The sequence below is a fragment of the Streptomyces toyocaensis genome (assembly GCF_000725125.1).
Taxonomy (GTDB): Bacteria; Actinomycetota; Actinomycetes; order Streptomycetales; family Streptomycetaceae; genus Streptomyces; species Streptomyces toyocaensis.
Genome location: NZ_JFCB01000028.1, coordinates 56,669 through 100,010, shown reverse-complemented (window position 1 = coordinate 100,010; position 43,342 = coordinate 56,669). Strand labels below are relative to the sequence as shown.

Sequence of the window (43,342 nt, the reverse complement as noted above, 5' to 3'; positions counted from 1 at the left end):
GCCCATGCCGGCGGGAGCGGTCCGGCGGACAATGGGATCAGTCACCGACTCGGGGGCGGCCACCCGCGTCCCCGCTCGTGGTCGTCACCGGAATCCGGAGGGACCGGTCACCATGAGCACGAACACCACTCCCTGGGCCGTGCCGCCCCCCGCGAGGACGCCGTCGCCCCATCCGGCGCGGCTGACCGCGACCCTCGACGCGCCGTTGTCCCGCTGGCTGTGGCTGGTCAAGTGGCTGCTCGCCCTCCCCCACTACGTGGTCCTGCTGTTCCTGTGGGCGGCGTTCGCGGTGGTGAGCGTGGTGGCCTTCTTCGCCATCCTCTTCACCGGCCGCTACCCGCGGGCCCTGTTCGATTTCAACGTGGGGGTGCTGCGGTGGAACTGGCGTGTGGCGTACTACGCCTACGGCGCGCTGGGCACCGACCGTTACCCGCCGTTCACGCTGGCCGACGTCCCCGACTACCCGACGCACTGGGAGCTGGCGTACCCCGCCGAGCTCTCCCGCGGCCTCGTCCTGGTCAAGTGGTGGCTCCTGGCCGTCCCGCACTACCTGGTCCTCGGCTTCCTCCTCGGCGGGGCGCGCATGGCATGGTTCTCGGGCGGCCTCATCGGGCTGCTGGCCCTGTTCGCCGGGATCGCCCTCGCCTTCACCGGCCACTACCCCCGCGCCCTGTTCGACCTGTTGATCGGGCTGAACCGCTGGGTGCTGCGGGTGGCCGCCTACGCGGCCCTGCTCACCGACGTGTATCCGCCCTTCCGTCTGGACCAGGGCGGCCGTGAGCCGGAGGCGTCGCCGTAAGGAGGTGCCCCTCATGGACGTCCTCGTCGGGTACGCGACCGTCCACGGTTCCACCCGGACGATCGCCGAGCGGACGGCCGCCGTGCTGTGCCGTGCGGGGCTGACGGCCGAGGCCAGGCCCATGGCGGACGTCGGGGACGCCGGCGCCTACCGCGCGTTCGTCCTGGGCAGCGCCGTGCACGGACAGAGCTGGCTCCCCCCGGCCCGGGACTTCCTGCGGGACCACCTGGACGTGCTCGTCCCCCGGCCCGTGTTCCTGTTCAGCGTCGGGATGCCCGCGGCACTGCGGGGACCGTGGCGCCGTCTGGCCCCCAAGGAGCTGCCGGCGATCGAGGAGGGCCTGCCGCGGGATCTGCGGTCGCGGAGTCACCGCTTGTTCTCGGGTGTCGTCGAACGGGACCAGCTCCCCCGCGCCGGGCGCGTGTTCTTCCGGCTGGTGGGCGGACGGTTCGGCGACTTCCGTGACTGGGAGGCCGTCGACCTCTGGGCCGGGGGAATCGCCGGGGAACTCCGTTCCGGGGAGTGACCTGGTCCGGTCGTCCGCGACGACCGGCGCCACGGCGGATCATGCGACGCTGCCGACGCCGCCCTGTGCGTTCACCACCGGCAGCCCGGCTCCGGCCCACTCCTCCATGCCGCCGGCCACGTCCACGGCGTCGGCGCCGCGCACCGCGAGGAGTTCGACGGCCAGCCGAGAGCGGTCGCCCGACCGGCAGATCACGACCAGCGGCCGGGCCTGGGCACCGGCGGGCAGACCCGCCCCGGCGGCCAGTGCGGACAGCGGCAGGTGGACGGCACCGGGCGCGTGCCCGGCCTGCCATTCCCAGGGTTCGCGGACGTCGAGCAGCAAGGCGTCGGCCCGCGTCGCGGCCCCGTGCCCCGTGAGCGCGGCGGCCTGCCGGACGCTCACGCGTCCCGGACCGCCCGGACTCCGTCCCACGGTCATTCCGGCTCCGGCTCTTCCTTCGGCCTGATTACCCCCAGGGGTATACGTCGACGCTATCACAGTCACCCGCCGGGGTATCAGTCCGGGATTGCGTGGCGCCGGCGTGCCCCACGTGCCGCGCCGGCGGCGCCGATCACCGCAGGACCTCTGCGAGCGGGCGCCGGGGCAGGGGGCACACGCCGGAGGCGTGTCCGAGGCGAAGGATCATCTGAGGGAAGGCGCCCTCGCCGACGGTCCGCCGGGTCCGCGCGCGCAGGTGCGGGACTTCGAGGGGCTGGGTGTGGAAGGCCGCCATCACGTCGTGGGCGGCGGCGTGCAGCAGCACCCGTTCGAGCGCCTGCCCCACCCGCAGCCAGGCCCGGCGGTCGTCCCGGTCGGTGCCGAGGATCGCGACCAGGCCGCTGCGCCCCTGCCCGCGCCGGGGCGGCGCGGGGAACAGGGGAGCGAGTCCCGCGTAGTCCCGTCCGGTGAGGGGCAGGCAGTCCGGGTGCTGCGCCTCCTCGCCGGCCCGCACCAGGGCCGCCAGACGTCGGCGGCCCCCCGGGTCGCCCACGACGTGGAGCTCGGCGCCCTCGGCCCGCGCGTGGTCGCGCAGTGCGTCGAGCAGACCGGCCGGCAGCGGGTCCGCCAGGAGCGGACCGCGCACCGTGTGCCGCCGGTGCAACGCACCGTACAGCCGCTGCTCCTCACCGGTCGGCGGGGCGTAGGCGCCCCACATCACCCTGGCCAGGAAGGAGGGGTCGCCCGGCTCCGGGAAGTCCCGCACGACCGGCTTGAATCCGAGGTGCCGCATGGCGAGGCGGACGTTGAACAGGGCCGCCCCGCAGCTGATGAGCATCTCCCGGCCGTGCGGATCGGCGAGTGGCAGTCTGCGGCCCGCGTCGGCGTGCACCTCGATGCCCCGGTCGCCGTCGGAGACGAACAGCCAGGGCTGGGAGTTGTGCACCGACGGCGCGGTGACGGCCGCGCGGACCAGATAGGCGGAGGCATGGCCGGGGCGTGCGCCGACGACGGACATGAAGGGGTACCGCCCTTTCTCGAGGAGTCGGCGGGTTCGGGGGGATCAGGGGGAGTGCCCGCCCGCGCGCGGAACGTCTCCCCGCAGCACGGCCAGTCGGCGCCGGTACTCGTCCTCGTCGATGTCCCCACGGGCGAACCGCTCGGCCAGCAGCAGTTCCGCCGAGGGACGGCCGTCGGACGGGCGCGGTGCGCCGGGGGCACCGCCGAGGGCCCTGGCGATCAGCACCCCGGCGACGATCAGCAGTGCCAGGAGCAGGGCCGTACCGAGTGACATGGCGAACCAGCCCCAGGCGTTCATGCCGTGCCCGTTCCAGTACGTCATCACGGTCCACTTCCTTCCGGCGTCCCGTCAGCCGTGCGGCACGATCACCACCGGGCGGCCGACATGGTGGATCAGCGCATGCGCGACCGGGCCGGTGCGCGAGCCGATCGGGGAGCGCCGCGTGCGGCGGCCCAGCACCAGCAGGCCCGCCCCGCGCGCCGCGCGTTCCAGGACATGGGCGGGGAAGCCCTCGTGCAGCTCCTCCCGGACGAACACGGCGGGGAACTTCCGGTGCCACGGCTCCAGGACCGCCGCGAGCTCCCGCTGCGCCGCCCGCCGGAGCCGTGCCCGCTCCTCGGCGTCGACGACGCCCCGCCCGGGCGGCACGTGCCAGGCATGCACCGCGCGCAGGGGCGCCCGGCGCAGCTCGGCGGCGCGGAACGCGAACTCCAGCACGTCGTCGCACGGTCCGCCGGTGTCGACGGCGACCGCGACGTCACGGAAGGCCGTGTGCGTCGCCGGCTTGCCCGCCGCGTCCGGCAGATGCTCGTCCTCCGCCTTCTCGCCCGCCCGCACGAGGACGACCGGGCACCGGGCGTGCCCGACGGTGGCCAGCGCGACGGACCCGGCGACGAGCCCGCCGACCGCGCCGAACCCCTGGCTGCCGATGACGAGCAGTTCGGCCTTCTCCGCCTCCGCCGACAGAGCCGCGGCGGGCGCCGTGGTCACCTGTTCGGCGGCGACGTACAGCCGCGGATGCCACTCGTTGATCCGGACGAGCGCGCGGCGCAGCACCTGGTGCGCGTGGTCCCTGGGCGAGCCGGGTCCGGACGGGCGCAGCCCGGTGTCGTCCTCGGGCGGTCCCTCCCAGGCCTGCACGAGCCGCAGCGGCAGTCCCCGGCGCAGGGCCTCCCTGGCCGCCCAGTGGGCTGCCGCCATGCTCTCGCGCGAGCCGTCCAAACCTGCCACGACTGGTTTCGGCACGGGGATCACCTCGGTGGTCTCAGGAGTGGGGTACGACCGCCACGGGGCAGCCGGCCCGGTACGTCACGGCATGGGTGACCGGGCCGGTACGCCGGATCGCCGGGCGGTCGGTGAGCCGGTGCCCGACGACCAGCAGGTCCGCGTCGGACGCCGCCTCGGCCAGGGCCGCCGCGGGGTTGCCCTCGACCACGGTCTCGAGAACCTCGACACCGGGGTACTTGTCCCGCCACGCCTGGAGCACGGCGGAGAGGAAGCCCAGCCATTCCCCGGCGCGCTCGGGACCGCCCACCAGGCCGATCTCGCCGGGTCCCAGGGTGAACGGGTCGGGCGCACGCCAGGCGTGCAGGACCCTCACCCGCGCATGGCGGGCGCGGGCCGCCTCGAAGGCGAACCCGAGGACTTCGTCGCACGGTTCGGTGACATCGACACCGACGACGACGTCCCGCCCTCCCGTGGCGGCCGCGTGCCGCCCCTCACCGGCCGGGGCGGCGGTTCGTACGAGGACGACGGGTCCGCCGGCCTGCGCCACGACCCCTCGCGCGACCGAGCCCACGAGCAGTCCGCCGAGACGGCCCAGCCCGCGCGAACCCAGCGCCAGCAGCTCGGCGTCGCCCGCCGCCTTCACCAGGGCGGCGGTCGCCGGCCCCGCGGCCTGCTCGTGGTGGACGCGCGCGTCGGGGCACACCGCCCGGACGCGTTCCTCCGCCTGCCGCAGCACACGCCCGGCCCGGTGCCGCGCGGCCGCACGGGCGGTCTCCGGCTCGTTGTGGCCCGGGTGCCAGTTCCGCACATGCACGAGGCGCAGCGGCCTTCCACGGAGGACGGCCTCACGTGCCGCCCACTCGGCGGCGGCCAGGCTCTCGGGGGAACCGTCGACCCCGACGGCAACAGGTGACAGCATGACGCACACCTCCGGAAAAGGCCTTCCCCCTTGTCAGGGTCGCGCGGGCGCGGCGTCCGCGCGAGGGGCCACCGGGTCCCCCCGCAGGGCCGTCAGGCCCACTCCCCCGCCGGCCGCCCGCACCGGGCGGGGCGTTCCGGCCCACGCTCCCCGCGGCGCCGCCGGGCCGGTCGGCCCTGCCGTGTGCCCGCCCAGTCCCTGGGCGGGCGCCCACCGCGCGCGGGACGCTGAAGCCGCAGGATTCCGTGGGAGTCCGCGCCGGCCCCGCCGACGGGGCCCCGACCGTTCGAGGAGGATCAGCCATGAAGGCCACCAGGGTCGGTGCCGTCATGACCACCGACGTCGTCACCGCCGCATACGGCACCCCCTTCAAGGAAGTGGTGCGCAGGCTCGAGCGCCACGGCATCAGCGGGCTCCCGGTGATCGACGAGGACGACAAGGTCGTCGGTGTGATCTCCGAATCGGACCTCATGCTCCGCCAGGCGCGTTCCGCCGGGCCCGGCGGAACGGCCGGGGGGTGGACGAAGCGGCTGCGGAGGCTCAGCCGCCGCGTGCGCCGGGAAGCGGCCAGGAGCCGGGCGCGGACGGCCGGCGGAGTGATGTCCGCACCGCCCGTCACCGTACGGGCCGGGGCCACCGTCACCGAGGCGGCCCGGCTCATGACCGAGCGCGGCGTCGAGCGGCTGCCGGTGGTGGACGAGGAGGACAGGCTCACCGGCATCGTCACCCGGCGGGACCTCCTCCAGGTCTTCCTGCGCAGCGACGACAGCATCGAGCGCACCGTGCGCGAGGAGGTCCTGGGGCGCACGCTGTCGCTCGGACCGCACGCCCTCGCGATCACCGTACGGGACGGCGTGGTCACCCTCACCGGCCGGCTGGAACGACGCAGCGACGTCGGCGTGGCGCTCGGCACGACGGGCCGTGTCGACGGTGTCGTGGCCGTCGTGGACCAGTTGTCGTACCGCGTCGACGACACCCGTCTGCGGCCGGCCGGGCCGGCCGCCGTGCACGGTGTGGCCGACGACTGGATCCGCCGCCTCTGAACCGGGCCGCGACCGGGGGCGGTCGTCGGGGGCGGACGGGTGTCCAGGCGCCCACGGCGCCTCCCCGCCGTGCCGGGGAGCGGTGAAGCGGCCGGCTCCCGCCCCGGTCAGTCGTGGGGGTTCACCGCGACGGGCGCGACGGCGTGCTGGAGGACCGCGTGGGTCACCGGGCCGATGTGCGGTCCGAGCGCGGCACGGCGGGTGCGGCGGCCGACGACGACCGGCGCGGCGTCACGGGAGGCAGCGCGACGGCGTTCCCGGCGAACGGCACGAAGGAGGAGGGCTGCTGTGCGCCGACATGAACGAGACGCAGGGCCGCCCCGCGCAGGGCGGCCTCCCTCGCGGTCCAGCCGGCGGCGGTGAGGCTTTCGCGCGAGCCGTCCAGGCCGGCGGTGACGGTGGGGGACTTCACGGAGCCTCCTGGTGAGGCCGGGTTCCGTCCTCGCGGCCGACGGGGGTCGAAGGCAGGTCCCGCCGGTCGCCGGACGGGCCCCGGCTCCCGGCAGCCGGGAGACGGGAGACGGGGCCCGTCCGCGGTCAGGCGTCCCCCTCGCGGTGCGGCACCACGACGACCGGGCAGGCGGAGTGGTGCAGCAGCCCGTGAGCGACCCGGCCGAACTGGAGCCCGACGTGCCCCTCCCGCCGCCGCGCGCCCACGACCAGCAGGTCGGCCCGGTGCGAGGCGTCCAGGAGGACCCGGCGGGCGTACCCCTCGACGGTGCGCCGGTACACCCGGAGGTCGTCGGGGACGTCCCTCAGCGCCGTCTCGAGTTCCTCGGCCGCGCGCTCCTCGTGAAGGCGGGCGGGCTCACCGGTCACCAGGGGATGGTCGATGCTCTCGCGCGCGGGGCACCGCCAGGCACGTACGGCCTCCAGGGCCACCCCGCGCCGCCGGGCCTCCGCGACGGCGAACCGTACGGCCGCCGGGTCCTTGACGTCCTCGCCCACTCCCACGACGACACGGCCGTGCACCGGCGGCGTCGCCTGGTGGTCGTGGCTGCCGCGCAGCACGATCACCGGGCAGTCGGCGTGGGCGGCGACGGCCAGGCTGACCGAACCGAGCAGCATCTCGGCGACACCGCTGCGGCCGCGGGTGCCGACGACCAGCGCGGCGGCGTGGCGGCCCTCACGCACCAGGGCGTACTCCGGTTCCTCGGGCACCACCTCGACGGTCACCCGCAGGCCGGGGTGCCTGGCGAGGGCGCGCCGGGCCCCGGCGTCGGCGATGTCACGCGGTGACGGCGGCCCGGCGGGACGCTCGACGTCGCGGGCGAGCGCGGAGCCCTCGTACCGGTCCCAGAGGTGGGCGTACACCACCCGCAGCGGCACTCCGCGCAGCACCGCCTCGTCGGCCGCCCAGTCGGCGGCCCGCAGGCTCGGCTCGGAGCCGTCCACCCCCACGACCAGGTACTCGCCGTCTCCTCGTCCGACCTCTGCGTTCATGATCTTCAGTCCTTCGTCGGTGTTCTCAGCCGTGGGCGACCACGGCGACGGGGGCGGTGGCGTGGTGCAGCACCGCGTGGGTCACGGGTCCGGTGTGGACGCCGAGGGGGCCGCGGCGGATCCGGCGGGCGCCTCGCGCGGGATCCGCTCGCTCCAGTGCCCGCGGGTCTCCCCGCCCGGGAGCGGCGCCCGCGCCATGGGCTCCGGGACGGGCTCCCGGACGTGCACCAGCAGCAGCCGCGACCCGCGCAGCCCGGCCTCGCGGGCCGCCCACTCGGCGGCGGCACGGCTCTCGGGTGAGCCGTCGAAGCCGACCGTGACGGTGCGGGACATGACATCCTCCTCCAGAGCCGGGTCCCTTCCGCTCCCAGGATGGCCTCGCGGGACCTCCCGGTGCAGAGACCGCAGGTCCCCGGCCGTGGGCCGAAGGGCCCTGCCGTCCGGCCGGGGGCGGTCGCCGCCTGACCTGCCCCGGACTCCCGCGTGAGGCACGATGTTCATGGCGGGTGTACGACGTGCCGGACTCGTTCCGGTCGCGCACGGCGGGACGGGCCGCCACGCCCCTCGACGACCGAGGAGGGCTCATGTCCAGGAAGCAGACCTGCCGGGGGCGTCCGGACGTCCGGGCCGCCGCGCCGGGGGTGCTCTGTGCCGCGACCGCGCTGTACCTCCTCCGGGTCCGGCCGCGGCTGCTGACCTGGGGGGCGACCGGGGAGGAGACCGGCCGCTCCTACCCCGGCGACGAACTCGTCCCTGAGGCCGACGGTTCGTCGGTCATGGCGACGACGCTCCCCGCACCCCCCGAGGAGGTCTGGCCGTGGCTGGTGCAGATGGGGTACGACCGCGCCGGCTGGTACAGCTGGGACCGCCTGGACCGGTACGGGCGACCGAGCGCGGACCGCATCGTCCCGGAGTGGCAGACCCTGACGGTGGGACAGCGGCTCCCGGCGACCCGGGACGGCCGGTCCTGGTTCACGGTGGCGCGCCTGGAGCCGAACCGGACCCTGGTGCTGAGCTCGGACGTGGACCTCGCCGCGGGCCGCTCCTTCGTCCGGGGCCGGGACCCCGTTCCCCGGGTACGCATGGCGGGGGTCTGGGGCTTCCACCTGCGGCCGGCTCCGCACGGCGGGACGCGTCTGGTGGTCCGTACCCGCGGCCGGGGGCGGCCCCGCCCGCTGACCCGGCCCGTCGACGTGCTGCTGGGAGAACCGGCTCACGCGATCATGCAGATCCGCCAGTTCCACAACCTGCGCCGCCGTGTCGGCACCGGGGCGCTCCAGGAACCGGCGGACGCCGGTTCCTGACCCGCGGACGACGCCCGGCCGGCACGCAGGAGACGAGGAGGTCCGCAGTGTCAGAGAGCCCGCACATCGTGAGCGACGTGATGACCCAGACGGTCGTGGCGATCGGGCGCGACGCGCCCTTCAAGGAGATCGTCAGGACCATGGCGCAGTGGCAGGTCAGTGCCATGCCGGTGCTCGAGGGCGAGGGACGCGTCGTCGGCGTCGTCTCCGAGGCCGACCTGCTCGCCAAGGAGGAGTTCCGCGACAGCGACCCGTCCCTGCTCGAGGGGCAACGGCGCCTGTCCGACATCGCGAAGGCCGGGGCCGTGACGGCCGGGGACCTCATGACCGCGCCCGCCCTGACGATCCGCGCCGACGCCCCCCTGGCCCAGGCCGCGAGGATCATGGCCGTCCGGCACGTCAAACGACTGCCGGTGGTCGACGACCTGGGCATGCTCCAGGGGATCGTCAGCCGGGCGGACCTGCTGAAGGTCTTCCTGCGGCCGGACGAGGACATCGAGGAGGAGGTGCGCCGCACGGTGGTGTCGCTCCTCTTCCCGGCGCTCACCCACGCCGTCCACGTGCAGGTGCACGAGGGCGTCGTCACCCTCCGCGGGAACATCCACGACACCTCGCTCATCTCGGTCGCCGTCCGGCTCGTCCGCGCGGTGGAGGGCGTCGTGGACGTCGAGCCCCTTCTCACCGGCGAGTCCGCCCGCCCGGGCACGCCCGAACACCCGCGCACGTGACCTTCGCTCCCGCAAGGTCGATACTTCCGGCAGGAGGACTTCTGCCGACCCGCCCGCCGAGCCCAGGAGGTACCCATGAAGATGCTGATCAACGTCCCGGAGACCGTGGTGGCGGACGCGTTGCGCGGAATGGCGGCGGCGCACCCCGAGCTGGCGGTGGACGTGGAGAACCGGGTGATCGTCCGCAAGGACGCCCCGGTGGCGGGAAAGGTGGGTCTGGTGTCCGGCGGAGGTTCCGGACACGAGCCGCTGCACGGCGGGTTCGTGGGGCCGGGGATGCTGTCGGCGGCCTGTCCCGGCGAGGTGTTCACCTCCCCCGTGCCCGACCAGATGGTGCGGGCCGCGGCGGCCGTGGACAGCGGCGCCGGGGTGCTGTTCATCGTGAAGAACTACACCGGTGACGTGCTCAACTTCGACATGGCCGCCGAGCTGGCCGAGGACGAGGGCATTCAGGTCGCGAAGGTGCTGGTCAACGACGACGTGGCGGTGACCGACAGCCTGTACACGGCCGGGCGCCGGGGCACGGGCGCGACGCTGTTCGTGGAGAAGATCGCGGGCGCGGCGGCCGAGGCGGGCCAGCCGCTGGAACGGGTCGAGGCGATCGCCCGGCAGGTCAACGAGAACGCACGCACCTTCGGTGTGGCGCTGAGCGCCTGCACCACTCCCTCCAAGGGCACCCCCACCTTCGACCTCCCCGGGGGCGAGCTGGAGTTGGGCATCGGCATCCACGGTGAGCCGGGCCGGGAGCGGCGGCCGATGATGACGTCCGGCGAGATCGCCGATGCCGCCGTCGACGCGATCCTTGACGACCTCACCCCGCGCAACCCCGTCCTGGTCCTGGTCAACGGTATGGGCGCCACCCCGCTGCTCGAGTTGTACGGCTTCAACGCCGAGGTGCAGCGGGTGCTCGGCGAGCGCGGCGTCCCCGTGGCCCGCGTCCTCGTCGGCAACTACGTCACGTCCCTCGACATGGCGGGCGCCTCGGTCACCCTGTGCCAGGTCGACGAGGAGCTGCTGCGGCTGTGGGACGCACCGGTACGGACCCCGGGCCTGCGCTGGGGCATGTGAGGCACGTCGGCGCCACCGTCCGCAAGTACCTACCACGCAAGGAGTGTTCGTGCTCGACGCCGACTTCTTCCGCCGTTGGATGACGGCCACCGCCGCGTCCGTGGAACGCGAGGCGGAGCGGCTCACCGCCCTCGACTCACCGATCGGGGACGCCGATCACGGCACCAATCTGCAGCGCGGGTTCCGGGCGGTGAGGGCCGCGCTGGAGAAGGAGCCGCCGGCCACTCCCGGGGCCGTGCTGACCCAGGCCGGGCGCCTGCTCATCTCCACGGTCGGCGGTGCGTCCGGTCCGCTGTACGGGACGCTGCTGCGCCGCACGGGAAAGGCGCTCGGCGACGCGGCCGAGGTGGACGAACGGCAGCTGGCCGAGGCGCTGCGCGCCGGGGTGGACGCGGTGATGCAGCTCGGCGGTGCCGCGCCGGGCGACAAGACGATGATCGACGCGCTGGTGCCGGCGGTGGACGCGCTCGGCGACTCCTTCACCGCGGGCCGCGACGCCGCCGAGGAAGGCGCCGTGGCGACGACGCCGTTGCTGGCCCGCAAGGGCAGGGCCAGCTATCTGGGCGAGCGGAGCATCGGGCACCAGGATCCCGGGGCCACGTCGTCGGCGCTGCTGATCGCCGCGCTCGTCGCTGCCTCGGCGGACACGGAGGCCGGCGGTGAGTGACGAGAAGCTGGTGGGAATCGTCCTCGTGTCGCACAGCGCGGCGGTGGCGACGTCGGTGGCGGAGCTGGCGAAGGGCCTGGCGGGTGCCGGCAGCGCGGTTCCGGTGGCTCCCGCGGGCGGCGCGGAGAGCGGCGGCTTCGGGACGAGCGCCGCGTTGATCTCCGAGGCGGCCGCGTCCGTCGACCGCGGGGCCGGGGTCGCCGTACTGGCCGATCTGGGCAGCGCGGTCCTCACCGTGAAGGCGTTGCTCGCCGAGGGGGACGAGCTCCCCGGGCACACCCGGCTGGTGGACGCGCCGTTCGTCGAGGGCGCGGTGGCCGCGGTGGTCACGGCGTCCACGGGGGCGGACCTGGACACGGTGGAGGCGGCGGCCGTGGAGGCGTACTCCTACCGGAAGGTGTGAGGGGCGCGGTGGGGCCGGGCGGCCCGTTCAGTCGCCGCCGTCCACGAACTCGCGGGCCAGCCGCCTGCCCTCCGTGACCGCGGCCTCGTGGTCCTCGACGGGGGTCACCTCGCTGTTCCTGAACACGATGTAGGTGACCCCGGACGCGGTTCCGCCACCGCGCGGGTCCGGGTCGATGCCGAGCGACTCGGCCGCGGCGTAGGACGCCTCGCCGATGATGTCCGCGGGGCCGGTGTCGCCCACGACCGCGTACCGGACGCGGTCGCGGTACACCACCGCCGCGACCGATCCGCCGCGCACGCCGTCCGCCCGGGGGTTCCAGACGGAGCTGGGCGCGGGCACCACCACGTAGGGCAGCTCCTCGGAGCTCAGCGGACGGCCGTCGGACTGGGCGACGGCCGTGGAGGCGGAGAAGTAGGGATCGGTGGCGGCGTTGCAGCGGGGGCCGGGGCGGCCGTCGCAGTCGATGTCCATGTCCGCCTTCCAGTACACGGCGTCGCGGGTTCCGCACACCGGGACGGTGGCCGCAGAGCCCTGGTCCTCGCGGTAGTGGCCGTGGGAGACGGGCGTGCAGGTGCGCACCCTGGCCAGCAGGTCGGCGGCGGTGACGGGGTCCGTGCGCCGCGGGGGGCCGGAAGCGGCGCTGCGGGACAAGGCGACGTCACCGCGCCGTGACGGCACGGGGTCCGCGCGCCGTGACAGCACGGGGTTCGCGCGCCGCACCGGGGCGGGGCCGGTGTGTCGTGACGGCACGGGGACCTCGCCCCGTACCGGGACAGGGCCGGCGCGCCGTGCGACCGGTTCGGTGCGGAGCTGGGACGCCGCGGGGGGTGCCGAGGGGGCCAGCAGGGCGACACCGGCCATGGCCAGGCTGATCGACCGGACACAGGACACGATCCAGGGGGCCTCTCGTCGGGGACACGGACGCACACTCACCGGCACTTTGCCCCATTTCGCCCCGTCATGACGACGTGGTGGTCCCGACAGGACCGGACAGCACGCGATCGCATCAGCGGGGGCGCCGGGGGCCGGGGCCCGAGTCCGCCATCGGCTCGGGCCGCCCGGCCCCCCGCACCGGCGCGGGGCATGCGACGACAGCGGCCCGCGCCGCGGACCCGAACTCCCCTGCTGCACAGGGAGGTTCGACCCGTTCGCACCTTCAGCATACGTAACGGGCCACACCTCCCCCTCCCTCGCCCTCTTGATGTGGCCGCGTCAGTACCGCATATTGGTACGGACCAATATGCGGGCCGGTGCCGTGACCAACTCCGGGAGGCGAAGTCGTGCGTGGCGTTCCCCCAGCCGGGTCCCTCCGTCGCCTCCTCGTGCTCTGCGGGGCCCTCCTGCTGGCCGCCTCCTGCCGCTGGGGCGGGCCGCAGGAGTCCGGCGAACGGCCGCCCGGGGCGCCCACCGGCGTCACGGCGGAGGCTGGCACCGCCACCGGCGTGCACGTCATGTGGAACGCGGTCGCCGCGGCCGACGCAAAGGTGAGCCGGTACGAGGTGTACCGGGGCACCACGAAGGTCAAGGAGGTACCCGGTTCCGAGCACATGGTGGACGTCACCGGGCTCAGGCCCGCCACCACTCACGTCTTCACGGTGCGGGCCCGGGACGCCGACGGGCGGCTCGGTCCGCCCAGCCGGGAGGTCCGCGCGAGAACACCCGCGGCTGCCGCGGCCGACGACTCCCCGCCCACGCGTCCGGCGGAGCTGCGTGGCCGGGCGGCGGGCGGCCGCGCGGCCCAGCTGTCGTGGTCCGCCGCGAGGGACGACCGGGACGTGGTGTCGTACGACGTCCAGCAGGGCGGCACGAAGATCCACAGCGTGGGCGGGAACCAGACGTCCACCGTGGTCACCGGACTGCGCCCGGGCACCCGTTACGCCTTCACCGTCCGGGCCCGCGACGCGGCCGGCAACCTCTCCCCGCCCGGGCCCGCCGTCCGTCTCACCACCGCGGGCGGCGCCGGCGGCGGCACCGCCACCGCACCCACCGGCTTCCGGGCCCGGAGCCAGTGGTCCGACGGCGCCCACCACTTGGTACTCACCTGGGTGCCTCCGCGTGTGGACGGGGTGATCACCGAGTACGAGGTGCGCCTGGACGGCCGTACCGCCACCTCGCTCGTCTACGGCGGTGAGGCGCCCCGCGACCGGGCGACGTACCGCTTCTACCTGGGCCGGGAGGCAGGAGTCAGGCACCGGGTGCGCATCCGGGCCATGCTTCCGGACGGGACCTGGGGCGGCTTCTCGGCGGAGCGCACGGTGACGACGGGCGCCGGGGACTGACCGGGTCGGCCACCGGGAGGACGGTGTCACCTGCCCGGATGCGGCCGGAGTGCGCGGCGGGCCGCCCGGCCTTTGGCTGGCCTCGTGGCAGCACGGGCGCTCCCCGACCTCGGCGGCGCAAGGGATGTACCGCCGGCCGTGCCGCCGGAAGGCAGTCCACATGCGCACCTCCACGCCCCTGCTCCGTTCCGGACCGACCGTGGCAGCCGCCGCCGCGCTCGCCCTCACCCTGGCCGGGCCGGCCGCGGCGGCCGGGATCTCCGTCAGCACCAGCGGCTCGACGGTCTCGGTCACCACCAGTGCGTGCACCCAGGTCAACGGCCACTGGGGCACCGCTTCCCTGCTCGGCAGCGGCCAGACGGACGTCTCACAGGGCCGCCAGGCGGCGCTGTCGGGAACCGCTGCGGGACAGTCCGCCGCCTGGTCGAACGTCGGCGCGGGCACCTACACGGTGGTCGTCGTGTGCTCGAACGGGAACACCGCGGGCACCCAGGCCGTCGTCGTCAGCCCCGCGCCCAGCCCGTCGGTCACCCCCACGGCGTCGCCCAGCCGTGGGGTGATGGGGGGCCTCGGCGGCGGCTCCACGGACTACGGCACGCTCACGCTGGTGGCGGGCGGCTCGCTGGTGGGCACCGGCCTCCTCGCCACGGCCTGGTACCTGCGCCGGCGCACCAAGCCGGGCCGTCTCTAGACCCGGCGCCGGCCGCCATCACGTCCGACGCGCTCCGGTCGGGCGGCCGGCGTCGACCCCCCTCCCGCGGACGGCGGTCAGCCCTTCCGCGCGTCCGGCCGCTCCCCCGCGTCCGGCAGACCGGCGAACTCCGCCAGCGCGTGGTCGAGCCACTGGGTCCAGAAGGTCTCCAGGTCGATGCCGGCCCGCAGCACCAGGTGCCGAAGCCGGTCCTCGGGTCCGTCCTTCCCAGGCGGGAAGTCGCGCCGCTCGATCTCCCGGTACTTCTCCAACTGCCGCTCGTGCAGCTCCCGGTGGCGCCGCAGATCGGCCTCCAGGCCCTCGGTGCCCACCACGGCCGCCGCCCTCAGCCGCAGCAGCATCACGTCGCGGTGCGGCTTGGGGTCCTGCGACGCGGCGGTCCAGCGGGCCAGTTCGTCCCGCCCCGCGGGCAGCACCTCGTACGCCTTCTTCTGCCCCCGGGCCGGCTGCTCGGAGGGGAGCGCCCGGATCAGGCCCTCGGCCTCCAGCTTCCCCAGCTCGCGGTAGATCTGCTGATGCGTCGCGGACCAGAAGTAGCCGATCGACTTGTCGAACCGGCGGGTCAGCTCCAGCCCCGACGACGGCTTCTCGAGCAGGGCGGTGAGGATCGCGTGCGGGAGTGACATGGGCTCATCCTAGGGACGGGCCGCGCGTCCCCTACAGTGCCGCCGCCAGCTCCGTGCCCTGCTTGATGGCGCGCTTGGCGTCCAGCTCGGCGGCCACGTCGGCGCCGCCGATCAGGTGGACGGGCCGTCCGGCGGCGACGAGGCTCTCGTACAGGTCGCGGCGCGGCTCCTGACCGGTGCACAGGACGATCGTGTCGACCTCCAGGACCGTGCTCTCGCCGTCGACGGTGACGTGCAGCCCGGCGTCGTCGATCCGGTCGTAGCGCACGCCCGGGACCATGGTGACGCCGCGGTGCTTGAGTTCGGTGCGGTGGATCCATCCGGTGGTCTTGCCGAGGCCCGCGCCGACCTTGGACGTCTTGCGCTGGAGCAGGTGGACGGTGCGCGGCGGGGCGGGCCGCTCGGGCGCCGTGAGGCCGCCGGGGCCGCGGTAGTCGAGGTCGACGCCCCACTGGCGGAAGTACGTCTCGGGGTTCTCGTACGCCTTGTCGCCGCCGTCGGTGAGGAACTCGGCGACGTCGAAGCCGATGCCGCCCGCTCCGAGGATGGCGACCCGGTCACCGACGGGAGCGCCGTCGCGGAGCACGTCGAGGTAGCCGAGCACGCTCGGGTGGTCGACGCCGGGGATGTCGGGGGTGCGCGGGGTGACGCCGGTGGCGACGACGATCTCGTCGTGCCCGGCCACGTCGTCGGCGGTGACGCGGGTGTCCAGCCGTACGTCGACGGCCAGTTCGTCCAGCCGGGTGCGGAAGTAGCGCAGCGTCTCGTCGAACTCCTGCTTGCCGGGGACCCTGCGGGCCACGTTGAGCTGGCCGCCGATCGCGCTCGCTGCGTCGTACAGGGTGACGTCGTGGCCGCGTTCGGCGGCGCTGACGGCGCAGGCGAGGCCGGCCGGACCGGCGCCGACGACGGCGACGCGCTTGCGGCGGCGGGTCGGGGAGAGCACCAGTTCGGTCTCGTGGCAGGCGCGCGGGTTGACCAGGCAGGAGGTGATCTGCCCGCTGAAGGTGTGGTCGAGGCAGGCCTGGTTGCAGCCGATGCAGGTGTTGATTGCCTCGGGGCGGCCGTCGGCAGCCTTGGCGACGAAGTCCGGGTCGGCGAGCATCGGCCGGGCCACGGACACCATGTCCGCCGTGCCCTCGGCGAGCAACCGCTCGGCGAGTTCGGGGGTGTTGATGCGGTTGGTGGTGACGAGCGGGATCGACACCTCGCCCATGAGCCGCTTGGTGACCCAGGTGTAGGCGCCACGCGGCACGGAGGTGGCGATGGTGGGGATGCGGGCCTCGTGCCAGCCGATGCCGGTGTTGATGATGGTCGCCCCGGCGGCCTCGACGGCCCGGGCGAGGGTGATCACCTCGTCGAGCGTCGAACCGCCGGGCACGAGGTCGAGCATGGAGAGCCGGTAGATGACGATGAAGTCCTCGCCGACCGCCTCGCGTACCCGGCGCACGATCTCCAGCGGGAAGCGTATGCGGTTCTCGTACGAGCCGCCCCAGCGGTCGGTGCGCCGGTTGGTCTGCAGGGCGATGAACTCGTTGATGAGGTAACCCTCGGAGCCCATGATCTCCACGCCGTCGTAACCGGCCCGGCGGGCCAGGCGGGCGGCACGGGCGTAGTCCTCGATGGTCCGCTCGACGTCGGCGTCGGTCAGCTCGCGGGGCGGGAAGGGGCTGATCGGGGCCTGGATCGGGCTGGGCGCGACCAGGTCCCGGTGGTAGGCGTAGCGGCCGAAGTGCAGGATCTGCATCGCGATCCGCCCGCCCTCGCGGTGCACGGCGTCGGTGACCACCCGGTGCCGCTCGGCCTCCGCCTCGGTGGTGAGCCTGGCGCCGCCCTCGTAGGGGCGCCCCTCGTCGTTGGGCGCTATGCCGCCGGTGACGATCAGGCCCACTCCCCCGCGGGCCCGGGCGGCGTAGAAGGCGGCCATGCGCGCGAACCCGCCCTCCGCCTCTTCCAGGCCGACGTGCATCGAGCCCATGAGGACCCGGTTGGGCAGGGTCGTGAAGCCCAGGTCGAGGGGGCTCAGCAGGTGGGGGTAACGGCTCATCGGGCCCTCCGTGCGCGGTGTCGTGCCTGTAGTTGTAAGGCACGCACCCGGCTTTATGCAACTAGTTGCATAAGCGTGACGGAGGGCACAGCGGCCGGTGGGGCGTCACCCGCTTTCGAGCCGGACGTGCAGTTCCTCCTCCTGGTCGCCCGGGACCGTGCTCAGCTCGTGCACGGTGAACAGGGAGTCCAGGGTGGCGCGGAACCGGCCGACGGCCCAGTAGCCGCCCTGCACGTCGGCGTCGACCGACGACGACAGCCGGACCGGGCGGACACCGCCCTCGTGCGCGTCGGCGACGTCGAACGTGCCGAGCCACACCGTGGGCCGGGTCTCGTGGAACTTCTCGGGTACGTCGTCGGCGCACCGGTCGGACGCGAAGCACGCGCACAGCGTGTCGAACACGACGCGCGCGTCCTCCTTGCTGCATCCGCTGATCTCGACCGAGACGGATTCCGGGTGCGGTTGCCGGCTGCCCATCGTGACGCTCCTCTCGTGGCCACTGCCGTCCCACCCCCGTCTCAGCAAAGCACCACACGCCGGGGAGCACTACCCGCGCGCCCCGCGGCGGTGGCTGCCACGCGGGGCACTCGCCGCGAGGGTGCGAGAAGCTGGAACCGGAGGGCACGAGCGGCGGAAAATCGTCTTCGGGCGCGGTAGAACAAGGGGTGACGGCACCGTGAAGGGGTGTCGTGGAATCGGCGAAGGCGGGGCGTGGGATGAGTGCAGCGGGGTCACCTCCGGCCGGCGGTGACGGACCGGTGCGCGGGCCGGTGCGTCCCAGCGGGCTGCTCGACGTGCTGCGCGTGGCCTCGGTGGTCCTCGACATCGAGGGCCGGATCGTACTGTGGAGCCCGCAGGCCGAGGAACTGTTCGGGTACGGCGCGCAGGAGGCGCTGGGCCAGTACGCCGCCCGGATCATGGTGCACGAGGAGCACATGGACCTCGTGGTGAAGCTGTTCGCCGACGTCATGCGCACCGGCCGGAGCTGGGCCGGTGCCTTCCCGATCCGGCGCAAGGACGGCGGGACCCGGCTGGTGGAGTTCCGCAACATGCGGCTGCTGGACGACCGGGGCGACGTCTACGCCCTCGGCCTCGCGGTGGACCAGTCGACCGTGCGCCGGCTTGAGCAGGACGTGGCACTGTCCACCCGGATCGTCGCCCAGTCCCCCATCGGACTGGCCGTGCTGGACTCCGGCCTGCGGTACGTCTCGGTGAATCCGGCGCTGGAGCAGATCAACGGCATCCCGGCCGAGGAGCACCTGGGCCGCACCGTCCGGGAGGTGCTGCCGCTGGTGAACGCCGACGCGCTCGAGGACGCCGCCCGGCAGGTCCTGGACACCGGCCGGCCCGTCGTCGACCGGTCCACGACCGGCCGCACCCCGGCCGCACCGGACGAGGACCGCGCCTGGTCGGTCTCGCTGTACCGGCTGGAGAACGCGCTCGGCACGGTGCTGGGCGTGGCCGTGTCGGTGGTGGACATCACCGAGCAGCACCGGGCGAACGCCGAGGCCGAGACCGCGCGGCGGCGGCTCGCCGTGATCGCCGACGCCTCCGCCCGGATCGGCACCACGCTGGATCTGGACCGGACGGCCGGCGAGCTCGCCGACGTGGCCGTGCCGGAGCTGGCCGACGCGGCGGCGGTGGACCTGCTGGACGCGGTGGTGCGGGGCCGTCGCAGCACCCTCGGACCCGCCGAGCCGGCGCTGATCCGGGCGCTGGCGGTGCGCTCGGTGGACCCGGACGGCACAGCGGCGGCGGCCGACCCCACGGGCAGGGTGACCCGGTACGCACCGGACCGGCTGATCACCGAGTGCGTACGCACCGGGCTGCCCGTGGTGGTGCCGCAGGTGAAGGACGAGGACCTGGCACGGATCGCCCGCTCGCCGGAGGCGGCGGACGTGCTGGCCCGGGCGGGCGTCCACTCGTATCTCGCGGTGCCGCTGATCGCGCGCGGGGAGGTGCTCGGTGCGCTCGACCTCATCCGCACGCGCACGCCCCGGCCCTTCGACGAGGACGATCTGCTGCTCGCGCGGGAGCTCGCCTCCCGCGCGGCCGTGCAGATCGACAACGCCCGCTGGTACCAGAACGCCCGCGACACCGCCCTCACCCTCCAGCGGAGTCTGCTGCCGAGTCATCCGCCCGTGACGGGCGGTCTCGAGGTCGCCTCCCGCTACCAGCCGGCGGGCGCCACCAGCGAGGTGGGCGGCGACTGGTTCGACGTGATCCCCCTGGGGGACGACAGGACGGCCCTCGTCGTGGGGGACGTGATGGGCAGCGGCATCCCCGCCGCGGCCACCATGGGGCGGCTGCGCACGGCGACCCACACCCTCGCCTCCCTGGGCCTGGACCCGGCCGTCCTCCTGGAGCACCTGGACCGCATCACCGGCGGTCTCGACCAGGCGATCGCGACCTGCGTCTACGCCGTCCACGACCCCCGCGAGCGACTGTGCTCCATCGCCAACGCCGGGCACCTGCCGCCGGTCCGGGTCAGGGCCGGACACGCACCCGAACTGCTCGAGCTGCCCACGGGGGTGCCGCTGGGCGTGGGCGGGGTCGCCTTCTCGACCACCACGGTCGAACTGGAGCCCGGCGACCGGCTGGTCTTCTACACCGACGGTCTCGTGGAGACGCGCCGGCACACGCTGGACGAGCGCCTGGACCGGCTGCTCGCCCTGCTGAACCGCCCCGGGCACTCCCTTGAGGAGGTCTGCGACCTGCTGCTGCGCACGCTCCACGAACCCGACAACTTCGACGACGTGGCCCTGCTGATCGCCCACGCGACGACGCCGGACGCCTGAGCGCCTCCGCGCTCCTGGGAGAGGGCCGAAGATCTTGGCCGGATCAGCGGGAGTCCGGCCAGGATCCTCAGTGCCCTCCTAGGCCCTGACACCGACCACGACATGGGCGTACCGCTCCTCGCAGACGGCCAGACGGGGCCGCAGCCCCGCGCCGGTGAACGCGTCGACGGCGGCGGGGGCCTGCCGACTGCTCGTCTCCACCAGGAGGCGGCCACCGGGGGCGAGCCATCCGGGCGCCCCGGCGGCGACCCGGCGCAGCACGTCGAGGCCGTCCGCGCCGCCGTCGAGCGCGACGCGCGGCTCGTGGTCACGGGCCTCCGGGGGCAGCAGGCCGATCTCGTCGCTCGGTACGTACGGCACGTTCGCCGCGAGGATGTCGACGCGGCCCCGCAGTCCGCCGGGGAGCGCGTCGAACAGGTCGCCCGTGTGAACCCGCCCGCCGAAGCCCGCCACGTTGCGGCGGGCGCAGCGCACGGCGGCCGGATCGATGTCGGCGGCGTGCAGTTCCGCCCCGCGGAGCCCGGCCGCCAGGGCCGCGCCGACGGCCCCCGAACCGCAGCACAGGTCCACGACGACGGCAGCGTCCGGCACCTGCGCCAGAGCCTGTTCGACGAGGAACTCGGTGCGCCTGCGGGGCACGAAGACACCGGGTTCCACGGCGATGCGCCGGCCGCGGAACCCGGCCCAGCCGACGACGAGTTCGAGGGGCAGGCCGGCTGCCCGGCGCTCGACCATCGAGGCGATGTCCCCTGGGGTCGGCGCGGCGTCGAGGATCAACTCGGCCTCGTCCTCGGCGAAGACGCACCCGGCGGCGCGGAGGTCCGCCACGACGGCGTCGCGGGAGGGCGGCGGGGAGGGGCGGCCGGCCGAGGGCGCGGAGCCTGGTACGGAGTGGTGAGAGGTGTGGGAGGGCCTGTGCGGCAAGAGCCTGAGCCTTTCGGGAGCCGAAGGGCGCTCTTCTGGGTCACCTGCCGGCGGCGGACCGTACGGCTTCGAGGGGAGAGCACCCGACCTGACGAGCGGTAATGGGTCTCACCTCCTCGGCTTCCATGGCTGGGCGGATCCGCAGCCGGACGGCCACAGTACCCGACGATCTCCGCGGTCGTACCGCGTTCAGGACATGAGCGGCGCGCGGGGCCGGGGTGGTGTCGCGTACGGTTGAACTCGGAAACACTTGAGCACCAGTCGCAACGGAATCGCCGATCACGTGAACATCACCCGAGGCTTCACCGGCCGCCCCCGTGTGGACGATCCCGGGCTGCCGCCCGGCCAGTACGACGCGGGCGACGAATGGCCCGTCCTCTCCGCCGAGGTCACCCCCGACCTCGCACCCGAGGACTGGACGTTCCGGATCGACGGGCTCGTGGCCGAGCCCCGGACCTGGGACTGGGAGCAGGCGCACGCCCTGCCGGCCTCGGCGTACGAAGGTGCCATCCACTGCGTCACGAGCTGGTCGAAGTTCGGGGTGCGGTTCGGTGGTGTCTCGCTGGACGCGTTCCTGGACGTGGTCCGGCCCCGGGCGACAGCCACCCATGTGGTCGCGTACGCACACACCGGCTACACCGCCGGCCTGCCGCTCGCCGATGTGACCGGCGGCCGGGCCTGGATCGCCTGGGAGTACGACGGCCGGCCGCTGCCCGCCGAGCACGGCGGTCCGGCGCGGCTGCTGGTGCCGCACCTGTACTTCTGGAAGAGCGCCAAGTGGATCGCGGGACTGCGGCTCCTGGACCACGACGAGCCGGGCTTCTGGGAGGACAACGGCTACCATCCGCGCGGCAACCCCTGGGAGGAGCAGCGGTACTCCGGTGACTGAGGCCAAGGGGAGAACGGCTCGCGTGAGCGAGGGGAGGACGCGCGTGACGCGGACGCAGGTGACCGCACCGGAGCGGTTCGCTCCGCCGACGCGGTTCGCCGTGCCCGGACGCATCGGGGTCAGCGAGCGGACCACGTCCGTGTGGCGGACGGCCACACTCACGGAGGTCCGCCGCGAGACCCCCCGCGCGTCGACCTTCCGGTTCGCGGTGCCCGGCTGGCCGGGGCATGTTCCCGGCCAGCATCTGATGCTGCGGCTGACCGCCGCGGACGGTTATGTGGCCCAGCGCCACTACTCGATCGCGTCGGCGCCGGACGACTCCGGGCACGTCGAGCTGACACTGGACCACGTGGAGGGCGGCGAGGTATCGGGCTGGTTCCACACGGTGGCCCGCCCCGGTGACCGGATCGAGGTGCGCGGCCCGCTCAGCGGCTTCTTCGCCTGGCCGGGCGACCGGCCCGCGCTGCTGGTGGGCGCAGGCTCCGGGGTGGTCCCGCTGATGTCGATGGTGCGGCACCACCGGGCGCGGGACATGCGGCTCCCGCTGCGCCTGCTGGTGTCGGCCCGCCGGCCCGAGGAACTGATCTACGCACGCGAGTTCGGGGCGGAGACCACCCCGGTGTTCACGCGGAGCGCCCCGGAGGGTGTGCCCGTGGGACGTATGACGGACGCACATGTAGCGCCGCTCCTCGCCAAGCAGCCTCCCGGTGGGTGGGAAGCCTATGTGTGCGGCTCCAACTCCTTCGCCGAGCACGCCTCCCGGCTGCTGGTGGCGGCCGGCCAGCCCGTGGAGCGGATACGGATCGAGCGCTTCGGCTGACGGGCGCGGTCCCGTTTCCGGTGGGGCCCGTGCGGTGCGTCGCTGCGGGAGTGGCCGGGCACCCGGCCGCGGGCGCCGGGCGCCGGTGAGGGGGAAGTCGCCCGTGCCGTGGTCCGGTACGGCTGCCGGCGCCCTCGGCGGTGAGGGCAGGGAGGTCGAGATGCGCGCGCGAGTGCTGTGCCGGCGGTCGGACGTCGCCGAGGAGTGGACGGCGCCGGCCGTCGTCGTAGTGCTGTGTCCGGCGGCCCCGCCGGCGGGGGTGCTCGCCGCCCGGTGGGCGTACGGCGAGAGCGCGGGCGACCGCGCTGGAGCAGCGTGCCCAGCGCCACCGTGTGCGGGCCGAGGTCCCGGGGCGTGGGCCCGTACGGAACCGGAGTGGACGCGCCGCGACGCCTGAGGGGGCAATCGCTTTCTACGTGCTTCACCTGGAGCTTCTCCCGCGGGCTCTGGCGATGCCGCCGATCGTCCACGTACCGTGTCATCGCTTCGCACTATCGCTTCACGAAGGCGGTTCCTGATGGCCCTGTTCGACCTTCCGCTCGACGAACTGCGCGAGTACCGCAGCGCCTCCACGGCGCCCGACGACTTCGACGCGTTCTGGTCCCGGACGCTCGGGGAGGCGCGCGCGCACGACCTCGACGCCCGTTTCGAGCCGGTCGACACGGGCCTGTCCACGGTGCGGGTCTTCGACGTGACGTTCGCCGGTTTCGGCGGCCACCCCGTGAAGGGCTGGCTCACCCTGCCGGCCGACGCAGACGCGCCGCTGCCACTGGTGGTGGAGTTCATCGGGTACGGCGGGGGGCGTGGACTGCCCCATGAGCATCTGCTGTGGGCGTCGACGGGACGGGCCCACTTCGTGATGGACACACGCGGACAGGGCAGCGCCTGGGGCGCCGGGGGCGGCACCCCGGATCCGGTGGGCGGCGCCCCGGCGTACCCCGGGTTCATGACGCGGGGCATCGACGCGCCCGAGAACCACTACTACCGCCGCGTGTTCACGGACGCCGTCCGCGCGGTGGAGGCGGCGCGGTCGCACCCGCTGACCGACGCGAGCCGTACCGTGGCCGTCGGCGCCAGTCAGGGCGGGGGCATCTCCCTGGCGGTGGGTGGCCTCGTGCCGGACCTCGCGGGCGTCGCGCCGGACGTGCCGTTCCTGTGTGACTTCCCGCGTGCCACGACCCTCACCGACCGGCACCCCTACCGGGAGGTCGGCCTCTACCTGAAGACGCACCGCGGCCGCTCCGAGGACGTCCTGCGCACCCTGTCGTACTTCGACGGCGTGCACTTCGCCGCGCGCGGCCGGGCCCCGGCGCTCTTCTCGGCGGCACTGGAGGACCAGACGTGCCCGCCCTCGACGGTGTTCGGCGCCTTCAACGCCTGGGCGCACGAGGACAAGGCCATCGAGGTGTACGACTTCAACGACCACGAGGGCGGCGGTCCGTTCCAGGAGGCGGCCAAGCTGCGCTGGATGCGGTCGTACATCTGACGGATGGTCCGGTCGCGGCTGCGGCCGCTGTCGCGGTCCCGGTTACCGGTACACCGCATGCTTCCGGCCTAACTGCCGGACCTCTCTTCCCTGTTGGTGTAGACCAATGGTAGATGTGGTGGCCCAATGAGCCCGCACGGCTACGGAACGTCACCAACAGGAGGGCGCGGCATGGCCCGCACCACCCCGCACGACCACCCGCTCACCGAAGGGGAGCCCTTGTACCGGAAGATCGCGACGCAGTTGCTCGGCGAGCTGCACGACGGGACGATTCCGCCCGGCGAACGTCTCCCGGGAGAGCGGCAGTTGGCCGAGCACTTCGGGGTCAGCCGGGAGACCGTACGGCAGGCGCTGCAATTGCTGCGCCGTGACGGACTGGTCGCCACCGACCGGCGGGGCAGTCACGCCGCGCTGCCGGGCCTGCCGGTGGAGACGCCGGCCTCCTCCGGTTTCCCGCTCGGCGCCGGAGGTGCCGCCCATAACGCGGTGACCAGGACCACCGTCGCCTGGGAGGCTCCGCCGCCGGGACACGCCGAGGCGCTGGACGTGGCGCCCGGCCGGCCGACGCTGGTCCACCGCTACTGGTCGGCGTCGGCCGGCGGGCGCGAACTGCGGACCGCGGTGACATCGTTTTCCGCCGTGGCACTGGCGGAGGTCGAGGAGCTGTCCCGCTACCGGGACCGGGCCGACGGCACGTGTGCCGCGGAGCTGCGACGGGCCTACGACTGGATGCGCCGGGCGGGGCTGTCGCTGCACCACCGCGACACCATCACGCGGATCGCGGGGACGCCGTCGGTCCGGGTGACTCGGCGGGTGCACGACCAGTTCGGCCGTCCGCTGGAGGTCACGGAACTGGTGATGGACGCTCAGGAAGACGTGCTGGTCTACGAGTTCATGGTGCCCGCCGCGGTCTGACCCCGGCAGCGTGCCTGTGGCGCGGCGATCCGTGGGGTGGGGGCCCGGGTGGCGCCCGCGGTCGGTGCGTGGGTCCGGTCCGGTCCGGTTTGGGGGTGTCCGTCCTGGGACTGGCGCGACAGGGTCGCCCGGTGGAGGTGCGGGGCGTTTGTTCGCACCCGCCGCTGCGGGCGCACACCCCCGCCCCGCCCTCTTCCCGCCGTACGCGCCGGCCGGTCACTTCCCCGCCCCGCGCACCGACCGCTCTGCCGTCGCCCGCTTCCGCGGGCAGTCGTGCCGGTGGGGCGACGGGGGTCCGCCTGCTCGAGCGAAGCCGAGAGGGGGGCACAGCGGCACACCGCCGGCGCCGGGCGGCGCCGATGCCGGGCTACGCGTCCGAGCGTGACGCGACGACCAGGCGGGCCCTCGGGCTGCCGTCCCTGCGCCGGCCGAACTCCGGCAGTGCCCAGAACTCCACCCGGAAGCCCGCCCGGGCCAGCCCACGCCACACATCACCGAAGCGGACCGCGCGGTAGTACATCACGAACGGCGGACGCCAGACGGCGTTGCGCACCCGCATCGCCGCGTCGAACCCCAGCAGCACCGCGTGGGCCGGCGTGCCCGGCCGGGGCGGCGCGACCACGGGGAAGACGAAGCGCCCGCCGGGCCGCAACACCGAGTGCACCTGCGCGAACACCCCCGCCATCTCTCGCGGCAGGAAGTGCCCGAAGGCGCCGAAACTCACCACCAGGTCGAAGACCGGCCGGAACGGCAGGGCCCGCGCATCGGCCCGCACCCAGCCGACCGGCGGCCCCTGCGGCCTGATCCGTTCCCGTGCGACCTCCAGCATGCCCGTGCTGAAGTCCACGCCCGTGACGCTCTCCTCGCACACCTGCCTCAGGACGTCGACACCCGCGCCGGTGCCGCAGCAGAGGTCGAGCCCCGAGGCGTACGGACCCGTCGGCAACAGCGCCGAGACCGTGGCGTCGAGCACCGAATCCGGCGTGCGGAAGGGGGTGTGGTCGAACTTCGGGGCGAGGAGGTCGTACCCGCGTTCCACGGACGACAGCGCCTGGACGGCGAGTTCACGCAGGCTGGGGCCTTCGGGGCTGAACATCCGACCAGCCTAGGGGAGGGCATCGCTGACGGCCGTCCCCCACACGGTGGTACGGTGGCGGTAGCACTCGGTGTACGCCCCTGTTCGGGCGTCGGTGCTTGTTCTCTCCGGTTCGCCGCACTGTCCGTCGTTTCCGACGCAGCGGCTCTCCCGCAGCACCTCGTCGGCCGGGTTTCTCCCGCCGTGACCGCGGTGTTTCCTCCGCCCGGGCGTGTGTCCGCCCTTCAGTGCGGTCTCTTCCCCTTCCCTTGCACAGCCCCGTTCGTCGTCCGTGAAAGGACCGGCCCACATGACCACGACCATCGATCACCCTCCTGTTCGGCGACAGCCCCAGGTCGTCAGCGGTGTCCTCGACATCGACGAGGCCGGACAGGGGCGTCTGCGCGCCGGGGACTGCCTGGCCTCGCCCTCCGACGCGTCCGTCTCCCCCGCGCTGCTGCGCCGCCACGGCCTGCGCAAGGGCGACCGGGTGGAGGGCTTCCGCGGTGACGGCCGCGGTCTCACCGGCGTCACCCGGGTCGACGGCCGGACACCCGACGCGCTGTGCGGCCGGCCGCACTTCCGGGACCTGACACCGCTTCACCCTGAGGAGCGGCTGCGTCTCGAGCACCCGGCGTCCGGGCTCGCGGGGCGGGTGGTGGACCTGTTCGCACCGGTCGGCAAGGGGCAGCGCGGGCTGCTCGTCGCCCCGCCGAAGACCGGCAAGACCGTCCTCCTGCAGCAGCTCGCCGCGGCGGTCACGGGGAACCACCCGGAATGCCGGCTGATGGTGGTGCTGCTCGACGAACGGCCCGAGGAGGTGACCGACATGAGGCGGTCGGTGCGCGGCGAGGTGTACGCCTCGACCTTCGACCGGCCGGCCAAGGAGCACATCGCTCTCGCCGAGCTGGTCGTCGAGCGGGCCAAGCGCCTGGTCGAGGCCGGGGAGGACGTCGTCGTGCTGCTCGACTCGCTGACCCGTCTGTGCCGGGCGTACAACAACGCGGCCGCGTCGAGCGGGCGCACCCTCAGCGGTGGCGTGGACGCTTCCGCGCTGCTCGGGCCCAAGCGGTTCTTCGGTGCCGCCCGCCGGGCCGAGGAGGGCGGTTCGCTCACGATGCTGGCCTCGGTCCTGGTGGAGACCGGGTCGCGCGCCGACGAGTTCTGGTTCGAGGAGCTCAAGAGCACCGGTTCCATGGAGCTGCGGCTGAGCCGCGAGGCCGCCTCCCGGCGGCTGTTCCCCGCCGTCGACCTCGTCGGCTCGGGCACCCGGCGCGAGGAACTGCTGCTCGGTCGAGCCGAGTTGGACGCCGTGCGGGGTCTGCGGCGAGCCCTGGGGTCCCGGGACGGGCAGACCGGTCTGGAGACGCTGCTCGGGCGGATGCGCGAGACCCCCGACAACGCGACGTTCCTGCGGCGCGTCCAGCCGACTCTGCCCTGACGGCGCGGCGGCGTGCGGCATCCGGGTGCTCGCGGACGGCCTCCGGCCGGGGCAGCGCCCTGTTCGGGGGCTCCCTTCCTACGTTTGCGGTATGACTATCGGATTTGCTTCACGGGCTGTCGTGTCGACCTGCGCGCTCTGCGCGGCGGGCATGCTGGTGCTCGCACCCGCCGCGGCGACCACCGGCACCGGCGTCGACCCGGGGCCACGGGCGACGGCCGTTTCCGCGTCGCTGCTGTACCGGCCCGGTACGCATGTCCGTCCGCGTCCTGGTGCGCCCGAGGTCCCGACCCTGTCCGCCCGTGCCTGGCTGGTCGCCGACGCGCGTACCGGCGAGGTGCTGGCGGCGCACGACGCTCACCGCAGGCTGGCGCCCGCCAGCACCCTCAAGACGCTCTTCGCCCTCACCGTGCTGCCGATCCTGCCTGCCGGCATCACACACCGGGTCACCGCCGAGGAACTGGCGGGCATCGGCCCCGGAAGCAGTCTCGTCGGCGTGGCCGAGAACCGCGGGTACCGTGTGTCCGACCTGTGGAACGGGGTGTTCCTGAGCTCCGGCAACGACGCCGTGCGCGTGCTGGCGGAGCTCAGCGGCGGCTGGCGGGCCACGGCCCGGCGGATGCAGGCCAAGGCCCGCGCCCTGGGCGCCCGCGACACCCGGGTCACGTCGCCCGACGGCTACGACGCACCCGGACAGGTGTCCTCCGCCTTCGACCTGGCGGTGTTCGGCCGGGCCGGGCTGCGCAACCCCGAGTTCGCCCGGTACTGCGCCCGGGAGGAGGCGCGGTTCCCGGCCCGCGACGGCGGCTCCTACGGGATCCGCAACACCAACCGGCTGCTCACCGGCGCGGAAGGCGTCGCACCGTACCGGGGTCTCGTCGGGATCAAGAACGGCTACACCAGCAACGCCGGGAACACGCTGGTGGCGGCCGCGCGGCGCGATGGCCGCACCCTCGTGGCGACCGTGATGAACCCGCGTGCGGGCGACGGGTTCGCGGTGTACGAGGAGGCGCGCTCGCTGCTCGACTGGGGGTTCGAGGCGGCCGGGCGGGTCGATCCGGTGGGCTCGCTGGACGCCCTGCGGACCGGACCGCTGCGGGGACCGGAGGCGGAGTCCGCGGCGGTGCCGGTGCGGCGGGACGACGGCCCCGGCCGCACGGTGCCCTGGACGATCGCCGGTGCCGCGCTGCTGGGCGGCGCGGGGACGGCCCTGTTCCTGCGGCTCAGGTGGGGCCCGGTGCCGGCGGACTGACCGGCCCGCGAGGTCAGAACACCGAGAGGCCGGTGAGCGTCGTGAAGCGGTCCAGCGCGGCGACACCCGACACCGAGTTGCCCCGCTCGTCCAGGCCGGGACCCCACACGCACAGGGTGCACCTGCCCGGGACGACGGCGATGATCCCGCCGCCGACCCCGCTCTTGCCCGGCAGGCCCACCCGGTAGGCGAACTCGCCGGCCGCGTCGTACGTCCCGCAGGTCAGCATCACGGCGTTCACCTGTTTGGCCTGGCTGCGGCTCAGCAGCCGGGTGCCGTCGGCGCGGACGCCGTGGCGGGCGAGGAATCCCGTCGCCAGGGCGAGGTCGGCACAGGACGCGGCGACGGAGCACTGACGGACGTACTGGTCGAGCAGGACCGGCACCGGATTGTCGATGTTGCCGTAGGACGCCATGAAGTGGGCCAGGGCCGCGTTGCGGTCACCGTGGGCGGCCTCGGAGGCTGCGACCTCCCTGTCGAAGGTGAGCCCGGGGTTGCCGCTCTCCGCCCGCAGGAAGGCGATCAGCTCACCCGCCGCGTCCCCCGTACGGGTGTGCAGGCGGTCGGTGACGACGAGGGCGCCCGCGTTGATGAACGGGTTGCGCGGGATGCCGTTCTCGTACTCCAGCTGCACCAGGGAGTTGAAGGGGTTGCCGGAGGGCTCGCGGCCCACGTGCTCCCACAGGGCGTCGCCCTCGCGGGCCAGGTCGAGGGCGAGCGTGAACACCTTGGTGACGGACTGTGCAGAAAACGGCTGCCGCCAGTCCCCCACCCCGTACACCGTGCCGTCCGGCTCGGCGACGGCCATGCCGAAGCGTCTCGGGTCGCAGGCCGCGAGCGCCGGGATGTAGTCGGCGGGCCGGCCATGGCCGGGGGTCCGCCCGATCTCCTCGGCGATGCGCTCCAGGACCGGCTGGAAGCCCTTCGACGGCGTCACGGTCACCAGTGTCCCGAGAACGCTTCGGTGCGGGCCGGCACACCTACCGGATCGAGCGCCGCCACCGGCCGGACGTCGCCGACCGGCTGCCCCCCGCCGAGGAGCGGCTCCCGCGTGAACGCCGCGAGCAGGGACGGGTCCACTCCCGCGCGCGCCAGCGCCCCCGCTGCCACCGGGACGCGCGCCCGGGAGGCCCCGTCGGCGATCTTCACGGCGACGGCGCCGCCGTCGGGCAGGGCGGCGACCTGTACGCCCTCGAAGCCGTCCTTGGCGAGCAGGCCGGGGACGGCCCGCATCAGCGCGGCCACGTCGCGGCCGGAGCCGGAGGCCATCTCGGCGTGCTCGCGCATCGCGTCGGCGACACGGGCCTCCGGGGTGCCGGGAGCGGCGGTGGTGATCCGGGCGGCGGCACGGGCGAGACCGTGCAGGGAGACGGCGAAGAGGGGGGCGCCGCAGCCGTCGACGGAGACCGTGGCGACGCGCTGGCCGGTGAGGTCCTCGACGATCTCCGCGATCGCCTGCTGGAGGGGGTGGACGGGATCGAGGTAGTCGTCGAGGGACCAGCCGTTCAGCGCGGCCGTGCAGAGCATCGCGGCGTGCTTGCCCGAGCAGTTCTGGGCGAGCCGGGACGGCGGCCGCCCGTCGCGCACCCAGGTGTCCCGGAAGGCCGGCTCGAACGGCAGGTCGGGGACGTTGCGGAGGTGGTCCTCGGTCAGTCCGGCCCGTTCCAGGATGCGCCGGACACCGGCGAGGTGGCGTTCCTCGCCGGAGTGGCTGGCCGCGGCGAGCGACAGCAGCTCGCCGTCCAGCGGGAGTCCCGCGCGGACCATCGCCACCGCCTGGACAGGCTTGAGTGCGGAGCGCGGGTAGCAGGCCGCCTCGATGTCGCCGAGCCGGAACCGGACCTCGCCGTCGGGGCCGAGGACCACGACGGAGCCGTAGTGGACGCCTTCCACGATCCCGCCGCGTATCAGGTGGGCGACGGGGGCGTGGTGGGGCTCGCGGATCGGGGGTGCGTCCGCGGCGAGACTGGTGTACATCACACTGCCTGGTGGGAGGGGTGGGCCGATGCGCGGCGCACGATGTCGGTGAGGGTGGTCTCGACGCGGTCGAGATGGTGGGTCATGGCCTCGACGGCGTCCTGCTCGCAGCCGTCGGTCAGCGCCTCGACGATCGCCCGGTGCTCGCGGTTGGACTGTTCCCGGCGGCCACCGAGTTCGTTGAGGAAGGCGGACTGGCGGGCCAGGGCGTCCCGGATCTCCTCGATGACCCGGCGGAACACCGGGTTCTGGGCGGCCTCGGCCACGGCGAGGTGGAACAGGGTGTCCATCGCCACCCACGCGGTGGTGTCCGTCTCCCGTTCCATCCGGTCCAGGAGGTGGCTGAGGTGGTCCAGGTTCTCCGGGGTGCGGCGCCGGGCGGCGTATCCGGCGACCGGGATCTCGATGTGCCGGCGCACCTCCAGCAGATCGCTGGCCGCGTAGTCGCCGAAGGTGGGGTCCTCCACGGCGTCGGCCACGACGAAGGTGCCCTTGCCGGTCCTGGACACGGTCAGGCCCATGGTCTGCAGGGCGCGCAGCGCCTCACGGAGCACGGGCCGGGAGACCTCCAGGGTGCGGCACAGCTCCGCTTCGGAGGGGAGCTTGTCGCCTATGGCGTAGTCGCCGCGCTCTATGGCGCCGCGGAGGTGGGTGAGCACCGCTTCCATCGCGCTGACGCGCCGCGGGCCCGTACCACCTGTCTGGCTGTCTGACAGGTTCACGGGGCGATCCTGTGGGGTGGACGTGAGCGCTGTCAAGGCGTGGCGCCGGCCGCGGTCTCCGACGCGTTGCGCGCTACGGCCACACAGCGCCGGCCAGGGCCGCGCCCGCGAAGGCCGCGCCCACGCCCGCCACCACGCTCGCCACGACGTTCACCGCCGCGTAGCGGCGGGCGCCGGTCCCGGCCAGGCGCAGCGTCTCGTAGGAGAAGGTGGAGTAGGTGGTCAGGGCTCCGCACAGGCCGGTACCGAGCAGCAGCCGGAGGTCGGATCCGGCGGCGCCCGCGGCCGCCGCGCCGGTGAGCAGGCCGAGGACGAAGGAGCCGGTGACATTGACCGTGAAGGTGCCCCAGGGGAACACCGAGTCGTGCCGGGACTGCACCGCACGGTCGGTGAGGTAGCGCAGCGGGGCGCCGACCATGGCGCCCAGGACCACGTACAACCAGCTCACCGGGCCTCCCCGCCCGGGGCGCCGCGCGCGTGGCGGACGACCTCGCAGTGGTCGAGCAGGATCAGGCCCTCGGTGACGAGCGCGTCGAGTTCGGGGAGGAAGGCCCGGACGCGCTCCTCGGTGTCGACGACGACGACCGCCACCGGCAGGTCCTCGCTCAGGGAGAGCAGCCGGGAGGTGTGCACGAGGGAGGACGCGCCGAAGCCCTCGACGCCGCGGAAGACACTGGCACCGGCGAGCCCGGCGGCATGGGCCCGGTGGACGATCTCCGAGTACAGGGGCCGGTGCCGGAAGGTGTCGTTCTCCCCGACCAACACGGTCAGGCGCAGGACGGTGCCGGTCAGCCGCGTCATGGCTGCCTCCTGATCAGTACACGGCGGGTCGCCGATGCGGCCGTCCACACGGCGGCGAGGGCCGCGACCGGGGTGAGGCCGAGGCAGAGGAGTCCGGCGCCGGGACGGCCGCCGTCGAGCAGGTTCCGCACGTCGACGGCGTACGTCGAGAAGGTGGTGAAGCCACCCAGGACGCCGGTGCCGAAGAACGGACGGACCAGGGGGTGGGCGGTGCGGACCTCGGTGACGATCACCATGAACGCGCCGATCACGGCGCAGCCGGCGACATTGACCCAGAGGACCGTCCAGGGAAATCCGCCCGCCGGCGTCGGCCACCACAGGGAGGCGGCGTACCTGGCCGCCGCCCCCGCTCCCCCGCCCAGCGCGACCGTCGCGACGACGGGTGCCTGGGCGCGGACGGCGGGGCGGGCCCGAAGGCCCTCGGTTTCCGGGGCTCTCACCGTCGTACGTCTCCCACTCGCTCGGGATCAGCGTAACGGCCGGGAAGGGCGCCTGGCACTCCGGGGACGCGGGCTACCAGCCCTTCTCGAACAGCTGCGCCACCTCGGCGATGCGTATCTCGTCGCGCCGGTAGCGCAGCCGGTCACCGGAGCGGCCGGTGCAGAGCAGGCCGAGGGACGTCAGCAGCCGGAGGTGGGTGAGGGCCACCGGGTGAGGGACGCCGAGCCCGGCGGCCACGTCGTCCGCGGTGAGCCCGTGCTCGGCGGTACCCGGTTCGCCCAGCCACGCCAGGATGCGCAGCCGTGTCCCGTCGACGGGGGTCCTCAACATCTCGTCCACCTCCGCGCGCCCGGGCCTTCCTGGCTCGGACGCCCTCCCACTGTGCCGCGTGCGGGACCTCCGTGTCCCGGACCGCCGGCACCTTGTCCGGGACCCAACGTCCTTGCACTGCAGGGCCGTTCGACCTCAGGTCCCACCTGTGGCGGACCCATGCCGTCGCGGGCGGCGCGCGGTCGTCGTAGCCGAACAGGGCATGGTTCCCGCAAAGACCCTGACGGCGGCAAGCAGAGCCGGCCGGCTGACGATCTCGACAGCGCTCCTATGTGGCGTGTGTCCGGCACCTTTTGCCGGACATCTCCTGAAATCTTTGGAAGGAGACAGAACGACGAGATCACTGAAACGGTGGGGCAGGGCGAGGGCGAGCGGACGCGCCGGGGCTACGGCCGAACGGGACCCCCGCCGAGAGGACCGCCACCCGTTTTCCCCTGGGAGTCATTCGTGCCGACGACGCAACCACTGCCGCCCGCGACCACGCAGGGGTGGATGGAGGGCCCACACGGCCGTACCTGGTACCGGATCACCGGGAGTCTCGATGTCTCGCGGGCGCGGGGACTCACCCCGCTGCTGGTACTGCACGGCGGGCCGGGCTTTCCGCACGACTACCTGCTGAACATCGCCCGGCTGGGAGAGACGGGTCGCGCCGTCGTCCACTACGACCAACTGGGCTGCGGCCGCTCCACCCACCTGCCCGACGCCGACCCCGGTCTGTGGACCGTCGACCTGTTCCTCGACGAACTCGACGCGCTGCTCGCCCATCTCGGGATCAGCGGGAACCACACCGTGCTGGGACAGTCCTGGGGCGGCATGCTCGCCACGGAGCACGCGGTACGGAGACCGGCCGGCCTGCGCGCGATGGTCCTGGCGGACACTCCGGCGTCGATGCCCCTGTGGCGCAGTGGGGTGGAGCGATTGCGCCGGGCGCTGCCCCGCGAGGTGCAGGAGGTTCTGGACCGTCATGAAGCGGCCGGCACCACGGGTTCACCGGAGTACGCGAAGGCCGCGCAGGCTTTCTACGACCGCCATCTGCTGCGGGTCAGGCCGTATCCGCCCGAGGTGGCTGCCAGTTTCGCCCGGTGGGAGGAGGACCCCACCGTCTACCACACGATGATCGGTCCCAGCGAGTTCGATGTGACCGGCACCCTGCGTGACTGGTCGGCGGTGGACCGGCTGGCGTCGGTCAGTGTGCCCTCGCTCGTGCTGCGCGGCGAACACGACGAGGCCACCCCCGAATGCGTCGGGCCGTTCGCCGAGTGCGTGGCAGGTGCGCAGATGCGCGTGTTCCCGGAATCGAGTCACATGCCCCACATCGAGGAGGCGGGAGCGTTCCGTGACGCCGTCGGTACCTTCCTCGCGCGGCACGACGCCGGCGGAGGAAGCCTTTGGCGGTCCGCGCGGGCAGGGCGGTGAGGGCGAGTCCGGCCACGAGCGGCGGCAGCGGGGCCCGGACTCCGTCCCCTGAGCCCGCGGCCGGTGTGCTCACGCGGGCGGGACGCCGTGTTCGTCTGCCGGGTGCCGCAGGACGTCGCGGTCGGCGGTTTCGACGGCTCCCCCGCGGCCGTCGCGGCGAGACCGGAACCGACCACGATCCGCCGGCCGTGGGACCGTGCATCAGCACGGAGACGGTGCGGGTGCTGTCGGCCCGGACCGGCGGCGAGGACCCGGCCGCGGTGAATGTGCCGACGAGCAGGGGAAGCGGGACTCCAGCCGGGGTGCGCATGCGGCGGCCGGCCTCCACGGGCCCGCCCCTGCACGTTCATTGAAAGTCGAACAAATGTTACCGTGCGGGTATGGCAGCGAACACGGCCGGGGCGGGGCTCGAGGAGCGGTGGCGGGACATCCTCGCCGTGCACGCGCGCACGCTGGGCGAGATCGACCGGTCGCTGAACCCGTACGGCCTCGGGGCGTCCGACTTCGAGGTGCTCGACCTGCTCGCGGCCGCGACGCCCGCCGAGGGTGAGCAGTGCAGGGTGCAGAACTTGGTCGGCCGGGTCCACCTCAGCCAGAGCGCGCTGTCGCGCCTCATCGCCCGGCTGGAGAAGGACGGCCTGGTCGAGCGCAGTGTGTGCCTGGAGGACCGGCGCGGCGTGTACGTGGCGCTCACGGCCAAGGGCCGCGCCCTGCACGCCGAGGCGCTGCCGGTGCAGCGCGCCGCCCTGGCCCGCGCGCTGGGCGAGTAGCGCGCCGGCCGGAGCGGCTCCGTCGGGTCACGGGCGGGCCAGCAGGGTGCGCACCCCCTCCGAGGTGAGGGTGAGGCGGTGCTCGGAACTGCCGTCGATGGTGAGCGACAGGTCGTCGGCCGGCCACTGCGCGGCGAGCGCGCCGAGGGGGACCAGACGGTAACGGGAGACGAACGGCAGCAGCCCGGCCATCTCCAGTTCGGACGTGAACACGGGCACCACCTGCGTGCCTCCCGGCTGCTCCAGCACCGGAAGGGCGACCGCGCCGGGGTCGGCGGCCTCCTCGTCACCGGCGTCGTCCGGCACCGGGATCAGCACGTCGCTGTTCGCGAGGGCGTCCAGCGCCATCGTGTCCTCGGTGTTCTCCGACAGAGCGTCCAGGGCCCGCTGCGCGGGCGTGGGGGCGTTGTTCTCGTGCGCGGGTGTCTCCATGGCAGATTCCCTGGTAGCGGCGGTCGTACGGCCCGCCCGGGACGGACTGGCGGCCCGGGCACAATGCTGCACGCGTACCCGTTCGCATGTCGCGCAACCCTGCGCGTCGCGGGGTGCCTCCGGGCCCGGCGGACACCCCCTCCGAGCCACCCCCACAGCATCGCTATCATATGAGCACCCTCTAGCTCGAAAGATGATCCTGTGACTGTCAACGAAGACTCGTTCACCCATTGGAAGCACCGCGAGGAGATCGCGGAGTCGATGATCCCGATCATCGGGAAGCTGCACCGGGAGCGGGACGTGACCGTCCTGCTGCACAGCCGTTCCTTGGTGAACAAGTCGGTGGTCAGCATTCTCAAGACCCACCGCTTCGCCCGGCAGATCGCCGGCGAGGAGCTCTCGGTCACCGAGACGCTGCCCTTCCTGCAGGCGCTCACCACGCTCGACCTCGGCCCGTCGCAGATCGACATCGGCCTGCTCGCCGAGGCCCACCGCGCCGACGACCGGGGTCTGTCGGTGGCCGAGTTCACCGCCGAGGCCGTCGCCGGCGCGACCGGCGCCCACAAGATCGACCGCCGTGAGCCGCGCGACGTCGTGCTCTACGGCTTCGGCCGCATCGGCCGTCTCCTGGCCCGGCTGCTCATCGAGAAGTCGGGGTCCGGCAACGGTCTGCGTCTGCGCGCGATCGTGGTCCGCCGGGGCGGCGAACAGGACATCGTCAAGCGGGCCTCGCTGCTGCGCCGCGACTCCGTGCACGGCCAGTTCCAGGGCACGATCACCGTCGACGAGGCGGAGAGCACCATCACCGCCAACGGCAACACCATCAAGGTGATCTACGCGAACGACCCCTCGGAGATCGACTACACGGCGTACGGCGTCAAGAACGCCATCCTCATCGACAACACCGGCAAGTGGCGCGACCGCGAAGGGCTTTCGCAGCACCTGCGCCCCGGTGTCGACAAGGTGGTGCTGACCGCGCCCGGCAAGGGCGACGTGCCCAACATCGTGCACGGCGTCAACCACGACACCCTCAAGCCGGACGAGCGGATCCTGTCCTGCGCGTCCTGCACCACCAACGCGATCGTCCCGCCGCTGAAGGCGATGGCGGACGAGTACGGCGTGCTGCGCGGACACGTGGAGACCGTCCACTCGTTCACCAACGACCAGAACCTGCTGGACAACTACCACAAGTCGGAGCGGCGCGGCCGCTCGGCGCCGCTGAACATGGTGATCACCGAGACGGGTGCCGCCTCCGCCGTCGCCAAGGCGCTGCCCGACCTCGACGCCACGATCACCGGCAGCTCGATCCGGGTCCCCGTGCCGGACGTCTCGATCGCCATCCTCAACCTCCAGCTGGCCCGCCCCACCAACCGCCAGGAGGTACTGGATCACCTCCGCAAGGTGTCGCTGACCTCGCCGCTGAAGCGCCAGATCGACTTCATCAGCGCGCCCGACGCGGTCTCCAGCGACTTCATCGGCTCGCGGCACGCCTCGATCGTCGACGCGGGCGCGCTGAAGGTCGAGGGCGACAACGCGATCCTGTACCTCTGGTACGACAACGAGTTCGGCTACTCCTGCCAGGTCGTCCGGGTCGTCCAGTACGTCTCGGGCGTGGAGTACCCGACGTTCCCGGCTCCGGCGGCCTGATCCGGGAGTCCACCGGCCGCACGGGCGCAACGAGATGGCGGGGCCGGAGAGATGTCCGGCCCCGCCCCGGTATGCCCGGCTGACCGGCGGTAAGGGGCAGATCGATAACGATCGCCCCGTCCGGGTTGCCGGGACACCCGCAGTTCCTAGTCTTCGGTCATGCCCCTCTTCAGCAGTCGCACCAGCAGACGTCCCCGTCTCTCCCCGGCCCTCGACGATGCGGAACTGACCCGTGTGCTGGGACGGTTGAGCAAGCGGGGCGGGAGCGGCAGGTCCGCGGACGTGGCGCTGGTCGCCTCCCTGCTCGAGGAGACCGGGGACGACTGGGACCGCCGCTGCCACCGGGTGTCCGTACTCGCCGAGGCGACGGCGGACACGGGGGTCGCGGCGGCCTGGCTGGGCAGGGAGCCGCACAGCGCCGACGCCCTGGTGTTGCATGCCTGGGCCGGGCTGGCGCGCGGGCTGAGGGACGGGCACCTGGAGGACGCCGGGGAGCTGGTGTCCCAGTGCCACCGGGCCGCCGACCTCAGACCGGAGGATCCGCTGCCGTGGGTCGCCCTGATCGGGGTCTCGCGGATCGAGCGGTACGGCCAGAACGACGTCAACGCCGTCTGGCGGCAGGCCACCGGACGCGATCGCTGGCACCGTGAGGCGTACCTGCAGATGCTCGCGTACCTGTCGCCGGAGGAGGGTGGTTCCAGCGCGTCCGTGCTCGACTTCGTCGACGTGGTGCGCAGCCGGATCCCGGCCAACGCGCCGTGCGCCGCGGTCGAGCTGACCGCCGCCGTCCGTCAGTACCAGGGGCTGCTGGCGCAGGGCGGCGTGCGGGCCATGACCGCCGGTCAGCTGTGGGAGGGCGGGCAGATCGCGACGGCGCTGGACCAGGCCGCCGCGCTGTGGGCGAAGCCTGGCTTCTTCCAGCACGCGGCGGCACCGGCCGACCTGAACGTCCTGGCGTACGCGCTGTGCGCGGCCGGCCGTGCCGCCGACGCCCATCCCGTGTTCCAGGCGCTCCAGGGCATGGTCAGCTCCTGGCCCTGGGACGTCGACGGCCCCGCACTCCAGCGCTTCGAACAGCATCTGGCCAAGTCGGAGCGGGGCCGTCAGGGCGGCTTCGGCGGTTCGTGAGCGACGGGTCCGACGCCCTCGCCGGTCGTGTCAGGGACGGCTCAGGATCGCTTCGACCGCCTCGCGGAGGGCCTTCGCCGGGTCGGCCGGGCGGGCCGCGTCGCGCCAGGCGACGAAGCCGTCGGGCCGGACCAGGACCGCGCCGTCCTCGGTGATCCCGTGGGCGCCGGCCCAGTCCGTGTCCGGGCCGGGGGTCAGGTCGGCGTGAGGTCCGTCCCCGATCCGGTACGCGTCGAGCGGTACGGACAGCTGCGCCGACACCTCGGCGGCCGCGGCGTGCCAGGGGCTGTTCTCCGCGCTGAGCAGGACCAGCGACCTCTCGTACAGGTCGAGGGTGGAGACCCGGGTGCCGGCGCGGTCCAGCCAGAGGTGCGGGGCGCGGCTGCCGGGCTCGCCGTTCAGCACGACGCCCTCGGGGACGACCGGTGCCGTGGGGTCGGTGCCCAGGACCGCGCCGCGCGGATAGCGGTACGCCAGCGCCACGTTGAGGATGCCGCCCTTCCGTCCACCGGGTCCGCCCGGACCGCCGGGGCCGGCTCCACCGGGGCCACCCGGTCCAGCGGCACCGGGTGCACCGGCACCGGGTCCGCCAGGTCCACCGGGGCCACCGGCACCAGGGCCACCGGCACCGGGGCCACCGGCACCGGGCCCACCAGGGCCAGCGGCACCAGGTCCACCGGCACCAGGTCCACCGGGCCCGCCGGGTCCGCCAGGTCCGCCAGGTCCGCCAGGTCCGCCAGGTCCGCCAGGTCCGTCCGCGGGCGTGTACCCGGGGTGACTGTGCTCGCTCGAGCGGGAGGAGGCACGAGCGCTGGTCGCCTCCGCGACAGGGCGCCGTTCGGCGTCGTAGGACTCCAGCAGGCCGGGCGCGGCCCAGCCGTCGAGCACGGCGGCCAGCTTCCAGGCGAGGTTGTGGGCGTCCTGGATGCCTGTGTTGGAGCCGAACGCGCCGGTGGGCGACATCTCGTGGGCCGAGTCGCCGGCCAGGAACACCCGGCCGTGGGCGTACCGTTCGGCGACCCGCTCGGCCGCGTGCCAGGCGGCCCGGCCGGTGATCTCCACGTCGAGATCCGGCACGCCGACGGCCTTGCGGATGTGGGCGACGCACCGCTCGTCGGTGAACGACTCGAGGGTCTCGCCGTGCTCGGGGTGCCAGGGGGCGTGGAACACCCAGTGCTCCCGGTTGTCGACCGGCAGCAGGGCCCCGTCGGCCTCCGGGTTGGTCAGGTAGCAGATGATGAACCGCCGGTCTCCGACGACGCCGGCGAGGTCACGGGAGGTGAACGTGAGGCTCACGTTGTGGAACAGGTCGCCCGGACCGTTCTGCCCGATGCCCAGCGCCTCGCGCACGGGGCTGCGGGGGCCGTCGGCGGCGACGAGGTAGTCCGCCCGGATCCTGGTGTGCTCACCGGTCTCCCGGCTCTTGACCAGCGCCGTCACGCCCTCCGCGTCCTGCTCGAAGGACAGCATCTCCGTCCCGAAGCGCAGGTCCCCGCCGAGCTCCCGGGCCCCCTCGAGGATCACCGGTTCCAGGTCGTTCTGGCTGCACAGGCACCATCCGGCGGGACTGAAGCGGGCGATGCCGCCGCCCGGGTCGATCTCCTGGAGCAGCCACTCCCCCTCGTCGTCCACCAGGCTCGGGGTCTGCAGGATGCCGTGGTTGTCCGCCAGGGTCGACGCGGCCCGGCCGATGCGCTGCTCCAGCCCGGCCGTCCGGAACAGCTCCATGGTGCGCACGTTGTTCCCCCGCCCCCGCGGGTGGCTCGAGGTGCCCGCGTGGCGTTCGACGAGCGTGTGCGGCACGCCGAGGCGTCCCAGGAACAGGGACATGGACAGGCCCACCAGGGAGCCGCCGACGATGAGGACCGGCGTGCGGTGATCCGCGCGGCCGGCCGTATCCGATCGATGCATTGAAACGCCTCCAGCGTCGCCCTCGACGGGCTGTGGAATGGGACGCCCATTTCATGCCCGGTACAGGGCGTCTCGCGTCCCGGCGGCACCCGTATGGCACGCGGTTCACCCACCTGCCCCGTGTCGCTCGCGCGCACCGGAAAGTCGCGTCAACGATCGACTCATGGCGACCCCGGCCCCTCCGGACACGGCGGTCGTTCCTGACCTTCCGACGAAGAGGAGAGGTGCGCCGGATGACCATGTCGGCACGCGTATCGCAGTCGGCGTTCGACGGCTCGAGGCTGCGGGTGATCCTGCTGCTCGACCTGTACGAGGGTGCCCAGGAGCAGTTCCTCGACGCGTACGAGCACATGCGCAACAAGGTCGCGTCCGTCCCCGGTCACATCAGTGACCAACTGTGCCAGTCGATCGAGAACCCGTCGCAGTGGCTCATCACCAGCGAGTGGGAGAGCGCCCTGCCGTTCCTCGCCTGGGTGAACAGCGAGGAACACATCCAGATCGTCCGCCCGATGCACAGCTGCGTCCGGGACACCCGGTCGATGCGCTACAGCGTCCTGCGCGAGACGCACCCGGAGCAGCCGCTCACCCCCGACGCGGCGCAGGCGAAGCTCCAGACGGCGGCCCGCGTGGGCGCCGGCCGGACCCGCCACGCGCTCACCTTCACCGTCAAGCCGGGCTCCGAGTCCAAGGTCGTGGACATCCTGGCCAACTACGACGCGCCCGAGACACGGATCAACGGCATCACGCGACTGCACCGCACCTCGCTCTTCATGCACGGCAACCGCGTCGTACGGGCCGTGGAGGTGGAGGGCGACCTGCTGGCCACGCTGTGCCACGTGGCCAGCCAGCCCGAGGTCCAGGCGGTGGAAGAGGCCATCAACCCGTATCTCGAGCATGACCGGGACCTGTCCGACTCCGACTCCGCGCGGGTGTTCTTCACCCGGGCGGCGCTCCCGGCGATGCAGCACGTGGAGGCCGGCCGGCCGGAACCCGCCGCACTGAAGCGGCACATGCTGTACTACCCGGCCGTGGCCGGCCACGGGCTGGAGCTGGCCCGGTTCCTCGCCCAGCAGGACGAGGCCGCGGCGAACGACCCGGACGGCCTGGTCCACGCGAGCACCGTCTTCCAGCGTGACGACGTCGTGACCCGAATGATCGACGTCACGGGCGAACTCGACACCGACCCGCTCTCCGCCCTCGGCATCAAGGGCCAGGGCAAGGCCGCCGAGCTGGAGCGTCTCCTGGACGGCGCCGCGATCGGCGTCGAGGGCTCCCTGGACTCGGAGCGCACCCTGCACCGGCTCCTGGCGCACGCCGACATGATGCCCGTCACCGACCGCATCTCGGCGGACTCCTGACGGCCGACCGTGGCGACGTCCGCGGCCGTGTCCGCCCGGACGCCGCCGCTCCCACCCGGAGGTATCAACCATGTCCAAGCAGCACCCACGCATCGTGGATCTGAGCGAGACGGAACCCAACCGACGGCGCGGAGGTGACCTCAGGACCCTGCTCACGCCGGCCACCGTCGGCTCGACCAGCGGTTTCATGGGTCTGGCCATCATCAAGCCCGGCGAGCGGATCGGCGAGCACTACCACCCGTACTCCGAGGAGTTCGTGTACGTCGTCAACGGCGCGCTCGAAGTGGACCTGGACGGCGAGCCGTTCGCGCTGCGCGCCGAGCAGGGACTGATGATCCCCATCGACATGCGGCACCGCTTCCGCAACGTCGGCGACCAGGAGGCCCGCATGGTGTTCCACCTGGGCCCGCTCGCGCCGCACCCGAGCCTCGGCCACGTCGACACCGAGGAGACCGAAGGCGTGGCCGCCGGGCCGCAGCTGACGGTCGGCGGTCCCGAGCGGGGCCGTCCCGCCGAGCCGAGCGAGGCCATAAAATGACCCGGCGAGTGGCCGTCACCGGTATAGGTGTGGTCGCTCCCGGCGGCATCGGAGCGACGGCGTTCTGGGACCTCCTCGCAGCCGGCCGCACCGCGACCCGCGGCATCACCCTGTTCGACCCGGCGGGCCTGCGCTCGCGGATAGCCGCCGAGTGCGACTTCGACCCGTTCGCGCACGGTCTGGACGCGGAGTTGTGCCAACGCGCCGACCGGTACGTACAGTTCGCCCTGGTCGCCGCCGGGGAGGCGCTGCGCGACTCCGGACTCGACATCGAGGCCGGCGACCCCTGGCGCACCGCGGTCTGTCTGGGCAGCGCGGTCGGCGGCACGACCCGGCTGGAGCACGACTACGTGCTGGTCAGCGAGGGCGGCCGGCGCTGGGACGTCGACCAGGAGAAGGCCGGGCCGCAGTTGCACACGGCCTTCCAGCCGAGCACGCTCGCCTCGGTCGTCGCCGAGCGCTTCGGCGCCCGGGGTCCGGTGCAGACCGTCTCCACCGGCTGCACCTCCGGGCTCGACGCGGTCGGTTACGCGTTCCACACCATCGCCGAGGGCCGCGCCGAGGTCTGCATCGCGGGGGCGTCGGATTCACCGATCTCACCGATCACGATGGCCTGCTTCGACGCCATCAAGGCGACGTCGCCCAACAACGACGACCCCGAGCACGCCTCCCGGCCGTTCGACGCGCACCGCGACGGCTTCGTCATGGGCGAGGGGGCGGCGGTGCTCGTGCTCGAGGAGTACGAGCACGCGCGGGCCCGGGGCGCGGAGATCCTCTGCGAGATCAGCGGCTACGCCACCTACGGCAACGCCTACCACATGACCGGTCTGACCAGTGAGGGACTGGAGATGGCCCGGGCGATCGACACCACGCTCGACCAGGCCCGTATCGACCCCACGCTGATCGACTACGTCAACGCGCACGGTTCCGGCACCCGGCAGAACGACCGGCACGAGACGGCCGCCGTGAAGCGGTCGCTGGGCGCGCACGCCCACGAGACGCCCATGAGCTCCATCAAGTCGATGGTGGGGCACTC

General features: G+C 73.6%; 45 protein-coding genes and 3 pseudogenes (1 of these 48 only partly in view). 25 read left to right on the top strand and 23 right to left on the bottom strand.

Going from position 1 to position 43,342, the window contains the following annotated elements:
* Nucleotides 1-112: 112 nt before the first annotated feature.
* Together BU52_RS25615 and BU52_RS25610 are read left to right on the top strand one after the other, a co-directional pair.
* Nucleotides 113-799, top strand: coding sequence for a DUF4389 domain-containing protein (locus tag BU52_RS25615; RefSeq protein ID WP_037938446.1), 687 nt, complete (start codon nucleotides 113-115; stop codon nucleotides 797-799).
* A gap of 13 nt (nucleotides 800-812) precedes the next feature.
* Nucleotides 813-1,325, top strand: a complete 513-nt coding sequence (locus tag BU52_RS25610; RefSeq protein WP_037938439.1) for a flavodoxin domain-containing protein — start codon at nucleotides 813-815, stop codon at nucleotides 1,323-1,325.
* Nucleotides 1,326-1,364: 39 nt separating this feature from the next.
* Here the strand turns inward: BU52_RS25610 and BU52_RS25605 are convergent, their stop codons facing one another.
* The 5 genes from BU52_RS25605 to BU52_RS25585 all read right to left on the bottom strand — a co-directional run bounded on the left by BU52_RS25605 (nucleotide 1,365) and on the right by BU52_RS25585 (nucleotide 4,912).
* Nucleotides 1,365-1,745, bottom strand: coding sequence for a rhodanese-like domain-containing protein (locus BU52_RS25605; RefSeq protein WP_037938437.1), 381 nt, complete (start codon nucleotides 1,743-1,745; stop codon nucleotides 1,365-1,367).
* Nucleotides 1,746-1,878: 133 nt separating this feature from the next.
* Nucleotides 1,879-2,763, bottom strand: a complete 885-nt coding sequence (locus BU52_RS25600; RefSeq protein ID WP_037938434.1) for a nitroreductase family protein — start codon at nucleotides 2,761-2,763, stop codon at nucleotides 1,879-1,881.
* A gap of 45 nt (nucleotides 2,764-2,808) precedes the next feature.
* Entirely contained in the window at nucleotides 2,809-3,087 is a 279-nt protein-coding gene (locus BU52_RS25595; RefSeq protein WP_037938431.1) for an SHOCT domain-containing protein, read from the bottom strand.
* Between the two features lie 27 nt (nucleotides 3,088-3,114).
* Complete coding sequence (locus BU52_RS25590; protein WP_235216418.1) at nucleotides 3,115-3,996, bottom strand: universal stress protein; 882 nt, start codon at nucleotides 3,994-3,996, stop codon at nucleotides 3,115-3,117.
* A 34-nt stretch (nucleotides 3,997-4,030) separates the two neighbouring features.
* On the bottom strand, nucleotides 4,031-4,912 hold the full coding sequence (locus BU52_RS25585) for a universal stress protein (RefSeq protein WP_037938429.1): 882 nt from the start codon (nucleotides 4,910-4,912) through the stop codon (nucleotides 4,031-4,033).
* Between the two features lie 302 nt (nucleotides 4,913-5,214).
* Between BU52_RS25585 and BU52_RS25580 the strand changes: the two genes are divergently transcribed.
* The gene (locus tag BU52_RS25580) at nucleotides 5,215-5,955 is read left to right on the top strand and encodes a CBS domain-containing protein (RefSeq protein WP_037938428.1); all 741 of its coding nucleotides are present in this window, start codon (nucleotides 5,215-5,217) and stop codon (nucleotides 5,953-5,955) included.
* 107 nt (nucleotides 5,956-6,062) lie between these two features.
* Here the strand turns inward: BU52_RS25580 and BU52_RS36520 are convergent.
* From BU52_RS36520 to BU52_RS37180, 3 genes and pseudogenes are all read right to left on the bottom strand, one after another.
* Nucleotides 6,063-6,197, bottom strand: a pseudogene (locus tag BU52_RS36520) (universal stress protein); the annotation flags it as partial.
* 295 nt (nucleotides 6,198-6,492) lie between these two features.
* Nucleotides 6,493-7,398 carry a universal stress protein gene (locus BU52_RS25570; protein ID WP_051858584.1) on the bottom strand — a complete coding sequence of 302 codons (906 nt, stop codon included), beginning with the start codon at nucleotides 7,396-7,398 and terminating at the stop codon, nucleotides 6,493-6,495.
* Between the two features lie 120 nt (nucleotides 7,399-7,518).
* Nucleotides 7,519-7,890 (bottom strand): annotated as a pseudogene (locus BU52_RS37180) (universal stress protein); the annotation flags it as partial.
* Nucleotides 7,891-7,982: 92 nt separating this feature from the next.
* On the opposite strand from BU52_RS37180, the gene BU52_RS25560 reads away from it, so the two are divergent.
* From BU52_RS25560 to BU52_RS25540, 5 genes are all read left to right on the top strand, one after another.
* Nucleotides 7,983-8,702 (top strand): hypothetical protein, encoded by a 720-nt coding sequence (locus BU52_RS25560; protein WP_051858593.1) that lies wholly within the window; start codon nucleotides 7,983-7,985, stop codon nucleotides 8,700-8,702.
* A gap of 47 nt (nucleotides 8,703-8,749) precedes the next feature.
* Entirely contained in the window at nucleotides 8,750-9,430 is a 681-nt protein-coding gene (locus BU52_RS25555; RefSeq protein WP_037938425.1) for a CBS domain-containing protein, read from the top strand.
* Between the two features lie 75 nt (nucleotides 9,431-9,505).
* Complete coding sequence (gene dhaK / locus BU52_RS25550; protein ID WP_037938424.1) at nucleotides 9,506-10,498, top strand: dihydroxyacetone kinase subunit DhaK; 993 nt, start codon at nucleotides 9,506-9,508, stop codon at nucleotides 10,496-10,498.
* A 49-nt stretch (nucleotides 10,499-10,547) separates the two neighbouring features.
* A complete protein-coding gene (gene dhaL, locus BU52_RS25545) occupies nucleotides 10,548-11,165 on the top strand; it encodes a dihydroxyacetone kinase subunit DhaL (RefSeq protein WP_037938422.1) in 618 nt (205 codons plus the stop codon).
* Nucleotides 11,158-11,568, top strand: coding sequence for a PTS-dependent dihydroxyacetone kinase phosphotransferase subunit DhaM (locus BU52_RS25540; protein ID WP_037938421.1), 411 nt, complete (start codon nucleotides 11,158-11,160; stop codon nucleotides 11,566-11,568). The genes dhaL and BU52_RS25540 overlap by 8 nt, the downstream gene beginning before the upstream one ends.
* 27 nt (nucleotides 11,569-11,595) lie before the next feature.
* Here BU52_RS25540 and BU52_RS25535 read toward each other — a convergent pair whose 3' ends face one another.
* Nucleotides 11,596-12,462, bottom strand: a complete 867-nt coding sequence (locus BU52_RS25535) for a glycoside hydrolase family 75 protein (RefSeq protein WP_235216417.1) — start codon at nucleotides 12,460-12,462, stop codon at nucleotides 11,596-11,598.
* A gap of 389 nt (nucleotides 12,463-12,851) precedes the next feature.
* Between BU52_RS25535 and BU52_RS25530 the strand changes: the two genes are divergently transcribed.
* Nucleotides 12,852-13,850, top strand: coding sequence for a fibronectin type III domain-containing protein (locus BU52_RS25530; RefSeq protein ID WP_037938420.1), 999 nt, complete (start codon nucleotides 12,852-12,854; stop codon nucleotides 13,848-13,850).
* A 160-nt stretch (nucleotides 13,851-14,010) separates the two neighbouring features.
* Nucleotides 14,011-14,541, top strand: coding sequence for a hypothetical protein (locus tag BU52_RS25525; RefSeq protein WP_037938419.1), 531 nt, complete (start codon nucleotides 14,011-14,013; stop codon nucleotides 14,539-14,541).
* A 77-nt stretch (nucleotides 14,542-14,618) separates the two neighbouring features.
* Here the strand turns inward: BU52_RS25525 and BU52_RS25520 are convergent, their stop codons facing one another.
* The 3 genes from BU52_RS25520 to BU52_RS25510 form a co-directional block, all read right to left on the bottom strand.
* Entirely contained in the window at nucleotides 14,619-15,188 is a 570-nt protein-coding gene (locus tag BU52_RS25520; RefSeq protein WP_037938416.1) for a PadR family transcriptional regulator, read from the bottom strand.
* A 31-nt stretch (nucleotides 15,189-15,219) separates the two neighbouring features.
* Complete coding sequence (locus BU52_RS25515; protein ID WP_037938415.1) at nucleotides 15,220-17,235, bottom strand: NADPH-dependent 2,4-dienoyl-CoA reductase; 2,016 nt, start codon at nucleotides 17,233-17,235, stop codon at nucleotides 15,220-15,222.
* A 105-nt stretch (nucleotides 17,236-17,340) separates the two neighbouring features.
* Nucleotides 17,341-17,712 (bottom strand): hypothetical protein, encoded by a 372-nt coding sequence (locus tag BU52_RS25510; protein WP_037938413.1) that lies wholly within the window; start codon nucleotides 17,710-17,712, stop codon nucleotides 17,341-17,343.
* A 239-nt stretch (nucleotides 17,713-17,951) separates the two neighbouring features.
* Here BU52_RS25510 and BU52_RS25505 point away from each other — a divergent pair, with 239 nt between their 5' ends.
* Nucleotides 17,952-20,033 (top strand): SpoIIE family protein phosphatase, encoded by a 2,082-nt coding sequence (locus BU52_RS25505; protein WP_037938410.1) that lies wholly within the window; start codon nucleotides 17,952-17,954, stop codon nucleotides 20,031-20,033.
* Nucleotides 20,034-20,111: 78 nt separating this feature from the next.
* Here the strand turns inward: BU52_RS25505 and BU52_RS25500 are convergent, their stop codons facing one another.
* Entirely contained in the window at nucleotides 20,112-20,861 is a 750-nt protein-coding gene (locus tag BU52_RS25500) for a putative protein N(5)-glutamine methyltransferase (RefSeq protein WP_037938407.1), read from the bottom strand.
* Between the two features lie 379 nt (nucleotides 20,862-21,240).
* On the opposite strand from BU52_RS25500, the gene BU52_RS25495 reads away from it, so the two are divergent.
* From BU52_RS25495 to BU52_RS25480, 4 genes are all read left to right on the top strand, one after another.
* Nucleotides 21,241-21,846: a sulfite oxidase-like oxidoreductase gene (locus tag BU52_RS25495; protein WP_037938405.1), complete on the top strand. Its 606-nt coding sequence runs from the start codon at nucleotides 21,241-21,243 to the stop codon at nucleotides 21,844-21,846.
* A gap of 43 nt (nucleotides 21,847-21,889) precedes the next feature.
* Nucleotides 21,890-22,666, top strand: coding sequence for a ferredoxin reductase (locus BU52_RS25490; RefSeq protein ID WP_200881292.1), 777 nt, complete (start codon nucleotides 21,890-21,892; stop codon nucleotides 22,664-22,666).
* 517 nt (nucleotides 22,667-23,183) lie between these two features.
* A complete protein-coding gene (locus BU52_RS25485; RefSeq protein ID WP_037938402.1) occupies nucleotides 23,184-24,152 on the top strand; it encodes an acetylxylan esterase in 969 nt (322 codons plus the stop codon).
* 171 nt (nucleotides 24,153-24,323) lie between these two features.
* The gene (locus BU52_RS25480) at nucleotides 24,324-25,067 is read left to right on the top strand and encodes a GntR family transcriptional regulator (protein ID WP_037938399.1); all 744 of its coding nucleotides are present in this window, start codon (nucleotides 24,324-24,326) and stop codon (nucleotides 25,065-25,067) included.
* A gap of 367 nt (nucleotides 25,068-25,434) precedes the next feature.
* Here the strand turns inward: BU52_RS25480 and BU52_RS25475 are convergent, their stop codons facing one another.
* On the bottom strand, nucleotides 25,435-26,163 hold the full coding sequence (locus BU52_RS25475; RefSeq protein ID WP_037938397.1) for a class I SAM-dependent methyltransferase: 729 nt from the start codon (nucleotides 26,161-26,163) through the stop codon (nucleotides 25,435-25,437).
* Between the two features lie 289 nt (nucleotides 26,164-26,452).
* On the opposite strand from BU52_RS25475, the gene rho reads away from it, so the two are divergent.
* Together rho and BU52_RS25465 are read left to right on the top strand one after the other, a co-directional pair.
* Nucleotides 26,453-27,583: a transcription termination factor Rho gene (rho, locus tag BU52_RS25470; protein ID WP_037938394.1), complete on the top strand. Its 1,131-nt coding sequence runs from the start codon at nucleotides 26,453-26,455 to the stop codon at nucleotides 27,581-27,583.
* Nucleotides 27,584-27,674: 91 nt separating this feature from the next.
* Nucleotides 27,675-28,835 carry a D-alanyl-D-alanine carboxypeptidase family protein gene (locus BU52_RS25465; RefSeq protein WP_037938391.1) on the top strand — a complete coding sequence of 387 codons (1,161 nt, stop codon included), beginning with the start codon at nucleotides 27,675-27,677 and terminating at the stop codon, nucleotides 28,833-28,835.
* Between the two features lie 13 nt (nucleotides 28,836-28,848).
* Here BU52_RS25465 and BU52_RS25460 read toward each other — a convergent pair whose 3' ends face one another.
* From BU52_RS25460 to BU52_RS25430, 7 genes are all read right to left on the bottom strand, one after another.
* Entirely contained in the window at nucleotides 28,849-29,781 is a 933-nt protein-coding gene (locus BU52_RS25460) for a glutaminase (RefSeq protein WP_037938388.1), read from the bottom strand.
* The gene (locus BU52_RS25455) at nucleotides 29,775-30,812 is read right to left on the bottom strand and encodes an asparaginase (protein WP_037938387.1); all 1,038 of its coding nucleotides are present in this window, start codon (nucleotides 30,810-30,812) and stop codon (nucleotides 29,775-29,777) included. The genes BU52_RS25460 and BU52_RS25455 overlap by 7 nt, the downstream gene beginning before the upstream one ends.
* Nucleotides 30,812-31,480 (bottom strand): FadR/GntR family transcriptional regulator, encoded by a 669-nt coding sequence (locus BU52_RS25450; protein ID WP_037938386.1) that lies wholly within the window; start codon nucleotides 31,478-31,480, stop codon nucleotides 30,812-30,814. The genes BU52_RS25455 and BU52_RS25450 overlap by 1 nt, the downstream gene beginning before the upstream one ends.
* 127 nt (nucleotides 31,481-31,607) lie before the next feature.
* A complete protein-coding gene (crcB, locus tag BU52_RS25445) occupies nucleotides 31,608-31,982 on the bottom strand; it encodes a fluoride efflux transporter CrcB (protein ID WP_037938385.1) in 375 nt (124 codons plus the stop codon).
* A complete protein-coding gene (locus tag BU52_RS25440; protein ID WP_037938383.1) occupies nucleotides 31,979-32,335 on the bottom strand; it encodes a DUF190 domain-containing protein in 357 nt (118 codons plus the stop codon). The genes crcB and BU52_RS25440 overlap by 4 nt, the downstream gene beginning before the upstream one ends.
* Nucleotides 32,332-32,775, bottom strand: a complete 444-nt coding sequence (locus BU52_RS25435; protein WP_037938381.1) for a fluoride efflux transporter FluC — start codon at nucleotides 32,773-32,775, stop codon at nucleotides 32,332-32,334. Before BU52_RS25435 ends, BU52_RS25440 begins: the two co-directional genes overlap by 4 nt.
* Nucleotides 32,776-32,848: 73 nt before the next feature.
* Complete coding sequence (locus BU52_RS25430; RefSeq protein WP_037938487.1) at nucleotides 32,849-33,106, bottom strand: helix-turn-helix domain-containing protein; 258 nt, start codon at nucleotides 33,104-33,106, stop codon at nucleotides 32,849-32,851.
* 492 nt (nucleotides 33,107-33,598) lie between these two features.
* Between BU52_RS25430 and BU52_RS25425 the strand changes: the two genes are divergently transcribed.
* From BU52_RS25425 to BU52_RS25420, 3 genes and pseudogenes are all read left to right on the top strand, one after another.
* Nucleotides 33,599-34,522 carry a proline iminopeptidase-family hydrolase gene (locus BU52_RS25425; protein WP_037938379.1) on the top strand — a complete coding sequence of 308 codons (924 nt, stop codon included), beginning with the start codon at nucleotides 33,599-33,601 and terminating at the stop codon, nucleotides 34,520-34,522.
* A gap of 99 nt (nucleotides 34,523-34,621) precedes the next feature.
* Nucleotides 34,622-34,797, top strand: a pseudogene (locus BU52_RS36515) (substrate-binding domain-containing protein); the annotation flags it as partial.
* A 105-nt stretch (nucleotides 34,798-34,902) separates the two neighbouring features.
* Nucleotides 34,903-35,292, top strand: coding sequence for a MarR family winged helix-turn-helix transcriptional regulator (locus BU52_RS25420; RefSeq protein WP_037938378.1), 390 nt, complete (start codon nucleotides 34,903-34,905; stop codon nucleotides 35,290-35,292).
* A gap of 27 nt (nucleotides 35,293-35,319) precedes the next feature.
* On the opposite strand, the gene BU52_RS25415 is transcribed toward BU52_RS25420, so the two are convergent.
* Entirely contained in the window at nucleotides 35,320-35,724 is a 405-nt protein-coding gene (locus BU52_RS25415; RefSeq protein WP_037938377.1) for an SseB family protein, read from the bottom strand.
* A 201-nt stretch (nucleotides 35,725-35,925) separates the two neighbouring features.
* On the opposite strand from BU52_RS25415, the gene BU52_RS25410 reads away from it, so the two are divergent.
* Nucleotides 35,926-37,371: a glyceraldehyde-3-phosphate dehydrogenase gene (locus BU52_RS25410; RefSeq protein WP_037938376.1), complete on the top strand. Its 1,446-nt coding sequence runs from the start codon at nucleotides 35,926-35,928 to the stop codon at nucleotides 37,369-37,371.
* A gap of 159 nt (nucleotides 37,372-37,530) precedes the next feature.
* On the top strand, nucleotides 37,531-38,499 hold the full coding sequence (locus tag BU52_RS25405; RefSeq protein WP_037938374.1) for a hypothetical protein: 969 nt from the start codon (nucleotides 37,531-37,533) through the stop codon (nucleotides 38,497-38,499).
* Nucleotides 38,500-38,529: 30 nt separating this feature from the next.
* Here the strand turns inward: BU52_RS25405 and BU52_RS25400 are convergent, their stop codons facing one another.
* On the bottom strand, nucleotides 38,530-40,410 hold the full coding sequence (locus tag BU52_RS25400; protein ID WP_037938366.1) for an FAD-dependent oxidoreductase: 1,881 nt from the start codon (nucleotides 40,408-40,410) through the stop codon (nucleotides 38,530-38,532).
* A 233-nt stretch (nucleotides 40,411-40,643) separates the two neighbouring features.
* Between BU52_RS25400 and BU52_RS25395 the strand changes: the two genes are divergently transcribed.
* From BU52_RS25395 to BU52_RS25385, 3 genes are all read left to right on the top strand, one after another.
* Complete coding sequence (locus BU52_RS25395; RefSeq protein WP_037938362.1) at nucleotides 40,644-41,768, top strand: SchA/CurD-like domain-containing protein; 1,125 nt, start codon at nucleotides 40,644-40,646, stop codon at nucleotides 41,766-41,768.
* A 70-nt stretch (nucleotides 41,769-41,838) separates the two neighbouring features.
* Nucleotides 41,839-42,306, top strand: a complete 468-nt coding sequence (locus BU52_RS25390) for a cupin domain-containing protein (RefSeq protein WP_037938361.1) — start codon at nucleotides 41,839-41,841, stop codon at nucleotides 42,304-42,306.
* Nucleotides 42,303-43,342, top strand: the 5' portion of a protein-coding gene (locus BU52_RS25385; RefSeq protein WP_037938360.1) for a beta-ketoacyl-[acyl-carrier-protein] synthase family protein. It continues 229 nt past the right edge of the window; 1,040 of the gene's 1,269 nt are visible here — the first part of the coding sequence; it begins with the start codon at nucleotides 42,303-42,305; its stop codon lies off the right edge, out of view. Before BU52_RS25390 ends, BU52_RS25385 begins: the two co-directional genes overlap by 4 nt.

What these genes read in the sequence shown, in the direction of transcription:
- BU52_RS25615 (WP_037938446.1), top strand. Translation starts at nt 113, where the DNA reads ATGAGCACGAACACCACTCCCTGGGCCGTGCCGCCCCCCGCGAGGACG.
- BU52_RS25610 (WP_037938439.1), top strand. Translation starts at nt 813, where the DNA reads ATGGACGTCCTCGTCGGGTACGCGACCGTCCACGGTTCCACCCGGACG.
- BU52_RS25605 (WP_037938437.1), bottom strand. Translation starts at nt 1,745, where the DNA reads ATGACCGTGGGACGGAGTCCGGGCGGTCCGGGACGCGTGAGCGTCCGG.
- BU52_RS25600 (WP_037938434.1), bottom strand. Translation starts at nt 2,763, where the DNA reads ATGTCCGTCGTCGGCGCACGCCCCGGCCATGCCTCCGCCTATCTGGTC.
- BU52_RS25595 (WP_037938431.1), bottom strand. Translation starts at nt 3,087, where the DNA reads ATGACGTACTGGAACGGGCACGGCATGAACGCCTGGGGCTGGTTCGCC.
- BU52_RS25585 (WP_037938429.1), bottom strand. Translation starts at nt 4,912, where the DNA reads ATGCTGTCACCTGTTGCCGTCGGGGTCGACGGTTCCCCCGAGAGCCTG.
- BU52_RS25580 (WP_037938428.1), top strand. Translation starts at nt 5,215, where the DNA reads ATGAAGGCCACCAGGGTCGGTGCCGTCATGACCACCGACGTCGTCACC.
- BU52_RS25570 (WP_051858584.1), bottom strand. Translation starts at nt 7,398, where the DNA reads ATGAACGCAGAGGTCGGACGAGGAGACGGCGAGTACCTGGTCGTGGGG.
- BU52_RS25560 (WP_051858593.1), top strand. Translation starts at nt 7,983, where the DNA reads ATGTCCAGGAAGCAGACCTGCCGGGGGCGTCCGGACGTCCGGGCCGCC.
- dhaK (WP_037938424.1), top strand. Translation starts at nt 9,506, where the DNA reads ATGAAGATGCTGATCAACGTCCCGGAGACCGTGGTGGCGGACGCGTTG.
- BU52_RS25525 (WP_037938419.1), top strand. Translation starts at nt 14,011, where the DNA reads ATGCGCACCTCCACGCCCCTGCTCCGTTCCGGACCGACCGTGGCAGCC.
- BU52_RS25520 (WP_037938416.1), bottom strand. Translation starts at nt 15,188, where the DNA reads ATGTCACTCCCGCACGCGATCCTCACCGCCCTGCTCGAGAAGCCGTCG.
- BU52_RS25515 (WP_037938415.1), bottom strand. Translation starts at nt 17,235, where the DNA reads ATGAGCCGTTACCCCCACCTGCTGAGCCCCCTCGACCTGGGCTTCACG.
- BU52_RS25510 (WP_037938413.1), bottom strand. Translation starts at nt 17,712, where the DNA reads ATGGGCAGCCGGCAACCGCACCCGGAATCCGTCTCGGTCGAGATCAGC.
- BU52_RS25505 (WP_037938410.1), top strand. Translation starts at nt 17,952, where the DNA reads ATGAGTGCAGCGGGGTCACCTCCGGCCGGCGGTGACGGACCGGTGCGC.
- BU52_RS25485 (WP_037938402.1), top strand. Translation starts at nt 23,184, where the DNA reads ATGGCCCTGTTCGACCTTCCGCTCGACGAACTGCGCGAGTACCGCAGC.
- BU52_RS25480 (WP_037938399.1), top strand. Translation starts at nt 24,324, where the DNA reads ATGGCCCGCACCACCCCGCACGACCACCCGCTCACCGAAGGGGAGCCC.
- BU52_RS25475 (WP_037938397.1), bottom strand. Translation starts at nt 26,163, where the DNA reads ATGTTCAGCCCCGAAGGCCCCAGCCTGCGTGAACTCGCCGTCCAGGCG.
- rho (WP_037938394.1), top strand. Translation starts at nt 26,453, where the DNA reads ATGACCACGACCATCGATCACCCTCCTGTTCGGCGACAGCCCCAGGTC.
- BU52_RS25465 (WP_037938391.1), top strand. Translation starts at nt 27,675, where the DNA reads ATGACTATCGGATTTGCTTCACGGGCTGTCGTGTCGACCTGCGCGCTC.
- BU52_RS25455 (WP_037938387.1), bottom strand. Translation starts at nt 30,812, where the DNA reads ATGTACACCAGTCTCGCCGCGGACGCACCCCCGATCCGCGAGCCCCAC.
- BU52_RS25450 (WP_037938386.1), bottom strand. Translation starts at nt 31,480, where the DNA reads ATGGAAGCGGTGCTCACCCACCTCCGCGGCGCCATAGAGCGCGGCGAC.
- BU52_RS25440 (WP_037938383.1), bottom strand. Translation starts at nt 32,335, where the DNA reads ATGACGCGGCTGACCGGCACCGTCCTGCGCCTGACCGTGTTGGTCGGG.
- BU52_RS25430 (WP_037938487.1), bottom strand. Translation starts at nt 33,106, where the DNA reads ATGTTGAGGACCCCCGTCGACGGGACACGGCTGCGCATCCTGGCGTGG.
- BU52_RS25425 (WP_037938379.1), top strand. Translation starts at nt 33,599, where the DNA reads ATGGAGGGCCCACACGGCCGTACCTGGTACCGGATCACCGGGAGTCTC.
- BU52_RS25420 (WP_037938378.1), top strand. Translation starts at nt 34,903, where the DNA reads ATGGCAGCGAACACGGCCGGGGCGGGGCTCGAGGAGCGGTGGCGGGAC.
- BU52_RS25415 (WP_037938377.1), bottom strand. Translation starts at nt 35,724, where the DNA reads ATGGAGACACCCGCGCACGAGAACAACGCCCCCACGCCCGCGCAGCGG.
- BU52_RS25405 (WP_037938374.1), top strand. Translation starts at nt 37,531, where the DNA reads ATGCCCCTCTTCAGCAGTCGCACCAGCAGACGTCCCCGTCTCTCCCCG.
- BU52_RS25400 (WP_037938366.1), bottom strand. Translation starts at nt 40,410, where the DNA reads ATGCATCGATCGGATACGGCCGGCCGCGCGGATCACCGCACGCCGGTC.
- BU52_RS25395 (WP_037938362.1), top strand. Translation starts at nt 40,644, where the DNA reads ATGACCATGTCGGCACGCGTATCGCAGTCGGCGTTCGACGGCTCGAGG.
- BU52_RS25390 (WP_037938361.1), top strand. Translation starts at nt 41,839, where the DNA reads ATGTCCAAGCAGCACCCACGCATCGTGGATCTGAGCGAGACGGAACCC.